This window comes from Arthrobacter sp. FW305-BF8, assembly GCF_021789315.1.
Classification (GTDB): domain Bacteria; phylum Actinomycetota; class Actinomycetes; order Actinomycetales; family Micrococcaceae; genus Arthrobacter.
Window position 1 is genome coordinate 513433 of the sequence record NZ_CP084561.1, and the last position, 56580, is coordinate 570012.

General features: G+C 66.6%; 53 protein-coding genes and 1 pseudogene (2 of these 54 cut by a window edge). 33 read left to right on the forward strand and 21 right to left on the reverse strand.

The genetic code is table 11. The features are described 5' to 3' along the window. The 5 genes and pseudogenes from LFT45_RS02340 to LFT45_RS02360 all read left to right on the forward strand — a co-directional run. Positions 1-1502 (forward strand): annotated as a pseudogene (locus LFT45_RS02340) (pyridoxal phosphate-dependent decarboxylase family protein) (it extends 166 nt beyond the left edge of the window). Further along, the gene (locus LFT45_RS02345; protein ID WP_236806338.1) at positions 1499-2860 is read left to right on the forward strand and encodes a lysine N(6)-hydroxylase/L-ornithine N(5)-oxygenase family protein; all 1362 of its coding nucleotides are present in this window, start codon (positions 1499-1501) and stop codon (positions 2858-2860) included. The pseudogene LFT45_RS02340 and the gene LFT45_RS02345 overlap by 4 nt, the downstream one beginning before the upstream one ends. Next, positions 2857-3420, forward strand: a complete 564-nt coding sequence (locus LFT45_RS02350; protein WP_236806339.1) for a GNAT family N-acetyltransferase — start codon at positions 2857-2859, stop codon at positions 3418-3420. The genes LFT45_RS02345 and LFT45_RS02350 overlap by 4 nt, the downstream gene beginning before the upstream one ends. Beyond that, the gene (locus LFT45_RS02355) at positions 3417-5264 is read left to right on the forward strand and encodes an IucA/IucC family protein (RefSeq protein ID WP_272912737.1); all 1848 of its coding nucleotides are present in this window, start codon (positions 3417-3419) and stop codon (positions 5262-5264) included. The genes LFT45_RS02350 and LFT45_RS02355 overlap by 4 nt, the downstream gene beginning before the upstream one ends. A gap of 77 nt (positions 5265-5341) precedes the next feature. Further along, positions 5342-6145: an SDR family NAD(P)-dependent oxidoreductase gene (locus LFT45_RS02360; protein ID WP_236806340.1), complete on the forward strand. Its 804-nt coding sequence runs from the start codon at positions 5342-5344 to the stop codon at positions 6143-6145. On the opposite strand, the gene LFT45_RS02365 is transcribed toward LFT45_RS02360, so the two are convergent. Both LFT45_RS02365 and LFT45_RS02370 read right to left on the reverse strand, forming a co-directional pair. Next, a complete protein-coding gene (locus LFT45_RS02365; RefSeq protein ID WP_236806341.1) occupies positions 6084-7169 on the reverse strand; it encodes an FUSC family protein in 1086 nt (361 codons plus the stop codon). The genes LFT45_RS02360 and LFT45_RS02365 overlap by 62 nt on opposite strands. A gap of 255 nt (positions 7170-7424) precedes the next feature. Next, positions 7425-9071, reverse strand: a complete 1647-nt coding sequence (locus LFT45_RS02370; protein ID WP_236806342.1) for an MFS transporter — start codon at positions 9069-9071, stop codon at positions 7425-7427. A gap of 459 nt (positions 9072-9530) precedes the next feature. Between LFT45_RS02370 and LFT45_RS02375 the strand changes: the two genes are divergently transcribed. Then, positions 9531-10037: a DUF2231 domain-containing protein gene (locus LFT45_RS02375; RefSeq protein ID WP_236806343.1), complete on the forward strand. Its 507-nt coding sequence runs from the start codon at positions 9531-9533 to the stop codon at positions 10035-10037. 276 nt (positions 10038-10313) lie between these two features. Then, positions 10314-10574, forward strand: coding sequence for a hypothetical protein (locus LFT45_RS02380; protein WP_236806344.1), 261 nt, complete (start codon positions 10314-10316; stop codon positions 10572-10574). 59 nt (positions 10575-10633) lie between these two features. On the opposite strand, the gene LFT45_RS02385 is transcribed toward LFT45_RS02380, so the two are convergent. Continuing rightward, complete coding sequence (locus LFT45_RS02385) at positions 10634-13210, reverse strand: ATP-dependent DNA ligase (RefSeq protein WP_236806345.1); 2577 nt, start codon at positions 13208-13210, stop codon at positions 10634-10636. 40 nt (positions 13211-13250) lie between these two features. Between LFT45_RS02385 and ku the strand changes: the two genes are divergently transcribed. After that, a complete protein-coding gene (ku, locus tag LFT45_RS02390) occupies positions 13251-14384 on the forward strand; it encodes a non-homologous end joining protein Ku (protein ID WP_236806346.1) in 1134 nt (377 codons plus the stop codon). Positions 14385-14424: 40 nt separating this feature from the next. Here ku and LFT45_RS02395 read toward each other — a convergent pair whose 3' ends face one another. The 7 genes from LFT45_RS02395 to LFT45_RS02425 all read right to left on the reverse strand — a co-directional run bounded on the left by LFT45_RS02395 (position 14425) and on the right by LFT45_RS02425 (position 20104). After that, complete coding sequence (locus tag LFT45_RS02395; RefSeq protein ID WP_236806347.1) at positions 14425-14691, reverse strand: DUF7218 family protein; 267 nt, start codon at positions 14689-14691, stop codon at positions 14425-14427. 2 nt (positions 14692-14693) lie between these two features. After that, on the reverse strand, positions 14694-15167 hold the full coding sequence (locus tag LFT45_RS02400; RefSeq protein WP_236806348.1) for an SRPBCC family protein: 474 nt from the start codon (positions 15165-15167) through the stop codon (positions 14694-14696). A 258-nt stretch (positions 15168-15425) separates the two neighbouring features. Further along, on the reverse strand, positions 15426-15704 hold the full coding sequence (locus tag LFT45_RS02405) for an HPr family phosphocarrier protein (protein WP_102972873.1): 279 nt from the start codon (positions 15702-15704) through the stop codon (positions 15426-15428). A 52-nt stretch (positions 15705-15756) separates the two neighbouring features. Beyond that, positions 15757-17796, reverse strand: coding sequence for a PTS fructose transporter subunit IIABC (locus LFT45_RS02410; protein WP_236806349.1), 2040 nt, complete (start codon positions 17794-17796; stop codon positions 15757-15759). A 2-nt stretch (positions 17797-17798) separates the two neighbouring features. Continuing rightward, a complete protein-coding gene (locus LFT45_RS02415) occupies positions 17799-18803 on the reverse strand; it encodes a 1-phosphofructokinase family hexose kinase (protein WP_236806350.1) in 1005 nt (334 codons plus the stop codon). After that, positions 18800-19606 (reverse strand): DeoR/GlpR family DNA-binding transcription regulator, encoded by an 807-nt coding sequence (locus LFT45_RS02420; protein ID WP_236806351.1) that lies wholly within the window; start codon positions 19604-19606, stop codon positions 18800-18802. Before LFT45_RS02420 ends, LFT45_RS02415 begins: the two co-directional genes overlap by 4 nt. Positions 19607-19846: 240 nt before the next feature. After that, entirely contained in the window at positions 19847-20104 is a 258-nt protein-coding gene (locus LFT45_RS02425) for a DUF6458 family protein (protein WP_236806352.1), read from the reverse strand. Between the two features lie 171 nt (positions 20105-20275). On the opposite strand from LFT45_RS02425, the gene LFT45_RS02430 reads away from it, so the two are divergent. The 3 genes from LFT45_RS02430 (at position 20276) to LFT45_RS02440 (ending at position 24725) form a co-directional block, all read left to right on the forward strand. After that, positions 20276-20893 (forward strand): alpha/beta hydrolase, encoded by a 618-nt coding sequence (locus LFT45_RS02430; RefSeq protein ID WP_236806353.1) that lies wholly within the window; start codon positions 20276-20278, stop codon positions 20891-20893. A 628-nt stretch (positions 20894-21521) separates the two neighbouring features. Then, complete coding sequence (locus LFT45_RS02435) at positions 21522-22268, forward strand: HAD family hydrolase (RefSeq protein ID WP_236806354.1); 747 nt, start codon at positions 21522-21524, stop codon at positions 22266-22268. A gap of 87 nt (positions 22269-22355) precedes the next feature. Beyond that, positions 22356-24725, forward strand: a complete 2370-nt coding sequence (locus LFT45_RS02440) for a glycoside hydrolase family 65 protein (protein WP_236806355.1) — start codon at positions 22356-22358, stop codon at positions 24723-24725. Positions 24726-24761: 36 nt separating this feature from the next. Here the strand turns inward: LFT45_RS02440 and LFT45_RS02445 are convergent, their stop codons facing one another. Continuing rightward, positions 24762-26093, reverse strand: a complete 1332-nt coding sequence (locus LFT45_RS02445; RefSeq protein ID WP_236806356.1) for an MFS transporter — start codon at positions 26091-26093, stop codon at positions 24762-24764. 61 nt (positions 26094-26154) lie between these two features. Between LFT45_RS02445 and LFT45_RS02450 the strand changes: the two genes are divergently transcribed. The 3 genes from LFT45_RS02450 to LFT45_RS02460 all read left to right on the forward strand — a co-directional run bounded on the left by LFT45_RS02450 (position 26155) and on the right by LFT45_RS02460 (position 28428). After that, the gene (locus LFT45_RS02450; protein WP_236806357.1) at positions 26155-26745 is read left to right on the forward strand and encodes a hypothetical protein; all 591 of its coding nucleotides are present in this window, start codon (positions 26155-26157) and stop codon (positions 26743-26745) included. Positions 26746-26858: 113 nt separating this feature from the next. Continuing rightward, the gene (locus LFT45_RS02455; RefSeq protein ID WP_236808885.1) at positions 26859-27695 is read left to right on the forward strand and encodes a hypothetical protein; all 837 of its coding nucleotides are present in this window, start codon (positions 26859-26861) and stop codon (positions 27693-27695) included. Then, positions 27679-28428 (forward strand): LamB/YcsF family protein, encoded by a 750-nt coding sequence (locus tag LFT45_RS02460; RefSeq protein ID WP_236806358.1) that lies wholly within the window; start codon positions 27679-27681, stop codon positions 28426-28428. The genes LFT45_RS02455 and LFT45_RS02460 overlap by 17 nt, the downstream gene beginning before the upstream one ends. Positions 28429-28443: 15 nt before the next feature. Here the strand turns inward: LFT45_RS02460 and LFT45_RS02465 are convergent, their stop codons facing one another. Together LFT45_RS02465 and LFT45_RS02470 are read right to left on the reverse strand one after the other, a co-directional pair. Then, on the reverse strand, positions 28444-30639 hold the full coding sequence (locus tag LFT45_RS02465; RefSeq protein ID WP_236806359.1) for a M1 family metallopeptidase: 2196 nt from the start codon (positions 30637-30639) through the stop codon (positions 28444-28446). A gap of 185 nt (positions 30640-30824) precedes the next feature. After that, on the reverse strand, positions 30825-32186 hold the full coding sequence (locus LFT45_RS02470) for a DUF445 domain-containing protein (RefSeq protein ID WP_236806360.1): 1362 nt from the start codon (positions 32184-32186) through the stop codon (positions 30825-30827). A gap of 50 nt (positions 32187-32236) precedes the next feature. Between LFT45_RS02470 and LFT45_RS02475 the strand changes: the two genes are divergently transcribed. The 4 genes from LFT45_RS02475 (at position 32237) to LFT45_RS02490 (ending at position 35054) form a co-directional block, all read left to right on the forward strand. Continuing rightward, on the forward strand, positions 32237-33166 hold the full coding sequence (locus LFT45_RS02475) for a glycerophosphodiester phosphodiesterase (RefSeq protein ID WP_236806361.1): 930 nt from the start codon (positions 32237-32239) through the stop codon (positions 33164-33166). Between the two features lie 12 nt (positions 33167-33178). Beyond that, complete coding sequence (locus tag LFT45_RS02480; protein WP_236806362.1) at positions 33179-33985, forward strand: AzlC family ABC transporter permease; 807 nt, start codon at positions 33179-33181, stop codon at positions 33983-33985. Continuing rightward, on the forward strand, positions 33982-34293 hold the full coding sequence (locus LFT45_RS02485) for an AzlD domain-containing protein (RefSeq protein WP_236806363.1): 312 nt from the start codon (positions 33982-33984) through the stop codon (positions 34291-34293). Before LFT45_RS02480 ends, LFT45_RS02485 begins: the two co-directional genes overlap by 4 nt. 92 nt (positions 34294-34385) lie before the next feature. Then, complete coding sequence (locus tag LFT45_RS02490) at positions 34386-35054, forward strand: SIS domain-containing protein (protein WP_236808893.1); 669 nt, start codon at positions 34386-34388, stop codon at positions 35052-35054. Positions 35055-35121: 67 nt separating this feature from the next. Here LFT45_RS02490 and LFT45_RS02495 read toward each other — a convergent pair whose 3' ends face one another. Both LFT45_RS02495 and LFT45_RS02500 read right to left on the reverse strand, forming a co-directional pair. Next, positions 35122-35346 (reverse strand): hypothetical protein, encoded by a 225-nt coding sequence (locus tag LFT45_RS02495; RefSeq protein WP_236806364.1) that lies wholly within the window; start codon positions 35344-35346, stop codon positions 35122-35124. A gap of 183 nt (positions 35347-35529) precedes the next feature. Continuing rightward, a complete protein-coding gene (locus LFT45_RS02500; protein WP_236806365.1) occupies positions 35530-36159 on the reverse strand; it encodes a TetR/AcrR family transcriptional regulator in 630 nt (209 codons plus the stop codon). 112 nt (positions 36160-36271) lie between these two features. On the opposite strand from LFT45_RS02500, the gene LFT45_RS02505 reads away from it, so the two are divergent. After that, positions 36272-36607, forward strand: coding sequence for a thiamine-binding protein (locus LFT45_RS02505; RefSeq protein ID WP_236806366.1), 336 nt, complete (start codon positions 36272-36274; stop codon positions 36605-36607). Between the two features lie 62 nt (positions 36608-36669). Then, on the forward strand, positions 36670-37347 hold the full coding sequence (locus LFT45_RS02510; RefSeq protein ID WP_236806367.1) for an O-methyltransferase: 678 nt from the start codon (positions 36670-36672) through the stop codon (positions 37345-37347). A gap of 77 nt (positions 37348-37424) precedes the next feature. Here the strand turns inward: LFT45_RS02510 and LFT45_RS02515 are convergent, their stop codons facing one another. Beyond that, positions 37425-39569: a VCBS repeat-containing protein gene (locus tag LFT45_RS02515; protein ID WP_236806368.1), complete on the reverse strand. Its 2145-nt coding sequence runs from the start codon at positions 39567-39569 to the stop codon at positions 37425-37427. A 357-nt stretch (positions 39570-39926) separates the two neighbouring features. Here LFT45_RS02515 and LFT45_RS02520 point away from each other — a divergent pair, with 357 nt between their 5' ends. From LFT45_RS02520 to LFT45_RS02535, 4 genes are all read left to right on the forward strand, one after another. After that, the gene (locus tag LFT45_RS02520; RefSeq protein ID WP_236806369.1) at positions 39927-41531 is read left to right on the forward strand and encodes a multicopper oxidase family protein; all 1605 of its coding nucleotides are present in this window, start codon (positions 39927-39929) and stop codon (positions 41529-41531) included. Between the two features lie 113 nt (positions 41532-41644). Next, a complete protein-coding gene (gene lepB, locus LFT45_RS02525) occupies positions 41645-42094 on the forward strand; it encodes a signal peptidase I (protein WP_236806370.1) in 450 nt (149 codons plus the stop codon). Positions 42095-42212: 118 nt separating this feature from the next. Next, positions 42213-42692, forward strand: a complete 480-nt coding sequence (locus tag LFT45_RS02530) for a Dps family protein (protein ID WP_236806371.1) — start codon at positions 42213-42215, stop codon at positions 42690-42692. A 42-nt stretch (positions 42693-42734) separates the two neighbouring features. Next, positions 42735-44000: an acyl-CoA dehydrogenase family protein gene (locus LFT45_RS02535; protein WP_236806372.1), complete on the forward strand. Its 1266-nt coding sequence runs from the start codon at positions 42735-42737 to the stop codon at positions 43998-44000. Between the two features lie 103 nt (positions 44001-44103). Here LFT45_RS02535 and LFT45_RS02540 read toward each other — a convergent pair whose 3' ends face one another. Both LFT45_RS02540 and LFT45_RS02545 read right to left on the reverse strand, forming a co-directional pair. Continuing rightward, the gene (locus LFT45_RS02540; protein WP_236806373.1) at positions 44104-45264 is read right to left on the reverse strand and encodes a YihY/virulence factor BrkB family protein; all 1161 of its coding nucleotides are present in this window, start codon (positions 45262-45264) and stop codon (positions 44104-44106) included. A 117-nt stretch (positions 45265-45381) separates the two neighbouring features. Beyond that, entirely contained in the window at positions 45382-45654 is a 273-nt protein-coding gene (locus tag LFT45_RS02545; protein ID WP_236806374.1) for a hypothetical protein, read from the reverse strand. Between the two features lie 207 nt (positions 45655-45861). Here LFT45_RS02545 and LFT45_RS02550 point away from each other — a divergent pair, with 207 nt between their 5' ends. Then, the gene (locus LFT45_RS02550; RefSeq protein WP_236806375.1) at positions 45862-46410 is read left to right on the forward strand and encodes a hypothetical protein; all 549 of its coding nucleotides are present in this window, start codon (positions 45862-45864) and stop codon (positions 46408-46410) included. A gap of 57 nt (positions 46411-46467) precedes the next feature. Here LFT45_RS02550 and LFT45_RS02555 read toward each other — a convergent pair whose 3' ends face one another. After that, positions 46468-47532: an NAD-dependent epimerase/dehydratase family protein gene (locus LFT45_RS02555; protein WP_236806376.1), complete on the reverse strand. Its 1065-nt coding sequence runs from the start codon at positions 47530-47532 to the stop codon at positions 46468-46470. A 289-nt stretch (positions 47533-47821) separates the two neighbouring features. On the opposite strand from LFT45_RS02555, the gene LFT45_RS02560 reads away from it, so the two are divergent. After that, positions 47822-48655: a sigma-70 family RNA polymerase sigma factor gene (locus LFT45_RS02560; protein WP_336885600.1), complete on the forward strand. Its 834-nt coding sequence runs from the start codon at positions 47822-47824 to the stop codon at positions 48653-48655. On the opposite strand, the gene LFT45_RS02565 is transcribed toward LFT45_RS02560, so the two are convergent. After that, a complete protein-coding gene (locus LFT45_RS02565) occupies positions 48550-49494 on the reverse strand; it encodes a glycosyltransferase family 9 protein (protein ID WP_236806378.1) in 945 nt (314 codons plus the stop codon). The two genes, LFT45_RS02560 and LFT45_RS02565, sit on opposite strands and share 106 nt — an antisense overlap. A 115-nt stretch (positions 49495-49609) precedes the next feature. Here LFT45_RS02565 and LFT45_RS02570 point away from each other — a divergent pair, with 115 nt between their 5' ends. From LFT45_RS02570 to LFT45_RS02600, 7 genes are read left to right on the forward strand one after another with little or no spacing between them, the layout of a single operon-like run. After that, the gene (locus LFT45_RS02570; protein ID WP_236806379.1) at positions 49610-50191 is read left to right on the forward strand and encodes a D-glycero-alpha-D-manno-heptose-1,7-bisphosphate 7-phosphatase; all 582 of its coding nucleotides are present in this window, start codon (positions 49610-49612) and stop codon (positions 50189-50191) included. Next, entirely contained in the window at positions 50188-51264 is a 1077-nt protein-coding gene (locus LFT45_RS02575; RefSeq protein ID WP_236806380.1) for a glycosyltransferase family 9 protein, read from the forward strand. Before LFT45_RS02570 ends, LFT45_RS02575 begins: the two co-directional genes overlap by 4 nt. After that, positions 51261-52355, forward strand: a complete 1095-nt coding sequence (locus LFT45_RS02580; protein WP_236806381.1) for a glycosyltransferase — start codon at positions 51261-51263, stop codon at positions 52353-52355. Before LFT45_RS02575 ends, LFT45_RS02580 begins: the two co-directional genes overlap by 4 nt. Further along, positions 52352-53605: a glycosyltransferase gene (locus LFT45_RS02585; protein WP_236806382.1), complete on the forward strand. Its 1254-nt coding sequence runs from the start codon at positions 52352-52354 to the stop codon at positions 53603-53605. Before LFT45_RS02580 ends, LFT45_RS02585 begins: the two co-directional genes overlap by 4 nt. Next, positions 53602-54333, forward strand: coding sequence for a D-sedoheptulose-7-phosphate isomerase (locus tag LFT45_RS02590; protein ID WP_236806383.1), 732 nt, complete (start codon positions 53602-53604; stop codon positions 54331-54333). Before LFT45_RS02585 ends, LFT45_RS02590 begins: the two co-directional genes overlap by 4 nt. Next, the gene (locus LFT45_RS02595; RefSeq protein WP_236806384.1) at positions 54330-55703 is read left to right on the forward strand and encodes a PfkB family carbohydrate kinase; all 1374 of its coding nucleotides are present in this window, start codon (positions 54330-54332) and stop codon (positions 55701-55703) included. Before LFT45_RS02590 ends, LFT45_RS02595 begins: the two co-directional genes overlap by 4 nt. 56 nt (positions 55704-55759) lie before the next feature. Continuing rightward, the gene (locus LFT45_RS02600) at positions 55760-56461 is read left to right on the forward strand and encodes an SDR family oxidoreductase (protein WP_236806385.1); all 702 of its coding nucleotides are present in this window, start codon (positions 55760-55762) and stop codon (positions 56459-56461) included. Here the strand turns inward: LFT45_RS02600 and LFT45_RS02605 are convergent. Beyond that, positions 56427-56580: the final stretch of a glycosyltransferase family 9 protein gene (locus LFT45_RS02605; RefSeq protein ID WP_236808895.1), read on the reverse strand. 1040 nt of this gene lie beyond the right edge of the window; only the last 154 of its 1194 coding nucleotides appear in the window; the start codon falls outside the window, past its right edge — the gene reads right to left on this strand; it ends in the stop codon at positions 56427-56429. The genes LFT45_RS02600 and LFT45_RS02605 overlap by 35 nt on opposite strands.

Genomic DNA, 56580 nt, shown 5'->3' on the forward strand with positions numbered 1-56580 from the left:
CCCGGAATGCGCCGCGCTACGTGGCCCAGGTGCTACAGGGCGTCAACGCCGTGGCCACCAAACTCGAGCGGACCTCGCAGCCGTTCACCGGCGTCGGCCCGGCCGAGATGAAGCGCCGCGTGGACGCCGTAGACCTGGAGTAGCCGCTGCCGGATACCGCGGCTGCCCTCGAGGAGCTGCAGCACACCTACCTGCGCGACGCCGTGTACTTCCATGATGCGAAGTACGCCGCGCACCTGAACTGCCCGGTGGTCATTCCCGCCCTGGTGGGGGAGGCAGTGCTCTCGGCGGTGAACTCGTCGATGGACACGTGGGACCAAAGCGCCGGCGCCACCATGATCGAGCGCCGCCTCATCGACTGGTCGGCAGAGCGGCTCGGGCTGGGAAACGAGGCCGACGGCGTGTTCACGTCCGGCGGCAGCCAGTCCAACCTGCAGGCGCTGCTCATCGCCCGCAACCATGCGGTGGCCCGGCTGCGGCAGGACCCGGCCAACGAGGGGCTGCGTCTCCCGCTGCTGCTCGAGAAGCTGCGGATCTTCACGTCAGTGGACAGCCACTTCAGCATCCAGAAGTCGGCCTCCATGCTGGGACTGGGGTTCGACGCCGTCGTATCCGTCGCCTGCACGGCGGACCACCGGATGGATCCGGCTACTTTGGCCAGCGCGCTGGCCACGGCCCACGACGACGGCCTGGTTCCCATGGCGGTTGTGGGTACGGCCGGGACCACCGACTTCGGCGCCGTGGATCCGCTGACTGACCTCGCCGCCCTGGCCGGAGCCTACGGCGCATGGTTCCACGTTGACGCCGCGTACGGCGGCGGGCTCATGGTCTCCAACCGCCACCGCCATCTCCTGGACGGCATCCGGCTGGCGGACTCCGTCACGGTGGACTTCCACAAGACCTTCTTCCAGCCGGTCAGTTCCAGCGCACTGCTGGTCCGCGAGGGTGCAATGCTGCGCCACGTCACCTACTACGCCGACTACCTCAACCCGGAAACCGCTGCCCGCGCCGAGATCCCCAACCAGGTGGACAAGAGCATCCAGACCACGCGCCGGTTCGACGCCCTCAAGCTGTGGCTGACGCTCCGGATCATGGGTGCCGCCGCCGTGGGCGCACTGCTCGACGAAGCCATCGACCTGGCTTCCCGGGTGGGCTCGGTACTCGCGGCAGACAATGACTTCGAGTTGGCGGCCGAACCACAGCTGAGCACGCTGGTCTTTCGGTACCGTCCGGTCCTGGCAGACGGCACACGGCTTTCGGAGGACGCGGCCGATGAGCTGAATCCGGCTATCCGCTCCGCAGTGTTCGCGTCCGGCCAGGCTGTCGTGGCGGGCACGAAGGTGGCAGGACGGCACTACCTGAAGTTCACGCTCCTCAACGCCGAGGCGACTCTCGAGGACATCGGCGAGATCATCGGCCTGCTTCGAAGCTCCGGCGAAAGCCTGCTCGCAGCCGGTCTCCCGGGTGCCGGCTCCGAGGCAAAGACCGAGGCCCCCGCATGAGCACGCCGTCATTCAGCACCCCTGCATCCAGCACCTCAAACAAAGACCGCGTTTACGACTTCGCCGGGATCGGCGTCGGGCCCTTCAACCTTGGGCTCGCGGCCCTGAGTGAACCCATTGAAGGCCTCGACGGCGTGTTCCTCGAGCGCCGCGAATCCTTCGACTGGCATCCCGGCATGATGCTGGAGCCGGCCCACCTGCAGGTACCGTTCATGGCGGACCTCGTGACGCTGGCGGATCCGACGTCACCATACTCATTCCTGAACTTCCTCAAGCAGACCGGGCGCCTCTACCGCTTCTACATCCGTGAAAACTTCTACCCCCTGCGGGCGGAGTACAACCAGTACTGCCAGTGGGTTGCCGGGCAGCTGCCTTCGGTCCGGTTTGGCACGCACGTCACCGAGGTGACGTACGACGGCGGCGTGTACACGCTTTCGGTGGACGGCCCGGCCGGGCCGGAGGTGATTCGTGCGCGCCGGCTGGTGCTCGGTACAGGAACATCACCCTACATCCCGGACGCGTGCCGCGAGATCCTGGGGTCCGGGGGAACGGTTCTCCACAACGCGGACTACCTGGCACGCAAGAGCGAACTCCAGCAGCGGCGCAGCATCACCATCGTGGGCAGCGGGCAGAGCGCGGCGGAGATCTACTACGAACTGCTGCAGGACATCGACGTGCACGGGTACCAGCTCAACTGGGTCACGCGCTCGGGCAGGTTCTTTCCGCTGGAATACACCAAGCTCACGCTGGAGATGACCTCGCCGGAGTACGTTGACTACTTCCACGGGCTCCCGCAGGAGCGGCGCGACTCGCTCATCAAGAACCAGAAGAACCTCTACAAGGGCATCAACTCCGAGCTCATCGATTCGATCTACGACCTCCTGTACACCAAGAGCCTCTCGGGCATGGTGGATACCCGGCTGCTCACGCATTCGACCGTGACAGGTGCCGGCTGGAATGCCTCCGCCGGCTCCCACTCCCTGGAGCTGGCCCACGGGGAGCAGGGCACGGACTACTCGCTGGAGACGGAGGCGGTGGTCCTGGCCACCGGATACGCGTACCGTGAGCCGGCGTTCCTGGCCGGCGTGCAGGAGCGCATTGCCCGGGACGGCGCAGGAAGGTTCGCCGTGCAGCGCAACTACAGCACCGGCGTCGAACCCGGCGAAATCTTCGTGCAGAACGCGGAACTCCACACCCACGGTTTCGTCACACCGGACCTCGGCATGGCCGCCTACCGCAACTCGTGCATCCTCGGGGAAATCCTGGGCCGCGAGGTCTATCCGGTGGAGCGCAGCATCGCTTTCCAGGAGTTCGGCGCACCCGCTGCAGTATCTACGAACATCGAGGTGCCCGCTTGAGCTTCACGTTCCGCTGCGTCGACGCGGCTGCCGACGCCCCACTCATCCACAGCTGGGTCACCCGCCGGTACGCCTCCTTCTGGGGGATGCTGAACGCGACAGTCGAGGACGTCGTGGAGGAGTATTCCAAAATCCAGTCCAGCGGACATCACCACGCACTGCTGGGGATCGACGACGGCGTCCCCGCCTTCCTGATGGAGGAGTACCTGCCGGAGTCATCGCCGCTCTCGGACGTCTACACCGTCCAGCCCGGCGACATCGGCATGCACCTGCTGGTGGCTCCGCCGCAGGGGACGCCGCGCAACGGGTTCACTGCCGGCGTCATGGAGACCGTCCTGGACCGGCTCTTCCAAAAGCCCGGCGTGGAGCGCGTGGTGGTGGAGCCCGACGCCCGCAACACCAAGATCCACGTCCTCAACGCGCGGCTGGGCTTCGAGCCCGCCGGCGAGGTGACCCTTCCGGACAAGCAGGCCCTCCTGAGCTTCTGCACGCGCGAGTCGTTCCACTCCGCCCGTTCTTCTACCCCCGAACGCCAGCCAACCCAGGGAGCATCACTGTGACCACCCTTGAATTCGAATCTGCCCTGACCGCAGGCAACGCGGCAGCCCACCTCACACCCGAACGCTGGGCTGCTGCCAACAGGCACCTGGTCCGCAAGGCGCTCTCCGAGTTCTCACATGAGCGGATCCTGGTTCCGGAGCCGGTGGGTGACAATGAGAGCAACTGTGCCGGCGGGTACCGGGTCCGGAGCGATGACAGCACCGCTGAATACCGCTTCTCGGCCCGGGTCCTGCAGCTGGACCACTGGTCCATCGACGCTTCCTCCATCACCTGCAGCCGCAACGGCGAGGACGCCCCGCTGGACGCGCTGCGCTTCATCACCGAGTTCTCCGGCACCCTCGGCATCCGCCAGGAGATGCTCCCGGTCTACCTTGAGGAGATCAGCAGCACGCTCTCCAGCCATGCGTTCAAGCAATGGGTGGGCCAACCGTCGTCGGCCGAACTGGCGGCCGGCGTGACCCGCGGCGCGGATGCAGCCACGGACTTCCAGGCGATTGAACGCAGCATGACCGAGGGGCATCCGTGCTTTGTGGCCAACAACGGCCGGTTGGGCTTCGGAATCGGTGACTACTGTGCCTTCGCCCCCGAGGCCGGAGCCCCGGTGCAGCTGGAGTGGATCGCGGTGCACCGCGGCAAAGCGGTCTTCACCTCCAGTGCAGGCCTGAGTTACACCGCCCATCTTGAAGCCGAACTGGGGACGGGCGCTTTGGTGTTCTTCGACGCCGAGCTCGGCGCCCTGGGCCTCGACCCGGCCGAGTACTTCCTGATGCCGGTGCATCCGTGGCAGTGGGAGAACAAGCTGACGGTCACATTCGCGGCCGAGATCGCGCAACGGCGCATCGTCCACCTCGGGATCGGGGCCGACAGCTATCAGGCGCAGCAGTCCATCCGCACGTTTTTCAACACCGCGGCGCCGGAGAAGACGTACGTGAAGACAGCCATGTCGGTCCTCAACATGGGGTTCATGCGCGGGCTGTCGCCGCAGTACATGAAGGCCACGCCGGCGATCAATGACTGGCTCCAGGACCTGATCGCCGGTGACGGGGCGCTCCAGGGCCGGGGGCTCGCCATGATCCGCGAAGTGGCGGCCATTGGTTATCACAACGGCTATTACGAGGCAGCCGCTGCGAAGGGATCGCCCTACCGCAAGATGCTGTCCGCGCTGTGGCGGGAGAGCCCGCTGCCGCTGCTCAAGGACGGGCAGCAGCTGGCCACCATGGCCTCGCTCCTGCACGTTGACGCCGCCGGCAAACCCATGGTGTCCGCGCTGATCGAGCAGTCGGGGCTGGAGCCTGCCGCGTGGCTGCGGCAGTACTTCGAGGCGTACCTCGTGCCGCTGGTGCACTGCCTGTACCGCTACGAGCTCGCGTTCATGCCCCACGGCGAAAACGTGATCCTGGTCCTTGAGAACGGCGTGCCGGTCCGCGCCGTCATGAAGGACATCGCCGAGGAGATTGTGGTGATGGGGGACAGGCTTGACCTGCCCGAAGCGGTGTCCCGGATCAAGGTGGACATTCCTGACGGGGACAAGGTCTTGTCCATCTTCACCGATGTGTTCGACTGTATCTTCCGTTTCCTTGCGGCCCTTCTGGAGGAAGACGGCGTGCTCAGCGGCGAGGAGTTCTGGCGCACGGCGGCGGCGGCGGTTCGCGACTACCAGGGTGAGCACCCGGAACTGGCGGATCAGTTTGTCCGCCATGATCTGTTCGCCCCGGACTTCGAGCTGTCCTGCCTGAACCGGCTGCAGCTGCGCAACAACCAGCAGATGCTCGATCTTGCCGACCCGTCCGGTGGCCTGCAGAAGGCGGGAAGGCTCGCGAATCCGCTGGCCAACTTCGCCTGAACTCGGCCGCCCGGCGGGGCTGATCTCAGCGGCGCCGCGGGGCTGTTTTCAGCGTGCCGCGGGCTTAGGCTGTTGCCATGACGCCCAACACCGCCAGACCCACCGCCCTCGTCACCGGCGCCACCGCGGGACTGGGTGCAGAATTCGCCCGCCAGCTTGGCGAACAGGGGAACAACCTCGTGCTCGTGGCCCGCGACACGGCACGGCTGCAGGCCACCGCGGAGGAGCTGCAGCGGCGGTACGGAACAACGGCTGAGGTGCTGACCGCGGACCTGACCGACGACGGCGGCGTGGCCGCCGTCGTCGGGCGCCTTTCCGACCCCGCACGGCCGGTAGACGTACTGGTGAACAACGCCGGAATCGGGCTGCTGCACAACTTCGACGAGAACTCGATCGAGGACGAGAAGAAGCACCTGAAGCTGCACGTGGAGACGTCCATGGAACTCTGCCACGCCGCCCTTCAGGGCATGCTGGCGCGCGGTTCCGGCCGCATCATCAACGTGGCCAGCGTGGCGGCCTTCCTGCCCCGCGGCTCCTACTCGGCGGCGAAGGCGTGGCTGCTCAGCTTCAGCCGCTGGGCGAACCTCGCCTACTCGCCCCGCGGCGTGAAGGTGACCGCCGTCTGCCCCGGCTTTGTCCACACCGAGTTCCACGACCGGATGGGCATGGACAAGTCCGTGGCCCCGGGCTGGACCTGGTTGCGGCCAGGCCGTGTGGTGCGCGAAGCACTGGCGGACAATGAGCGCGGGAAGGCTGTTTCCATCCCGACCAAGCGCTACAAGGTGCTGGCCGCCGTCGTCCGCGTGGTGCCGGACAGGTTTACGGCCGGACCGCCGCGCCGGCCGCAGGAGCCTGGCGCCGGTTCCGCCGCGAGCGGATAAGCACCACCACCAGAATTCCGGTGCCGGCCCCCACCACGGTTTCAACGGCGCGTTCGACAATGAGCACCTGCGGGTCCGCCGGCGCCGCGAGGTGGGTCATCAGCAGGATGACCGGAGTGAACCAGACCATCGCCAGCCCGTAGTGCCGGGTCATGAAGAGTTCGGTGCCGAACTGGAATACGATCACCAGCAGTGCCAGCACCGCGGCCTCCGCTCCCGGGAAAAAGTGCAGCGGGGCCCAGGGGCCCGGCAGAAGTACGACGGCGACCAGCACCAGCCCGAGGAACGTCCCCATGATTCTGTGGATGCCGCGGTGGACACTGCTGGGCAGGTCCGCGCCGGCGAGTGGTACCGCGGCGGCGGCCATCGCCCAGTGCGGGTGGCCGCTTCCGGTCAGGACGCCAACGGTGCCTGCGGCCCCGACGGCCAGCACGTAGCGGGCCGCGTGGATTGCGGCGTGGCGCCGGAAGGTTCCGTGGAGGCGGACTGCGGGACGGACCGCGCCGGGATGCCAGGCCCTGCCGCGGACCCAGCCGCCGAATCCCACGAGCAGGGAGAAAGCGGCGGAACCGGCAGCAATGAGCAGCGCAACATACCAGGGCACGGCGGTGGGAACGGATGCGCAGGCGCCCAGGGCGAGGATCCCGAAGAAGGGGCCGTTGGGCCGCAGCCGCACTTTGTCGGAATAGACAGACCCCGCGCCGGCCAGCAGGGCTTCGATGCCCACGAGCCACCAGGAGTGCAGGCCGTTGACCGACAGGACCACGCCAACGGTCACGCCGGACAGCAGAACCAGTGCCGCCTGCAGCTGATGTGTGAGCCGGAGCTGGTGCGGCTCGGAGCGGCCGTACATGCCGGTGAGCGCGCCGAACACGGCATAGATGGTGAGCTCGGGCCGGCCAAGGAGCAGCAGGACGAGGGAGGGGACGGCCACGCTGATGGCCACCCGCCACGCCGAGAGATAGTCATTGTTGGCGGGGCCAAAGCTGTGCAGCTGCCGCAGGTGGCGCACTAAAGACTGCACCGGCAGGACCCCCTTCATCCTTCGAAATTAGCACTCCAGCAAAGATCTCACCGCGCGCTGCGTCACAAAGTGAGGCAGGCAACAGAGCTGCCTCGACTGGGCAAAATTTGGCAGCACGGCAGCACGGCAGCGCGGGCGGCGCGGGCGGCGCGAAGGCCCGCCGGGCGTGCCCCGTGGAAGGGGCATACCGGGGACGGGCCTTCAGTCGCGCCAGCCTTTAGCCGCAGCAGGCTGTGCCAGCAGGTTTCGCCAGCATCAGGAGCGGGCGGGCACCTTTTTCAGTTCGTCGTCAACGTTCAGTTCGTCGTCGAGATCCTTATCCAGTGCACTTTCCTTTTCCAGGGCACTGTTCAGTTCATCAACGGTCTCGAACGGCAGTTCGTCGAGGTTGATCAGCGGGTTCTCGTCCTGGGTGGCCACCAGTTCACGGGCCTCGGCCTGGGTGTCCACGCTGGGCATGGAGCCGGGCAGCGGGCGCTGGGCGGATTCCTTGAGGAAGTAGATGGCCACGGCACCAACAGCCGAGGTGGCCATCAGGTAGTAGGCAGGCATCATGTCGTTGCCGGTGGCGTTGATGAGGGCATCCACAATGAACGGCGTGGTGCCGCCGAAGATCGCCACGGCGAAGTTGTAGGCAATGCCCATGGCACCGTAGCGGCTGGCCGTGGGGAACTGCGCCGGCAGCGCCGAGGCGAGGTTCGCAACGTAGAAGGTCACGGGGAACGCGATCAGCGACAGGCCGGCGAGCGTGGACCAGATGCTGCCGATGCCGATCAGGGCGAAGGCCGGGGCAGCCAGGACCACGGTGCTGACGGCGCCGATCCAGAGCACAGGACGGCGGCCGATGCGGTCGGAAAGCTTGCCCGTCAGCGGAATGCAAAGGCTCATGACCACGAGTACCGGGATCGTGAGCAGCGTGCCGTGGACAGGGTCATAGCCCTTGGACTCGGTGAGGTACGTAGGCATGTAGGACGTCAGCGCGTAGCCGGCCGTGTTTGCCGCAGCCACGAGGATCATGGCAATGATGATCGAGCGCCAGTAGGCCTTGACGATGCCCACAGGACCCTTTGCCGCAGCCTCATCACCGGCCGCCGCGTCCTTTGCGAGCTCCTCCTGGGCGTCCAGGGTGGCCTGGAACTGCGGGGACTCCTCAATCTTGCTTCGGAAGTACACGGCGATCAGGCCCAGGGGACCGGCGATCAGGAACGGCAGGCGCCAGCCCCAGTCTTCCATGGCGGCCTGGCCCAGCGTCAGCTGCAGCACGGACACCAGCGCGGCGCCCAGGGCGAAGCCGAGGTAGCTGCCCATGTCCAGGAAGCTGGCGAAGAAGCCGCGCCGCTTGTCCGGCGAGTACTCGCTCACAAAGGTGGTGGCACCGGCGTATTCGCCCCCGGTGGAGAAGCCCTGCACGAGTTTGAGGACCACCAGGAGGGCGGCTGCCCACATGCCGATCTGCGCGTAACCGGGCAGCAGGCCGACGGCGAAGGTGCTCGCCGCCATCAGCATCAGCGTGGCCGCGAGGACCTTCTGGCGGCCGATCTTGTCGCCGAGCCAGCCGAAGACGACGCCACCCAGTGGGCGGGCAATGAAGGTGGCAGCGAACGTGCCCAGGAGGAACAGCGTCTGCACGCTCTTGTCGGCTTCCGGCAGGAACACCGGACCCATGGTGGTGATGAGGTAGCCGAAGACGCCGACGTCGTACCACTCCATAGTGTTGCCCACGATGGTGCCGCCGAGGGCCTTCTTGAGCATGGGCTGGTCTACGACGTTCACGTCGGATACCTTGAGCCGGCGCCGCGCGAGCAGCTTTGGTTTCTTCGCACTCTGGGGTGCGGCCTGGTCAGTTCCGCTGGCGTTCCTGGCGCCTGCTGAAGAGTCGGTCGTGCTTCGGTCTGTGGGCATTTGGGCAACTCCTGTGGAGGTCATTTGCTTGCGACTTATAGCTGCCCCGCTCCGGGCAGGCCTTCAATTTTACGTGATTTCCATGGATTTCGAGACTTCGGTGCCGTATGATCACCCCGTTTTGGGGTCCAACCGGGCTGAAATCAGATTTATTTTGGCCGATCTGGGCCCGCTATGCTGCGGATTTTCCGCGACCCGGGCGATCGTTATCAAAAGTTTTTCTGGAACGGGGCTCTTCGGGCCGGATTCCGCTCCTAATCCGGCCTTCCAGGCGCCTCGATTCTGGCCGCTGGCGGGGTGTACACGGCGGCGGAGGGGCGGGGATTGAACCGAACAGCGGCGCTACTCGTCTGATTGGTTAGGTCCAGGTTCAGGGCCCGGGACGGTGGACCGGGAGGCCGGGACTGAGCGTTCATAACTTCCATACGGTTTATATGACTTCCAGACAGGGTGTTCGCCATGGACTACGAGATCAGCGGTTTGCCGATGCATGTATTGCTCGTTCACGCCACGGTGGTCTTCGTTCCGTTGGCGGCCCTTTGCACGCTGCTCAGCCTTCTCTGGCCCGCCGCCCGACGGCGTTTGGGGATCGTCACGCCGCTGGTCGCCCTGTTGGCGCTTGTCCTGGTGCCGCTCACGGCGGCGGCCGGAGCCTGGCTGCTGGACAGGGTGGATTCCACCCCACGGATCAGTGACCACATGCAGCTTGCCGGGATGCTCCTGCCGTGGGTGGTAGGTGTGTTCCTTGTGGCCCTCGCCCAGTGGCTGTGGTTCCGCTACGGCGCCACACAGGCAGAGGGGATGAGCCGGCGCATGGGCGCCACCGGATCCCGCATCGCGGGGATTGTCGCCGTCGTTGTCGCCGTGGTGCTCTGCGGCGGTGCGGTAGCCGCCGTGGCGATCATCGGGGAATCAGGGTCCAGGGCGGTTTGGGAAGGATCCTTCCGGACCGGGGCCGAGGACTAAGAAAGATCTCTTCCCGGGCGGAATGTTTCTGCCTAAGGTGGACCCATGGGAACACTGATCTTTGAGTAATGGACGCGCCATGGCGGCCGCAGTTCGCTGTTGACCAGTACACTGTTGGCCGCCTTGCCCGGCATTCACCGCCGCAACCAACTCCGCCTGTTCTGTTCTGCCTTCGCAATGCCTCTTCGCTGAAGCAGGGCTTACTAGCTGTCCGGTAGGCGGATTCACGGATCCAATATGGGGAACACTTCATTTCATCGCGGAAAGGAAGAACAAATGGCCGACTCCTACAACGGAAGCAGCATCAAGCCGGATGTCGCTGCGCATCTGGCGGAATCGATGGAAAGGCCCGCGCTGCCCACTCCCGAGACCCTGGCCGTGACCGCGGCCATGGGCGGGGCAATGCAGTGGCCGGATGGCAACGGCAAACGGCGCCACCCCAAGGAACACGGCGCAAGCCCCGGACGCGCGGGACAGGGCGCCGCTGTGACGGCAATCCACCGGACCGGCCGCCCGCAGATGCCTCACTCGTCCTGACCAACTGACAATACGAAACAGCCTGGCGACACACTTTATTCGGGTGACGCCAGGCTGTTTCATTCCAGCACCACTTCCGCCGGTTCCTTGTCCAGCCGCCAGCCGCGCCATACCGGGTGGCGAAGCTTGCCGCTCCCGGTCCACTCACCGAAGGTCACCTCACCCACCAGGGCGGGGTTCACCCAGCGCGCGTCCGCCGCGTCCGCCGACGGAACATCATCGAATGGCGACGTCTTCTGCGCCAGCCCCTCCATCTTTTTCCGCAGCTCCTCCAGTTCACGCATGCTGAAGCCACTTCCCACGCGGCCCACATACCGCAGCGTCTTGCCCTCAGGAATGCCCACCAGCAGGGACCCCACAGTGTTGGACCGGTCGCCCTTGCCCGGACGCCAGCCGCCCACCACCACTTCCTGCGTCTGTTCGATCTTGAGCTTGATCCACGTGTGGGTTCGTTGCCCGCTCACATAGCGGCTGTCCGCGCGCTTGGCCATCACGCCTTCCAAGCCCAGCTCGCGGGCGCTTTCCAGGATGTGCTCCACCTTCTCGTCGAGGGTCTCCGACAGTTCCACCGGGCACCTGCCAGGTTCGAAGAAGGCGGCGAGACGATCCCGGCGCTTCCTCAGGGGCAGCCTTCGCAGGTCATCGCCGTCGTCGGCCAGGAGGTCGAAGAGCATCATCCGCACCGGGATGGTGGTGCGCGCCCGTTTCACGTCGCCCGGCCTGGTCAGCTTCATTCTTCCCTGCAGGAGCCCGAAGTCGGGCCGACCGGAAGGCCCGACGGCGAAGATCTCGCCGTCCGCGATGAAGTCCTGCGGGGGCCAGCAGCTCCTGTCCGTGAATTCGGGATAGCTGGCCGACATGTCGTTGCCGTTCCGGCTCAGGAGCCTGATTCGATCGCCGTCCGCCACCACGAGCGCACGGATTCCGTCCCACTTCAGTTCGAAGAGCCACTCGCTGCCGTGCAGGTCAGCCGGGGTGCCGGCCGAGGCGAGCATGGGGACCGGATCCTCCTGGAGGGTGTCATCTCGGGGAGCTGCCCGCCTCGAAGCGGCCGTGCGGGCGGGGCTCGCTGGTTCTCTGGCGGCAGGCGGTTCCTTGGGGCTCACCGCCGCTTTGGTGCCGACTGGCTTTTTCCGTTTTCCCGGACCCCGGTCCATCAGATGGATGAGCCATTGTGACTCCTCGCCGTGGCCCTTCCCGGTATGGATCAGGGCGAACGTCCTGGTGCCGCCAAGCCCGCCGCCCTCGCGGCCCGTGAGTGTGGCAATGACTTCTTTGCCGTTGACCCATTTTTCGAGCTCGTATACACCTTTGTCCCAGATGCTGACGCTGCCCGCCCCGTACTCGCCCTTGGGGATGTCGCCCTCAAAATCGGCGTAGTCCATGGGGTGGTCTTCGGTCTGTACCGCCAGGTGGTTCTTGTCCCCTGATTCCGGCACGCCCTTCGGAAGTGCCCAGGAGACAAGTACGCCCTCGTGTTCCAACCGGAAGTCGTAGTGGAGCCGGCTGGCATGGTGTTCCTGGATGACGAAGATCTCCTTGCCCGCCTGCGCCGCAACGCCGTTGGCCTTTGCCGCGTGGTGCTCTTCCGCGGTGAACGGCTCCGGTGTCTTGCCCTGGTCGCGCAGAAAGCGGTACTTGTTCAGCCGGGCATCCGCATGCCCGCCGCCGTTCGCCTCTGCTGTTTTCGGAGGTGCGGGGGCGGCGTGGCTGGTGTCCGCGTGGCCGGCGGCGCCTGGGTGCCCGGAGGCCGAACTGACCGGGGCGAAGGGATCCTTGCCGGCCGCCACCCGGCGCATGACCTCCTGATAGTCCAGGTGTTTCAGCGACGGCGAACTCAACTCCCGCCAGGTCCGCGGAGCCGCCACAGTGGGGTGCAGGCGGCCGCGGAGCGAATACGGAACGATGGTGGTCTTCGCTGCGTTGTTCTGGCTCCAGTCCACCAGGACCTTTCCCGTCCTGAGGGTCTTCTTCATGTCGCTGACCGCCAGGTCCGGATGGTCGGCCTCCAGGGCACGGGCCAGTTCACGGGCGAAGGCGGAGACCTCATCGGAGGTTTGTGTACCGTCCAGGACGGCGTACAGATGGATCCCCTTGCTGCCGCTGGTGACCGGAAGGGGATCAAGCCCCACGTCCTGCAGGATGGTCCGCGCCAGCTTGGCCACCTCCACGCATTCGGGCAGTCCCGCCCCTTCCCCGGGATCGAGGTCCAGGACCAGCCGGTCGGGAGGCAGGGCGCTGCCGTGGGAGTCCACCGTCCACTGCGGCACGTGGATCTCCAGCGAGGCGATCTGCGCCAGCCAGGTGAGGGTGGCCGGATCGTTGACCAGCGGATAGTAGTTGGTGTTGGTCTTGTGCGTGATGGCGGCGCGGGGCACCCAGCCCGGGGCCGAGTCGTCCAGGTTCTTCTGGAAAAACATCTCGCCGGGCTGGGTTTCGGTTCCCACCCCGTGCACCCACCTCTTGCGGGTTGCCGGTCGGTTCCTGGCAGCCGGGATCAGCACCGGGGCCACAGCGGCGTAATAGGCGATCACGTCCGCCTTGGTGGTGCCGGTGGCGGGATACATCACCTTGTCCAGGTTGGTGAGGGTCAGTTCTCGGCCGCCGACCCGCACGCGTTCCTTACCTCCGGCCATGGGGCTTCACCTCCGGCCCTGTGTGCTGTTGACTAGTCCCATGAGAGCCATCTGGAAAGGCGCCATCGCGTTCGGGCTGGTCAACGTCCCGGTGAAGGTCTACAGCGCCACCGAGGACCATGACATCAGCCTCCATCAGGTGCACAACGCCGATGGCGGCCGGATCCGCTACCAGCGCCGCTGTGAGGTCTGCAGCGAGGTGGTTGACTACTCCGACATCGAGAAGGCTTACGAGGACGACGGCCGGACAGTGATCCTCACCAAGGAGGAGCTCAAGGCCATTCCCGCAGAGAACAGCCACGAGATCGAAGTGGTGCAGTTCGTGCCCTCGGACCAGCTTGACCCGATCATGTTCGAGAAGAGCTATTACCTGGAGCCGGACTCCAAGTCGCCCAAGGCCTACATGCTGCTGCGCAGGGCACTGGAGGATACGGAGCGCGTGGCCGTGGTGCAGTTCGCACTGCGGGACAAGACCCGGCTGGGTGCCTTGCGGATTCGCGACGACGTCCTGATGCTCCAGGCCCTGCTGTGGGCCGACGAAGTCCGCGAGGCAGCGTTCCCCGCCCTGGACGCATCCATCCGCATCTCGGCGCAGGAACGTGAGATGTCCGCCGCGCTGGTGGAGTCCATGGCCTCGGACTTCGAACCCGAGCAGTTCACCGACGACTACCAGGCACAGCTTCGTCAGCTCATCGAGGCGAAGCTGGAAAAGGGCGACGCGCTGGACACGGAAGAGACGTTCGGTGCCGAGGCCGAGGGTGGCAACGGCGAAGTGATCGACCTGATGGAAGCCCTGAAGCGCAGCCTCGACAAGAAGCGCGGGGGAGGGGCGGCCGCGCAAGAGTCGAGTGAGGACGAGTCGGCTGACGACGAGCCGGCCAAACCGGCCAAGCGCAGCAGCCGGAGCAGCGCCGCCAAAAAGGACACTGAGGATTCCGACGCCGAAACAGCCAAGAGCGCTCCTGCCAGGAAGGCTGCTGCAACCGCCCGGAACAAGACCGCCGGCGCTGCCAAGACGAGTGCTGCTTCCAAAACCGGCAGCGCGTCCAAGACCGGTACGGCGTCGAAGACAAGCACTGCGTCGAAGACCGGCACTGCGTCCAAGACGGGCACTGCGTCGAAGACCGGTACCGCTGCCAAGTCCACCGCCAAGACCGTGCGGAAGGGCGCCTGAAGCGGCGGGTGCCCCGCCGCGCGGCTGCACGTGCACCCGCTTAGGAATTCCTGAGCGCGGAGATGAGTTCGCTCTTTTTCTTGCCTGAATACCCTTTCAGGCCGACTTCCTTGGCTTTGGCCTTGAGCTTATCCACGGTCCAGTCCTCATAGTCGCCGGACTTGCCGCCCTTCCGGCCCACTTCGGAGCGTCCCTTATTGGCTGCCGCGTTGGAGACGCGCGCCGCCTTCTGTTTCGATGCACCCTCGTCGCGGAGCTCTTCGTAGAGCTTGGGATCTTTCAGGCTGGGATTCTTCTTCTCTGGCATGGCTACCTCCCACTGTCCACTTCGCCCCGGGCCACAGCGGCACGCCAGGCGCCCGTCTCGATCCCCCGGGTTTCGATGAACTCCTTGAACCGCGCCAGGTCGGAGGACACCTGCTGTTCATCAACGTGGGCGGCGGCCCCGGCCCTCTCCAGCAGGCTCTCCGGCTCCCATTCGAGTTCCACGTTCACCCGGCAGAGGTTCTCGTCCAGGCTCTCGAAGGTGACCCGGCCGGCGTTGCGGGGCTTGTCCTTGCTGACCCAGGCGATGCACCGGTCCGGCGTCTGTTCCAGGATCTGCGCATCGTATTCGCGCTTGACGCCCGCCACGCTGGTGCGGAAATGGAGCGAGGTTTCGTCGATCTGCTCGACGGACTCGACCCCCTTCATGAAGCGCGGGAACGATTCGAACTGTGTCCACTGGTTGTAGGCGGTGCTGACTGGTACCTCGACGTCCACGCTTTCCTGCAAGGTTTCCACTCTGTCATCCTCCCTCAGCCCGGCAGTTCCGCCGGTCTTTCAATGGCTGGCCACAGTTCCAAGCTAGTAGGGCGCAGAATCAAAAACAAGAAATTACTAAGGTTGCTTAGTTAGTCGGAATAGCCCGCTGATCAGGCCCGATGTCCCCCCCCCGGTCGCTCACAGGAGCAAAATCCATTCGGAAACGGCTACGGCCGGCCTCCGCCGGCCGTCCCCTGAGGGGACTGCGGCGGAAACCGGCCGTAAAGCGCGCGGTGCCTATTCGGCGTCGTGGTCCGTTTCCAGGATCTGGACCAGGCGCTCGAGGGCTGCGTCGGCGCCGTCACCCTCGGCCCGGAGCACCACAACATCGCCGTGCGATGCGCCAAGGCTCATGAGGGAAAGGATGCTGGCGGCGTCCATGGCCTCGTCGGCGGGCTCCCCTTCGCGGGCGATGGTGATGTCGAGGTCAAACTCGCCCGCGGCCTCGGCGAAGATCGCGGCGGGGCGGGCGTGCAGGCCTACGCGGCTGGCGACGGTTGCGTTACGTTCGGACATTTCTGCTCCTTGCAATTGCAGTGCGGGTTGGAATGCTGAAGGACAGCGGGGGTCAGACAGTTACAGGGACGGACTCCACCGTATCAACGGCCTTGCGGGCAGCCCAGCGTTTGAGGGCGACCACGATGACCGCCGTGATTACTGTTCCGGCCAGGATGGACACGATGAACATCAGCACGTTGCCGATGGCGAAGAACACGAAGATGCCGCCGTGGGGTGCCTGGGACGTGACGCCGAAGGCCATGGCGAGAGCACCGGTGACTGCGCCGCCCACCATGCTGGCGGGGATGACGCGGAGGGGGTCTGCCGCTGCGAACGGAATGGCACCCTCAGAGATGAAGGAGGCACCCAGCAGCCAGGCCGCCTTGCCGTTTTCGCGCTCGGCCAGGCTGAAGACCTTCTTGTCCAGGACGGTGGCAAGGGCCATGGCCAGCGGCGGCACCATGCCGGCGGCCATCACGGTGGCCATGATCTGCCAGGGGGCCTGGTTGGTGGCGCTGCCGGCGCTCAGGCCGGCAACCGCGAAGGCATAGGCCACTTTGTTAACCGGGCCGCCGAGGTCAAAGCACATCATGAGGCCGAGGATGATTCCGAGGACAACGGCGGAGGCGCCGGTCATGCCTGAGAGCCAGGCGTTAAGTCCGGCGGTGAGGCCAGCGATCGGGCCGCCCAGCACCATGAACATGAGGCCGGAAGCGACAATGGACGCAAGAAGGGGAATGATGACGACGGGCATCAGGCCACGGAGCCAGCGCGGCACTGCCCATGTTCCGATCAGGTGGGCGATGTAGCCGGCGAGGAGGCCGCCGACGATGCCGCCGAGGAAGCCCGCACCCATGAATCCGGCCACGGCACCGGAAACGAAGCCCGGCGCGATGCCCGGGCGGTCAGCTATCGCGTAGGCGATGTAACCCGCCAGTGCCGGTACCAGGAAGCCCATGGACAGGGCTCCGATCTTGAACATCACGGCGCCCAGGTAGATGGCGAGGCCGCCTTCGGGAAGGTTGCCGAAGTTGTTCTCAACAACAACCTTGTCGGCGACTCCGGTGATGTCGTACCCGCCGAGCAGGAAGCCCAGCGCGATCAGCAGGCCGCCGCCGGCCACGAACGGGATCATGTAGCTGACGCCGGTGAGCAGTGCCCTCTTCAGCTTCTGGCCGATGTGCTCGCCCTTTTCGGCGGCTTCCTTTTCGGCCTGCTCCTCGGCGCCAAAGTGCGGAACGCGGCGGGCGTGCGGGTTGTCCGCAGCGTCCAGTGCTTCCTGGACCATCTTGGCGGGCTCGTCGATGCCGCGCTTGACCGGTGCGTTGATGACCGGCTTGCCGGCGAAGCGCTCCTTGCCACGAACGTCCACGTCGACGGCGAAGATCACGGCGTCAGCAGCGGCGATGACTGCGGGGTCCAGCGGCTTGGCACCCGAGGAGCCCTGCGTTTCGACCTGCAGGTCCACGCCCGCTTCCTTGGCTGCTGCCACGAGGGAGTCAGCGGCCATGTAGGTGTGCGCGATGCCGGTGGGGCAGGCGGTTACGGCGACGAGGCGCCGCGGTCCGCCGGATACGCCGCCGCCGGCAGCAGCGCCGGCCGCCGTGGAGGTGGAAGCCGTAGCAGTTGCCGTTTCCGGTGCGGCAGCGGCAGCAGGCTTATCCGCCAGTGCATTGTCCACGAGCTCCACGATTTCTTCCCGGGAGGTGGCTGCGCGCAGCGAACCGGTGAAGTCCTTCTTGATGAGCGAGCGGGCGAGCTTGGACAGCAGCTTCAGGTGCTCCTGGTCAGCGCCGGCCGGTGCAGCGATGAAGAAGATGAGGTCGGCGGGGCCGTCCTTGGCGCCGAAGTCGACGGGCTGGGACAGCCGTGCCATGGCAAGGGTGGGTTCGGTCACGGCGGCCGAGCGGCAGTGCGGGATGGCGATGCCGCCGGGCACGCCGGTGGCCGTCTTCTGCTCGCGGGCGAAGGCATCGGTGAAGAGGCCTTCAACTTCGCTCGCACGTCCGTTGGCGGCAACACGGCCGGCCAGGTGCCGGATCACGTCCTCGGGCGAATTGCCCAGGTTCTGGTCAAGCTCGACCAGGTCCGCGGTGATGAGCTGAGTCACTGTCAATCCTTCCGGAGGGCCGTGATGGTTACGGCGTCGGGGGTTGTTTGGTGGACTGCCGGAACGGTGGAGCCCGGCAGGGAAGCGGCGGCGGCGCCATGCGCCACAGCCTGGCGGAGGCAGTCAGCCGGGGCGGCGCCCTGGCTGGCGGCCAGCAGGTAGCCGGCCAGCGACGAGTCACCCGCGCCGACCGTACTGACTGCGGTGACCGGCGGGTGCGTGGCCAGCCACGCGCCGTCGGCCGTCACGAGGACAGCGCCCTTTGAACCGAGCGTTGCCAACACGGCCCCCACACCGGAACGCACGACGGCGGCAGCTGCCGCGGCGGCAGCGTACGGATCCGCTTCGAGTTCCTCAGCCGTGCTTGCCGAGGAAAAACCTGCTGCTGCGGCCAGTTCCGCCAGCTCCTCGGCATTGGGTTTGAGCAGGTCCGGTTTTCCGGAAACTGTTGCTGTTGCCGGTGCGTCGCCGGCGACGGCCGCTGCCAGGGGAGCACCGGAGGAGTCCACAGCAATCTTCGGAACGCCCGCCCCGGCGTCGGCATTGCGCAGCCGCCGGGTGACTGTGGCGTAGAAATCAGCGGGAACCCCGGGCGGAAGCGAACCCGCCAGGACCACCCAGCTGGCTCCGCGCGAACGTTCCAGGAGCAGGCTGATCAGCGCCTCCTGGGCGTCCTCACCGAGGACCGGGCCGGGCTCGTTGATCTTGGTGGTCACACCGCCGGGCTCGGTCAGGGCCACGTTGGTGCGCAGCGCTTCGTGGATGGCGAGCGACGCGAAAGGCACGCCTTCTTCCCGCAGGCCAGCGAGCACGGGATCGGATTCCGCGCCGGGCAGTACCGCCAGAGTCTCGAGGCCGGAGGTCACGAGGGCGCGGGACACATTGACTCCCTTGCCGCCGGACTCCTGGCGGACGGAGACTGCGCGCTGGACTTCGCCCCGCTCGAGCGGGCCGGGCAGCGCCACCGTCCGGTCCAGGCTGGGGTTGGCTGTGAGGGTGACAATCATGCGACTACCACCTCCACGCCGGCCTCGGCGAGGGCCGCTGCTAGTTCGGAGCCGGGCTTGCGGTCAGTGATCACGGTATCCAGATCTTTCAACGAGGCGAACTGGACGAGCGTTTCCGCGTCCAGCTTGGACGAATCGGCCAGGACCACGATGCGGCGTGCCGAATGGACGAAAGCAGCCTTGACTGCGGCTTCTTCGGAATCTGGAGTGCTGAGGCCGAAGCTGGCGTGGATGCCGTTGGTCCCCACGAAAGCGATGTCCGGCCGCAGCTTGCCGGCCGCTTCCACCGTGCCTTGGCCTACCGCAGCCTGCGTGAGACCGCGGACCCGGCCGCCCAAAAGCTGGAGGGCGATGCCGGGGGTGCTGGCAAGCTTGGCGGCGATGGGAACGGCGTGGGTGATGACCAGGAGCTCCTGGGCGGGATCGGCCGGCTTGGCCGGACTTGCCGCGCCGCGGCGGGCGAGGAGGTCAGCGAGGACTTCGGTGGTGGAACCGGCGTCCAGGAGGATGCTGCTCGAGGGCCCCTTTGGGAGGAAGTCGAGCGCGGCCTCGGCGATGCGCAGCTTCTGCGCCTGCCGCTGGATGGTTCGCTCGAGGATGCTCTCCTCCGTGGTGCTGAAGCGGTCTGCGGAGACGGCGCCACCGTGGACTCGGCGCACCGTGCCGGCCGATTCCAGGGCAGCCAGGTCCCGGCGGACGGTTTCGGTGGTGATGCGGAAGCGCTCCGCGAGGTCGGTCACGCTGGCGCGGCCGCTGGCAGCAACAAGCCCGGCGATCTGCTGCTGGCGCTCCTCGGCAAACACATACCCTCCAGTGCGTACTGACTGCCCTGCATTTCCCGCAGCGCGTCTTTCCTGCATCCGTTGATTGCTTGGATCTGATCCGTGACCGCTGTCACAGATCTGCAAGTACTTGACTTTATCTTCGTTCATGTTGGTTTGTCAACGAAAACCACAGAAAACCAAAAGCGCCGGACCCGACCCGAAGGTCCGGTCCGGCGCTGCCTGGTGCGTCCACTGCTGTCCGTTCGTTTCCGCGCGGCGCTACAGGCCGTTGTCGCGGCTTTCGTTCCTGGTGATTCTCTCGCCCGTGTTGGGGTCCACCACTGAGCGTGTCTCACTGACGCGGCGGCTCCTGCCGGGGGAAGCAATGACCAGCGAGGCGATGAGGCCGATGACGCCGACGGCCATCAGGATGTAGCCGATCAGTGTCAGATCCACATTGGGGATAAGGCCCGGCGTGATGGCCCAGGCGAGGATGGCGCCGAGGGCAATAAGGAAGATGGAGGAACCGATTCTCATGACTTGCTCCTTGCGTTCGCGGACTCCTCGCAACCTTGGTTCGTGCGGTTGGCGGGCCTCATTTGCTAAGCATGCTGTCAAGCGTCAGGCTACATCCCGGTAAGTCCGGTTTCAATCAATCCGCAGGTCAGCGGCGGGCGGGCTTTCCGGGGGACTCGGTAGGCTGATCGGATGGAGACGGTTGTATGGTCGAAGCCGGAAGAGGAGCGTGCCGGCACCCCGCTGCTGGTAATGATGCACGGCTACGGCACCGACGAATCCCGGATGGTCAATCTCTTCGACTATCTGCCCAGGGAATTCACCTGCGCCGCGCTGCGGGCGCCCATGCCGATCGCGAACGGCTACGGCTGGTTCCTGCTGGACTATTTCCTGACCAACGATTTTGCCGACGTCATCGCGGCCGCCAATTCCGTGTTCTCCTGGATCGACTCAGCCAGGCGACACCACACTAGTGTGAGCCTGCTGGGCTATTCCCAGGGGATGGCCATGGCGAGCACGCTCCTGCGCCTGCGGCCACGGGATTTTCCGGCGGTGGTGGGACTTTCCGGGTTCGTCCTGGACAACGACCTGCTGGCGCTCAGCGAGTCTTTTGATGAGCGGCCCCCATTCTTCTGGGGGAGGGATAAGGCGGACCTCGTGATCAACGGGGACGCAACGGCCTTCACGGAGGAATGGCTGAACACGCACACCCGGCTCACGGCACGCACTTATCCCGGCATGGGCCACGCCATGTCTAAAGCGGAGATGGTGGATGTCAGTGCGTTCCTGCGGCATTACGTCCTGGGTTGAGTCTGGGCTCCGGCTAGGGAGGCTCCCCACGGAATCAGCAGCGGAAATAAAAACAGTTGCAGGTTAAATCTGTAAGCGCTTACACTCTTCTTCGGCCGGGACCCGGCCATCAGTCGTCCGCCCGGCGGTGGGCGGCTGGCAGTGCACGACCAAAGAGTGTTCGAAAGGGCAGGACCGCGCCATGCATCCTTGCGCCACCCATCCCGCGGGGACGTTCCGCTGGCTTGCCCTGAACCGCCTCCGCCCTCATCATGGACGTAGGCAAAAAATCGTGCGCCCGCGCGTGGAAGCGTTCTGCCTGGCCCGCAACACGGCGGTGCAAGTGGCGGAACCGCGCGAATTCACGCGCCGGACATAACCGGCGGTACTTAAGCAGACCGGCCGCGAAAGGCAGCGGGACGTCGCCGTTTGCGGCCAGGGCAACGCAGCCCGGTCCGCGCGAAACGCCGGCCTGTCCTTCAAACTGCAGAATCACCCGAAAACGGAACCTTCCGGGCCGGCGGCGCCCTGAATAAAAGGGTTCCGAGCGCTGGTCCTGCAGGCACACCCCTTCTGGTCACTGGCGACCACGTTCCTGGTAACCCCCAACATATTGCTGTCCCACCCCCGAAAGGACACGGAACTAAGCATGACCGAAACCCTGAATACCAGCGCTGGCAGCCGGCCGAACAGCTGGACCGGTGCCGCCGCCATCCTCTTCGACCTGGACGGCGTGCTTACGCCCACGGCCGTGGTCCACGAGCGCGCCTGGCAGGAGCTGTTCGACGGGTACCTCGAAACCGTTCCCGAAAAGGACGGGTACCGGGAGAGCGACTACTTCGACCACATTGACGGCAAGCCAAGGTTCGACGGCGTCCGGGACTTTCTGACGTCCCGCGGCATCACCCTGCCCGAGGGCCCTGCCGATGACGATCCGGAGAACATCACGGTCCAGGGCCTCGGCAACCGGAAGAACAAAATCTTCAACGACATAGTCAGCGCCGGGGTGGAGCCCTACGCGGGGTCGGTGCGTTTCCTGGAAGCCGCACTCGACCACGGACTGAAGGTCGCCGTCGTCTCCTCCTCAAGGAACGCCCCTTCGGTGCTGCGTTCGGCAGGACTGGCGGACCGGTTCCGGGTGGTCGTGGACGGCGTCGTGGCTGCTGAGGAAGGGCTGCCCGGCAAGCCGGACCCCGCAACCTACGAGTACGCCGCCCGGCTCCTGGGGCTGCCCAGTGAGCAGTGCGTCGTCGTCGAGGACGCCGTGTCCGGCGTGCAGGCGGGCAGTGCCGGCAGTTTCCATTCGGTCATCGGCGTGGACCGTGGTGCCGGGCGGCAGACGCTGCTCGACGCCGGCGCCAGCCTTGTGGTCAGCGACCTCGAGGAACTTCTCTAGTCCCGCAGCCCCAGGGCCGCAACCGGGGTACCGCCCGCCCCGACAGAACTTCCAGCACCGTTTTCGACCGTCTAAGGAACGCCTCTCATGGCACTCATCAACGCTGACCGCGTCCGCTTCCCCAATGATCCCTGGAAGCTCGTGGAAACGAGCCACGCACCCGGCGACGCCGGGACGCTCGAAACGCTTTTTGCGCTCGGCAACGGCCACCTCGGTGTCCGGGGTGCCCACTGGGCCCCGTCGGATGCCGCGCTGCCCGGCAGCTTCATCAACGGGTTCCACGAGATCTGGGACATCAAGCACGCCGAGAATGCCTTTGGTTTCGCGCGTACGGGCCAGCGCATCCTCTACATTCCGGATGCCAACAACTTCACCGTGGTCATCGACGGCGAAATGCTCAGCCTTTCCGAATCCACCGTCGTGGACTACCGCAGGTCCGTGGACTTCGCCACCGGCATCTACGAGTGCGCCATCGTGTGGCAGTGCCGTTCCGGCGCCACGGTTACCACCGTGGAGCGCCGGGCCGTGGGCTTCGAAGCGCGCGGCAGCCTGGGCATCTCCCTGGACGTTTCGGCCGACCGGGCAGTATCAGCGGACGTCACCTCGTCCGTCATCAACCGGCAGGATCAACCCGTGGAGGACCACTCCACCCATGACCCGCGCCGCGCGGGCCGGCACGCAGGCCGGGTCCTGCTGCCCCTCAGGATGGAGGGCGGGGACGGTTCGCTTCGCCTGTCGTGGGAGGCCGCGGAGTCAAAGCAGCGCGTGGGGATCGCCGTGGACCACTGGACGTCCGCCGGCCACCAGCCGTTCGACACCCTTGTGGACCAGGATGACAGCAGCGTCCGTTATGTGCTGGCGATTGCCGCCGAGGAGCCGTTCCGGCTCGAAAAGAGCGTCAGCTACGCCGTGGCCCGAGGTGCCCGGACGGGCCTGCCCGGCGCGGCCGACGCGGAAGCGGGGGAGGACCCGGCGGACGCGGCTGAAGCAGGGCTGAAGCCGGTCGGCGACGTCTTCGCCGAGAGCGAGGCGCACTACCGCAGCTACTGGGCCGACGCCGACATCCAGGTGGGCGGGCAGCCGGAACTCCAGCAGGCCATCCGCTGGAACCTCTTCCAGCTTGCGCAGGCCACCGCAAGGGCCGGCGTCGCCGGCATACCGGCCAAGGGGGTCACCGGCTCCGGCTACGACGGGCACTACTTCTGGGACCAGGAGGTTTACCTCCTGCCGTACCTGACGTACTCGAACCCCGACGGCGCGCGCCAGGTTCTGGAGTTCCGCCACGAGATGCTCCCGGACGCCAAGATCCGCGCCAAGGAGCTAAGCGTGGACGGCGCGCTTTTCCCCTGGCGCACCATTAACGGCCTGGAAGCGAGCGCGTACTACGCTGCCGGCACCGCGCAGTTCCACATCGCCGCAGCCGTTGCTTTCGCCACCAACAGGTACGTCTGGGCCAGCGGTGATTCCGAGTTCCGTGCCGGGATGGGCGCTGACCTGCTGATTGAAACCGCCCGCATGTGGGTATCGCTGGGCTTCTTCGGCAAGGACGGCGCGTTCCACATCCACGGCGTGACGGGGCCGGACGAGTACACCGCGGTGGTGAACGACAACCTCTACACGAACGTCATGGCCCGGTTTAACCTGCGGGCCGCCGCGGCGCTGGACCACCCGGCAGTGGACGACGCCGAACGGGAGCTGTGGGAGGCGGCTGCGGAGCGGATCCAGCTGCCCTTCGATGAGCACTTCCAGGTGTACTCGCAGGACAACGACTTCATGACCCTTGAGCCGTGGGACTGGACGACGCCGCGCTCCAAGTACCCGCTGCTGCTGAACTTCCATCCGCTGGTGATCTACCGCCACCAGGTGCTGAAGCAGGCGGACACGGTGCTGGCCATGTTCCTGCAGTGGCAGGAGTTCACCGCCGAGGAAAAGCGCCGGGCCTTCGATTTCTACGATCCCATCACCACGGGGGACTCCACGCTCTCGGCGTGCGTCCAGGGAATCATGGCCGCCGAGGTGGGTTACCGCAAGGCCGCTCTGGAACACTTCACGAATGCCGCGTTCATCGACCTGGACAATACGCACGGGAACACGATTGATGGTGTCCACATCGCGTCCACCGGCGGAGTGTGGAGCTCGCTGGTGTGCGGCTTCGCAGGGCTCCGTGACCAGGGGCCCGTGCCGTTCTTTGATCCGCGGCTGCCCGAGGAATGGGACACCCTGCGCTTCCGGCTGAGGCTGCAGGGCCGCCCGCTCCTGGTGGAACTCGATCAGGACGCCATCACTCTGACGGTCCTCGAGGGCGAAGCGCTGGACGTCGACGTGCGCGGGGTCCGGTTCGTGGTGGCTTCCCAGCCAATGCGCGTTCCCCTGGATCCTGTGCACGTCCCCGAGCCCTCGGTATTCCCGAGCGGGCCGCCGACCGCGAGCCTCCCGGTGGTGCGCGCACGGGAGTGACGCCGGGCCTGTGACGCGGGGCCTGTAACGCGCGAGCTAGGTGGTGGCCTCGGCTCCGGTGGGCAGGGGGCCCAGGCGGTTGAGCGGATGGGCGATTTCGTCCGCTGACATCCGGGCCACCAGCAGGGCCGCCACCGCCATGACCGGGCATACCCCGCCGGCCACCAGGAAGATGAGCCAGATCGGGAGCACGGCGGCGGCGGGGCCGGCCAGCGCCATGGACACCGGCATCAGCGCCAGGGACACAAAGAAGTCCAGGCTGGAAACCCGCCCCAGCAGGTGCGGGGGGACGCGGCGCTGCAGCAGGGTTCCCCAGATGACCATGCCCACGCTTCCGGTGGCCCCGAAAATAAAGACCGCCAGGGCGAGCAGCCAGAAGTTATCCATGAGCCCCACCGCGGCCAGTGGCAGCGTGCCCGCTCCCCAGCACACCATCATGACGGTCAGGTAGCGCCGCGGGAGCCGGACGGACGCCGTGACCAGGGAGGCTGCGGCGCTGCCCACTCCCATGACCGCCAGCAGGAATCCGAACATCCGGCTGTCGCCGCCCAACTGGTCCCGGATCACGAAGGGCAGGAGCACTTCAATGGGCCCGATCAGGAAAAGCACCGAAATGCAGGCCCAGAGCAGGGTCCAGAGGAGCCACGGCGTCCGGACCGTGTAGCTGACGCCCTCGCGGAGGTCGGAGAAGAAGGAGGTCTTGGCTGGTGCCTTCGCGGCGCCGTCCTCCGGCGCCTCCCTGTCCGCATGCTCCGAACCGTTCCCGGGCGCCTGCAGGGCGTGCTGGCCGAGGAAGTTCAGGATGACGAACGCCAACAGGTGGCACACGGCCACGCCGGTCACGGCGTGCGACGGCGACAGTGCGGCCACGACGACGCCTGCCGCAGCAGGACCCGCCGCCTGCTGAAGCGTGGGACGCAGGGTCCCTTCCATGCCGTTGGCCGCCAGCAGGTCCTCCGGCGGCAGGATCCGCGGCAGAATCGCGGAGTAGGCCGGGAAGAAAAACGCGGCCCCCACGCCAAGGATGAAGGCACCGGCCACCAGATGCCAGAGCTGAAGCCAGCCTGCCATCGCCAGCCCGCTGACGGTGGCGATTACGGCAAGATTGGTTCCCTCGACGGCGATGATCAGCAGCCGCTGCGGAACACGGTCCGCCGCGATGCCGCCGGCAAGAACGAACGCCACGAGCCCCACGCTGCCTGCGGCGGCCACGAGGGACAGTTGAAGCGGACCGCCGCCGATGTGGATGACCTGGTAGACCATGGCCACGGCCCACATGCCCGAACCGAAGATGGATACGGCCAGGGCGCCGATCAGCACACGGTATTCGCGGTGGGAAAAGGGTCGAAGCGCGCGGGGGAGGGGCACACCGCAAACTTAGGCCGAGCCTCTGCCAGGTGGAACGTACCCGGCGGGATAGGCTCGAGCCATGGGGAACACACCGGCCAGGCCGGGGCGGCGCAATGTGGCGCTCATCGGCGCAAACTTTGGCCTTGCCCTGCATCCGGTGGACCGGAACGGCGTCCATATTGCAGGCGAGCCCGCCAGTTGCTTTGCTTCGTTCTGGGTGGCTGACTGGTCCCGGTGGGGAACCGGGACAGTCCTCATGGTGGCCACGCTCCAGGGTTGGCGAAGCTACGGCTCCAACGAATTCTTCGCCTCGTCCCTCGCCACCGAACTGACGCGCTTCTTTCCGGAAGCCGCGCGATTTCCGCTCGCCGGGGTCAGCCACACCCAGGACGAGTTCGACGTCGAACTGGACCTCGAACGCGGGTTCCGGGCGACCGGGCGGCAGGCCGCCCTCGAAATCTCCGGAGTGCTGGACCGGCGCCAGTTCTCCGCGCCCGACTTCCAACTGGGGCCCTCCAGCGCCTCGATGAGCAACATCTACCATCCGTGCAGCACGGGAAAACTCTCCGAGTTCGGCGTCGAATGGCCCGGCGCCCCCACTGTCTACCCCGGCCCGCGCGGGCCCTCCTCCTCCGCGTACATGGCGGTGGCTGAGTCCTGGGCTATGTGACCGGCCGGTTCAGCGACGTGGGGTGATCAGCATGCTTGGTATGTTGGTGTGTGGCCTAGTGTTAAGGCTAGACGGCGGTATCCGCTGCCGGTTGTTCCGAGGTAGAGGTGATGATGGCCACGCGACGTAACCCCGCGATGAGAATCGCGCAGGAAACAGCCCACAACGCCGTGTTCGACGCTCACGGCAATCCCAAGCCCGGCGTTCATAACGTGCTGCTGCGGGCCGTGGAGATCCAACGCCCGCTGGTGGTCGCGTATATCCGCCGGCTCCAGCGCCGCAATCCGAGGGCATCGGCCGCCCAACTCGCGGACATCCTTGAACGTGACTATCTCCGGGCCGTGACCGGCGGGGGAGCGCTGGTGGGGGCCACCGCCGTCGTTCCCGGAGTCGGCACTGTGGCGTCTCTGGGCCTCTCCGCCGCCGCCACGGTTGGCTTCCTCGAGGCGACAGCCCTCTACGCCACCTCGCTGGCCGAACTTCACGGGATCCGGATGGCCGACCCGGAGAAGGCCAGCACCCTGGTGATGGCCGTGATGCTCGGCGAGGAGGGAACCGCTCTGCTTGGTTCGCTCAGCGGCCAGGCCATGGGCCGGGGCAAGGGTGCCAGCCAGGCCTGGGGAAACGTGTTGGCGGGCCGGATGTCGCAGTCCGGAGCCGGTTTTATCCGCGAGCGTATCCAGAAGGCCTTCCTGCGGAACCTGCTCAGGAGGCAGGGAACCGCCCTGTTCGGACGTGCGCTGCCGTTCGGCATCGGGGCGGTGGTCGGCGGTGCCGGTAACCTCATGATGGGCCGCACCGTCGTCGCTAACGCAAAAGAGGCCTTCGGGCCGATGCCGGACACGGTGCCGGGGGAGCTCAAGCCTGCGGAAACGGCGGGCCCCTCCCTGGAATCCGGTAAAACGGAACCTGGGACAACGGAAGGTGGTACCGGTGGATCTGAACGCTGACCTTGGGGAGTCCTTCGGCTCCTGGACCATGGGTGATGACGCGGCCATGTTCGAGCTCATCACAAGTGCCAACGTAGCTTGCGGCTTCCATGCCGGGGACCCTGTGACGATGCTGGACAGTTGCCGCGCCGCCTATGAACTGGACGTCACGGTCGGCGCCCACGTAGGCTACCGGGACCTCGCCGGTTTTGGACGCCGCTCCCTGGACATGTCCTTCGACGAGCTGTTCGGCGACGTCCTGTACCAGCTCGGTGCGCTGGACGGGGTTGCGCACGCGGTGGGCGCCACGGTGGACTACGTCAAGCCGCACGGCGCCCTTTACAACCGGGCGTTCCACGACGCCGAGCAGGCTGCCGCGCTGGTGGCAGCCATTCAGGCCTACGATCCCGGCCTGCCCATACTGGGGCTTCCGGGGTCCGAGCTGCTGAAGCAGGCCCAGGACGCGGGGCATCCTGTTTTCCGGGAGGCGTTTGTGGACCGCGCCTACCTGCCGGACGGCACACTGGTGCCGCGCTCGCAGGAAGGTGCCGTGCTGCACGACGTCGGCCCGATCGTTGAGCGGGCAGTTCGCCTGGCGCTCAAGGGCGAGGTGGTGGCGGTGGACGGGACAGTGGTCCGGGTCGACCCCGATTCACTGTGCATCCATGGCGACACCCCCGGCGCCGTCGAAATGGCTGCCGCCGTCCGGGCAGGTCTTCAGGAAAACGGGGTCGAACTGGCGCCGTTCGCCTAAGGGCACGCCCGTGAACTAGCGCCCTTCCCGGCGTGCTTCAATCAGCCGCTCGAGGAGCCGTGCTGTTACCGGCGGATCCAAGGCCGGTGGCACAACGCTGCGTAGGGTGGGCACCAGCCCCGCCGGCTTGGCGGGGGTGAAGAGCCAGGCGTTGAAGAAGCTCCCCAGGTCCTGGCCGGATAGCTCCTGTGCCAGGCCAATAAAGTCTGCGCTGGAGACATTGCCGCCGGTATGGGCATGCGTCCACTCGCGGAGGATGCCGAAAAACACGTCATCGCCCACGAGGACACGCAATGCCTGAAGGGTCATCGCGCCGCGGACGTACACCGGGGGCGCGAACAATGCCGCGGTGCCGGGATCGCCGATCTTCACGGCCCAGAACGGTGCGTCGGCGGGGATCGTTGCCGCGTAGAAGTCAAACAGCTGCTGCGGGGTTTCCCGGCCCTCGTGTTCACTCCACAGCCACTCGGTGTAGCTCGCAAATCCCTCATTCAGCCAGATGTCCCGCCAGCCCTTGACCGCCATGTCATCGCCCACCCACTGGTGCGCCAGTTCATGGACTACCACTGAGTCACCTCCCTGCCGGTCCTTGAAGAAGTTCTTGGAGTAGATGGGCCGGGTCTGGTTCTCCAACGCGAAGCCAAGGTTATTCAGGTCATCCACAACTCCGCCGGACGCGTTAAAGGGATACCGGCCGAAGTATCCCGACAGGAAGTCGATGATCTCGGGCTGCCTCTTGAAGGACGCCTCGACACGCTCCCCCAGCGGCGGAGGACCGTCCGCGCCAGCTGTCCACCGGACCGTGTTGGGCGGACTTCCCGCGGGCGGCGCCGCAGCAGCCCACCCATCCAGTGTGTTGCCGTCATCCTCGAAGGATGTGCTGCCCTCCCCGGTCGAAACTGTGATGTCGTCGACGAACACGCCGTCGAACGGCACCACGTTGTCGCTCATGTAGGTGATGGCTACGTCCACGCTCTTCCCGGCGAAGCGGCCCAAATCGAACACCCACGGTTCCCAGCCTGGACTAGGCCCGGAAGCGGCCCACCACTGTCCTGTACTGCCGGATGATGTGCACGTCCCGTCACCCTTGTCGGTCAGATAGTGTTTCAGGAACGGGTGGAGCGCCAACCGGCTGGGACACGCAATTCCCGGGCTGTCCGTGGTGTGTCCGTTGCTGTCCCGCAGCGTGGTCCAGCTTGCGGCGCCAGTCAGCCGTGCTTCCACGAAGGCGAAGTCGAACTGCGGTTCTATATCCCGTTGCAGCCCGAACGAGAGCGTGGCGCCAGACTGCGGCACGTTGATGGTTCTGGTAAGGCGCGTGTAGGAGTTCAGGCTGCTGTGGGACCAGGCGAAGTTTCGACCCGTTTTGGCCATAACCACCGGCTGGAAGAGGTCGGGATCTATGGCATCAACATAGCTGATCCGGTCTTGCCGGTACCGGTTCAGCTGGAACTTGCCGACGCTCGCGGTGGCCAGGTAGGTGGCCATCGGTTCTGCAGCATGCCAGGTCCACGCCGTTTTGCCATCCTCGGACTCCTCGTCGCGCAGCACACCGTTGGCAACCACTTCCAGCCCGTCCGGAACAGTGATTTTGAAGGTAAAGGACGCTTTGTCCAGGGGATGGTCATTGGCGGGGAACCAGGTGGCCGCCACGTGTGGCTGCCCGATCACCAGGGAGCCGTCGTCGGTCCGGAGGAATCCAGAAACCCCGAACTGGTCAGTGATCGGTTTCGGCATGCCGTCGTAGTGCACCACCGCCTCGAACTCCCGGCCGTCCCTGATTCCCTTCCGGGGTGTCACCGTGAGCTCCGCGCCGCTGCGGCTGAAGGCGGCGCTCCGGTGGTTGACTTGGATTCCGCGGACAGTTAGCCCCTCCAGGTCCAGGTTGAACGACGAAAGGTCCTGGGTGGCACGGGCGCGTATGGTGGCAGAGCCTGCGAGGAGCCCGCTGGCAGGGTCGTAGCTGAGCTCCAGCAGGTAGTGCTCGACGTCGTAGCCGCCGTTGCCGTCCCGCGGATAGTACGGATCGGCCAAGCCGGGCGAACCCGGTTCAAAACCCGTGTCGCCGGTTTCTGCAACGACCGACGTCGCGCCGCCAGTTGCCGCGCCGGAAGGCGCAGGCAGGGCAAGTTGCGACGGGAGGAGGACGGTGAGGGCGAGGGCCCAGGGAAAAAGGGCGGAGCGGAAACGACGGGCGGTTAACAGGCTCATGGCGCCTCATCCGGATATCCCCAACAATCGCCGCGATGCCGGATCCGTGGGCTTCATCAGGTGGGCCGAACGGATGGGACGGGCAGGAGACCCGGCGGCGCGATTGACACCAAACGTGCCCCGGCGGGATAGGCCCTGTCAAGAGCCTTTTGGTGCACCGGAGGGTGTGTGTTGGGCACGGCCCGTCAGCCGAACGCCAGGTGGGCCACCGTGAAGATGGCGAGCCCTGCGAGCGAGCCCACCACTGTGCCGTTGATCCGGATGAACTGCAGGTCCTTGCCCACCTGGAGTTCGATCTTCTGCGACGTTTCCTCGGCGTCCCAGCGCGCCACCGTATCCGTGATCATCCCGGCAATGTCTGACCGATAGGTGCGGACCAAATAGCCGGCCGCATCGCCGATCCAGGCGTTGACCTTGCCTGCCAGCTCGTCGTCGTTGACCAGGCGGGTGCCGAAATCGCGGACGGCCGCCTTGAACTTCACCGTCAGTTCGCTGTCCGGATCGTCGACGGCGGAAAGCAGCGCGCCCTTGATGGTCGCCCAGGTCCGGGACGCCAGTTCCCGGACCTCCGGGTCGCCGAGCACCTGCGCCTTGATGCCCTCTGCCCGGGCGATCATGGCGGGGTCGTGCTGCAGATCCTGGGCCAGGTCCGTCAGGTACTTGTCGATGGACAGCCGGACCTGGTGCTGCTGGTCATCCTGGACCGCACGGGTGAATTTCAGCAGTTCGATGTAGACCTTGTCGCCCACCAGGCCGTCCACGAAGCTGGGCACCCACTGCGGGGAGCGCTCCGTGACGAGCCGGCTGACCATCTGGTGGTTGGCAGCCACCCAGTCCGCTGCCCGGTCCACGAGGAGATCCACCAGCTTGTGGTGGTGCCCGTCGGCGAAGATCCGTTCGGCCATGCGTCCCACCGGCGGTCCCCACGGCGGAGCCACGAGGTGCTTGCGGACCATGCCCTCGATGACGGCCTGGACGTCGTCGTCGTTCAACACTTTGAACGTGCCGCGGATGACGGCGGCACCTTCCTTGGCCACGCGCTCTGCGCCGCCCGGCCCTGACAGCCAGCTGCCAACCTTGCCGGAGATGTTGATGCTGGCCAGCTTGTCCTGGACCACCTGTTCGGAGAGGAAGTTGGTCTCCACGAACTCGCCCAGGGACGCGCCGATCTGGTCCTTGCGGCGCGGAATGATCGCGGTATGCGGGATTTTCAGCCCCATGGGATAGCGGAACAGGGCCGTCACTGCGAACCAGTCGGCCAGGGCGCCCACCATGCCGCCTTCCGCCGCGGCCCGGACGTACTGCAACCACGGGTACTGCTTTTGCAGCGCGAACGCGACGACGAACACCACGGCCATGGCAATGAGGAGGCACAACGCCACCAGTTTCATCTTCCGGAGGGCTGCCGCCTTTTCGGCGTCGCCCGCTGTGAGCTGCCGTACGGCGGCGGAGCGCGCCGGAGCGCGCCCGTCCTCTCCCGGACGATCACGGGTGGCCTCGCCCGGGGGAGACGCCAGCTGGGTGGTTGGCTCAGAGTTCACCTGCATGTGCCAAGCCTAGCCCCGCTTTGGCGGCCGCGGTCGGCTAACGTGTGACCATGACAGCCGACGAGTCAGCCCCAACCCGTCCCCTGGTCTACGCCCACCGGGGTTCCAGCGCGGATTTCGCGGAGCACACCAGGGCGGCGTATCTCCGGGCGCTCGCCGACGGCGCGGACGGTGTGGAGTGCGACGTGCACCTCACCCGCGACCAGCACGTTGTCCTGCTGCATGATTCCAACCTGGACCGGACCTCGGACGGCACCGGTCCTGTGGCCGAACGGACCGTGGACCAGCTGCGGCTGCTCGATTTTTCGGCCTGGAAGGGCGTGCGGATCCCCGAGGCCTACGGGCCGAGGTCGGAACAGTTCCTCACCCTGCCGGACCTGCTGGACCTGCTCCGGGCTGCCGGGCGGGACGTCGGGCTGGCCATCGAGCTGAAGCATCCCAGCCCCTACCAGCTGAAGCTGGAGGACAGGGTGCTGCAGGTGCTGCGGGCAGAGGGGTGGGACGCCGCGACATCCAGGCTGGGCAACATCCGGGTGACCTTCATGAGCTTCAGCCCCGACTCAGTCAGGCACCTGCGCAAGGCAGTCCCGGCGGAGTTTATCTGCCAGCTCGTGGACGACGTGAACGTCACCGAGATCCGCGAGGAACTGGGCCTGGGGCCTTTCACGGGCAGTGCCGTGGCCAACGTGATGAAGGCCGCGCAGCTGGAGGGGGAACGGATCCTTGACGGCGGCGAAGCGGGCATGGCCGGGCCGGGCATCGACTACGTGCGCCGGCATCCGGACACCGTGCGGCGCTGGCGGGATGCCGGCCGCCGCTTCCGGGTCTGGACGGTGGACGCCGAGGCTGACGTGGCGCTGTGCCGGGGGATGGGCATCCAGGAGATCACCACCAACCGGCCGGCGCAGGTGCTGGCCCAGCTCCAGCAGCCAGCCCTGGCAGCAAGCTCCGGCGCGACTCAATCACAGCCACCGCTGTGATTGAGTGGTGGCATGCCCATCACCTGGCCCCCGAAACTCCTGCGTTCTCCTGCGGTCCGTGTTGGCCTGTCCATCAGCATCGCGACCGGCCTGTACGGGGTGTCCTTCGGTGCGCTCTCCGTGACCTCGGGCCTGGACTTCTGGCAGACCATGGCACTGAGTTTCCTGCTTTTTAGCGGCGGCTCCCAGTTTGCGTTCATCGGGGTGGTCGCCGGCGGCGGCTCGGGGCTGGCGGCCATGGGAGCGGCCACCCTGCTGGGAATGCGCAACGGCATCTACGGCATGCAGCTCAACGTGCTGCTCCAGCCGCGGGGGTGGCGCCGGTATGCGGCCGCCCAGTTGACCATCGACGAGTCCACGGCCACAAGCACGGGGCAGACTGATCCTGCTGAGCAGCAAAGAGGCTTTTGGTCGGCGGGCATCGGGATCTTCGTACTTTGGAACCTTTTCACCGCGGTGGGTGCCCTGGCCGGAAGCGCGCTGGGAGATCCGAAGCAGTGGGGGCTCGACGGCGCAGCTGTCGCAGCGTTCCTCGGCCTGCTGTGGCCGCGGCTGAAGGGCAGGGAACCGGTGGCGATCGCCGTCGTCTGCGCCTTGGCAACCGTGCTGGCCGTACCCTTCGTCCCCGCGGGCGTCCCGATCCTGATTGCCGCAGTGGTGGCCGCCCTTATCGGCTGGCTCAGCCACGGCCGCAAGGACGAAGGGCTTGAACCGGACATCGACCCCTACGCGGAGTGGCATCCCAGCCATCACCCGCGCGACCGGCATGACGACGGGCATTCCAAAGGCGACGGGACGAACCCCGGAGGTGCCAAATGAGTCTGTGGGTGTGGCTGCTGCTGGCCTGTCTCTTCGCCTATGCATGGAAGCTGGTGGGCTACCTTCTGCCGGCCAGCCTGCTGCAGAACCCGAGAATGTCCCGGATCGCAGGGACCATGACCATCGGGCTGCTGGCGTCCCTGACGATTGTCAACACCCTGGCTACCGGGCAGGCCCTGGTGCTCGATGCCCGCCTGGGCGCCCTGGCAGCCGCCGCTGCGGCCCTGTTCCTGCGGGCGCCCTTCCTGGTTGTTGTGCTGGCGGGGGCCGGAGCCGCCGCATTGCTCCGGCTGGCCGGCTGGAACTGAAACAGCGAGTAACTCCCTGCAGGCAGCGGCAGCAGTTCTGAGTGATGTGCGTCACAACCGTTGTATGCTCTAAAGGTAGAGGGGTTGTGAAAATGAAGGCCGTCAGCAGACTGTCCCGCACCCGTGCCACGGACGCGCCGTTCGAAATGAAAGCGCCGGTGGACGTCGTCCTCGAGCACCTGCGGCAGGTGGGGCCCGCCGTGGCCTGCCTGCGGAACGAATCCTCGCGGCTGGCCGGCTGGGGCGAGGAGCTTGCCCGCCGCCTGGTTTCCGGGAACCGTCTGGTCACGGCGGGAAGTGCCGGTTCGGCGGCCGAAGTGCAGCAATTCACCGCGGAACTGCTGGGGCGCCACGCCGGCGACCGCCAGCCGTTTTCCGTCATTGCCCTGCGGCCAGGTGCGGCAGCAGCAGGCGCTGCGCCCGTCAGTGCCGTGGAGATTGCACAGGGGCACGCGGAAGAGGTTGCCAGCCAGGTGCGGGCCCACATCCGTTCCGACGACGTTCTCCTGGCGGTCTCGGCCAGTGGGCACCGGCATGCACTGCTGGAGGCGACAGCGGCGGCGCGGGCCGCCGGAGCCACGGTTTGGGCTGTCACGGGCGCGGCCCCGAACCCGCTGGCCCAGGCCGCCGATGAAGCAATTTGCATCAACGCTCCCAAACCCCAGGTGCGGGAAGCGCAGCTGATTGCGCTGCAGGCGATGAGCGAATGCCTGGCCGCCGCCCTGCACGCGTTGTCCGTCCGGCCTGAATCCCGCCGGTGACCCCGAAGTCCGGGTGAGCCCGGGGCAGCGCCTTTAGCAGGGGCGGGCTCAGGTAACGGGTTTGGGCTTAGGCAACACCGCGGGCGTCAGGGGAAGCAGGCACGGACCGCCTGGCGAGCTCTTCGGTGGCGAGGTCATACCAGTCCTGTGCGCCATACACGGGAGTCGGCGTATCGAGGTTGCGGTAGAGCGCGTCCACGAGAATGCCGAGTTCGTCCGTGGTGGCAGCCAACAGAGTTGTTTCAGGATCCGTCGAGTGGTTCATGAAGTGTGCGAGCTGCGAGCGGTTCATGGTGAAACTGCCGGCCCGAGTTGACCACATGCAAGGAATGACATGGTGTGCTCCGTATATGAAGATGCCCGAGGCTGACTTCCTAACCCACCGGTGTGCATAGCTTACTGTGCTGGCCCGGTGTACGGAACATGACCGTTCTTCTTCCAGCGAAGATCCTCCGCGCCTGCTCGAACCTGCCAGCTACTCGAACTGCTCGAATTGCGACGCCGCGAGCGGCACCTGCGGAGGCAGCGACCTTGTGGGACGTTCCGCGCGGATGGCGTCCTCGACGAGGGCAGCCGGCCGGCGCCAGGCGTCGGAGCCGGGTTCCATGGTGTCGACGACTCCGATCAGCATTGCCAGGAGCCGCACCATGTCCGTCAGTGAGATGTCCACCCTCAGGGTGCCCTGGTCCTGGCCGCGGCCAAGGAGGACCCCAACGGACTCAATCAGGCTGCCGGTAATGCCGGTGAGCAAATCCCGCCGCCCGGCCACGGCGCCCAGCAGGTTGGCGTTGTCACTGGCAGCGGTCATCACGGCGTCGATGACCCGGAACAGGCCCTCGGCCGCATCAGTGCCCGCAAGGGCGACGTCGATAACCGGGTCCACGTTGAGCCTCAGCTGGCGGTTGAGGGCCGCCAAAACCAACTGCTCCTTGTCCGAGAAATTCCGGAACAGCGTCGCCGGACCCACTCCCGCTGTGGCAGCAATGGTCTGCAGCGGAACATCGGGGCCGTACTGCCGGAAACACTCGCGGGCGGCATTTATGATCTTGTCCACATTGCGTGCAGCGTCAGCACGAAGGGGCTTGCGCTCTACTGCGAGGTTCATGGAATCAAGGTTAGCAACGCAGTGTCAGCCTGACTCCGTTACCCGTTGGTAGCGCCGAATATGACGCAGCACACGATGCGGGCGGCAGATTCCGCCGTGACAGACTGGACGCATGTTGCTTGCATTTTCAGTCGCCCCTTCCGGAATTCCTGCTGATCCCGCCTACGCCGCTGCGGGTGCCGGCGACGCCTCCGTGCACGACGCCGTGGCTGCCGCCGTCAAGATTGTCAGGGAATCCGGGCTGCCGAATAAGACGGACTCCATGTTCACCACTGTCGAGGGTGAATGGGACGAGGTGTTCGACGTGGTCAGGCGCGCCACCGAGGCCGTGGGGAAATTCGGCAGCAGGGTGTCCCTGGTGATCAAGGCCGACATCCGGCCCGGTTACTCCGGCGAGCTCACCGCGAAGGTGGAGCGCCTGGAGGGCGCCCTGGTCCAGGGCGACTGACGGCCAGGACGATTGGCCGCGGCAGCCTAGCCCGGCCTGGCGCTTGCTGGAAGACTGTGCCCATGTTTGAGCACAAGCCGCGGCCCGAGTGGACGGCCGTAGAAGAGTACCTGTCAGACGTCGTCGTCCACCCCGACGATGCCGTCCAGCGCGCCGTCAGGTCCGCCGAGGAGGCCGGGATGCCGCCGATCGAGGTGACACCTAACGCCGGAAAGCTGCTAAAGCTGCTGGTGACGGCGTCCGGTGCCCGCAGGGTGCTGGAGATCGGCACGCTGGCCGGCTTCAGCACCATCTGGATGGCCCAGGGCATGCCCGACGACGGCCGGCTGGTGACGTGCGAATACCTCCCGAAACACGCCGAAGTGGCCCGCACCAACGTGGACGCGGCCGGGGTGGGCCACAAGGTGGACATCCGGATAGGCGCGGCGCTGGACACGCTCGCGGCCCTCGAAGCTGAAGGAGACGATCCGTTCGACTTCGTCTTCATCGATGCGGACAAGGAGAATAACCCCCAGTACCTGGAGTGGGCAGTGCGGCTGGGCAGGTCCGGAACCAGCATCGTGATGGACAACGTCGTGTGGGAGGGCGTGGCGCTGGATCCGTCCCTGGACGAAGTCAATGCCCCCGGAATCATCGGCGCGCTGAAGATGATGGGGGAGGACAGCCGGCTGGACGCCACTGTCATCCAGACCGTGGGGTCAAAGGGCTGGGACGGCTTCGCGCTGGCTGTGGTGCGTTAGGGCGTACACAAATAGGCACCGCCCTCGCACTGGATGTACGAGGGCGGTGCCTGTTTTTGGTGGCGGTGCTTCAGCGGTTAGCTGAGTGCGGTCATGGTGTTCCAGCCACCGCCGACCCTGACCCGGTTCGGGAACGCGCCGGCGCCGTTACCCATGTAGGACCAGAGAACTCCGCTGGTGTCGCGGGCGACGAGGTCGTCGCGTCCGTCTCCGTTGAGGTCAGCGGCGCCGCTGATCGCGTTCATGGCGTTCCAGCCTGCACCGGCGCTGACCCGCGTCGGGAATGCGCCAGCAGCGTTGCCCAGGTAGGACCACAGAGTCCCCCCGGAGTCCCGGGCAACCAGATCAGCTTTGCCGTCACGGTTGAGGTCGCCGGCGGCGCTGATGGCCCGGCCGTTCCAACCCGCGCCGGCGCTGATACGGGTCGGGAATGCGCCAGCATTGTTGCCGGCGTAGCTCCAGAGGACGCCGCCGGCGTCGACTGCCAGCAGGTCATTCCGCCCGTCGCCGGTGAGGTCAGCGGCGGCGCTGATGTTCTTCATGGAGTTCCAGCCTGCTCCGGCCCGAATCCGCGTCGGGAAAGTGCCGGAGCCGCTTCCGCGGTAGGTCCAGAGGACTCCGCTGGAGTCGCGGGCCACCAGGTCGGCACGCCCGTCGCCGGTGAGGTCTCCGGTGGCGCTGATGGAGTTCATGGAGTTCCAGCCTCCCCCGACCCTGGTGCGGGTCGGGAAGGTACCCGAGCCGCTGCCCAGGTAGGTCCAGAGGACGCCGCTGGAATCCCGGGTAACGAGATCGGCCCGGCCGTCGCCGTTGAAGTCCTGCGGGACGCTTGTGACACCGGTGCCCGTACCGATGCGCACGTTACGGCTGGTAAATGCCACGTTGCCGGCGGCGTCGCTGGCGCGGACGCCGAAGGTGTAGAACCCGTTGACCTGTGCGTCCCAGGTCTTCGGGGAGGCACAGGTGTTGTCCCAGGCCTGGTTGGTGGGCTGCAGCCGGCACTCGAAGCTGGCGCCTGTTTCTCCCGAGAAGCTCAGCGACGGCGTGTTGTCCAGGCTGGGCGTGGACGGGAAGGGTGCCGTTACCGCAACGGCCGGAGCCGTGGTGTCCACCGTGAAGTTGAGCGTTCCGGAATTCAGTCCGCCGGCAACAGCCTGCACAGTGTGGGGGCCCTGGGCCAGCGGGGCCAGCTTCACGGAGTAGGTGGAACCGGTGAGCGTGGTAGCCAGCGGGGCGCCATTGTCCACGATCAGCTGAACGGGGCCCGCGGTGCCGGCGGGAAGGCTGCCGGTAATCGTAGGCGCGGTTACGTTAGTGATGTTGTCGGAGTTGGAGCGGCCGCTGTCGCTGGCTGCCGCCAGGTCCGGTGTATTGGGACCTCCGACGGAGTCGGTTGCGATGAGGCCCTGGACGGTGAAGTTGCTCTGGGTGATGGTGTTGATGCCCGGCCCGCCCGCGTTGGGGCCGGTGACCGTTACGGAGTTGATACCCGAGGGGGCTCCGGTGACTGGCCGCGCGGTGTTGATGTCGCCAAGTGTTCCTGCCGGGGCGCCAACCTGCGTGAGGAACGTTGCCGTGGTCCCCCTGTCAAAGTCGCCGAGGAAGGCTGCGCCGACGCCCGCCCAGTCGCAAGCAACTGTGTCATTGGGTGCGCAAGCGCCGGCGTCGGTCGTCTCGTTGATGCTGCCGTCAACGTCAGCGGTGAACGTCGCAACGCCATAGGGGTGGGTGATGGTGTACTGCGCGTTGGGCTGCAGGCCATCAAAACGGAACCGCAGGCGGGCAAAACCCATCTGCTCGCCAGGCACCACGGGGCCGTTGACATGTGCCGCTTCCAAGGCCGCCTCGTAGCTGCCGATCGTTCCGACATCCGCGGACGCGGAAAACCAAAAAGCTTCCTCGGGGAAGTTGCCCGGGTAGGACGCCGGGGAATTGGGATCCGGAGGTTCGGAGAGGCAGCCCTTGCCGGCCTCGTAGCAGAGCTGCAGCCGGACTGTGCCGTCCGAATACCACGTCGGGAAGCCATTCGCGGCGTCAACCGGGCCCATCCCGGCGGTTTCCGCGTTCGCCGGCATAGCGCCGAGGGGTGACAGGGCGGCGGCGAGCAGGGCGCCGGCAACAGCAGGGGCCATGCGGCTGAGAGTGGTGGTGGGCTTGCGGTGCGCTGCCCCGGAGCGGTTGGCTCCATCAGGCATTTTGGGCCGTACAGATTGCGAGAACATTGAGACTCCTTGTGGACACTCGATTTGTGGCCCCCAGTACCTTCAAGGCCAGGTCGGAAAGTCGATTCCCAACCACGACAACAGTGGACGCCGCACCTTGGATAAAAGTCGGATAAAGCCGGTGGGATGCCGGGGGTCTGCGCGAGCCAAAGCTCGCATGCAGCCCTGGGTGCGGCCCTCATGGAGCGGACTACCGCTGGAGCAACCGAATTAGACCATCGATTTGAGGGGGCCCAATTGGGGGTGCCCCCTTAGAACCCCCACCCTTCCCAGTTCGGTCCGGTTTTTTCCAACCACGCCGGGACATCCTCGAAGCATCCCAACCGGTCTCGAACCCAATCGGAAGGAGGCCCGGTTATGACCGTGTCCAGACGAGATGTCCTGCTGCTGGGCGGCCTCGGTGCCGTCGGAGCGGGTGTGCTTTCACTCCCGCGGGGCGAGGTGGAGGCCAAGTCCGCCAGCCGGCTGAGCAGCGCGGAGATGCCCAAGCCGTTCCAGTCGGCTTTCGTGAAACCTCCGGAGCTGGCGCCGGACCGGACGGGGGTGGACCCCGCGGACGGCAAACCTGTCAACTACTACACGGTGACCGAGATGGCCGCTATGGCGTCCATCCTGCCGCGGCTCAAGACTCCGATCCTGGGCTACAACGGGATTTTCCCCGGCCCCACGATCAGCCTGGACCAAGGCACCAAGGCAGTGGTGCGGGTCCGGAACAAGCTTCCCGCAACCCACCCGAACGATGGCCACGTGCTCGCCACGTCCGTGCACCTGCACGGGTCAGCCTCGCTGCCACAGTTCGACGGGTACGCCAGCGACGTCACGCATCCCGGATTCTTCAAGGACTACCACTACCCGAACTTCCAGCCCGCCCGCACGCTCTGGTACCACGACCACGGGGTGCACTTCACGGCGCAGAACGCGTACTCCGGCCTGGCGGGGCAGTACCACATGCACGACCCGATGGAGCGGCAGCTGCTCCCGCAGGGCGACTTCGACGTGCCGCTCATCATTTCCGACGCGATGTTCGCGGCAAACGGCGCCTTGGGGTATGACGACAACACCCACTCAGGCCTGTGGGGGGACGTCATCCTGGTCAACGGCAAGCCGTGGCCGGTCATGAAGGTCCAGAAGCGCATCTACCGGTTCCGGGTGCTGAACTGCAGCATTTCCCGCTCAGTACGGCTGACGCTGAGCACCGGCGATCCCCTGATTATCGTGGGCACCGACGGCGGCCTGGTCCCCACGCCGCAGCGAGTGGCCAATTACCGCCATGCCGGGGCAGAGCGTTACGAGGTGCTCATCGATTTCCGCAAGTACAAGACCGGCCAGCGGGTCGAGCTGCGCAACCTGTCCAACCCGAACAACGTTGACTACGACTTCACGAACAAGGTGATGGCCTTCGACGTCACTGATGACGCGGTCAACACCAGCGACCCGACCTGGAACACCGTACCCGCGCAGCTGGCACCCGCCAACGAGATCATGGCGATGACCGAGAAGCAGGCCACCAAGGTCCGGAAGTTCCGGGTCAAGCGGAACGACGTCACCAACATGTGGACCATCGACGACGGCAACTGGCAGGACGTCATAGCCAGCGGCTACAAGAAGGTCGCTGCGGACGTCGACCTAGACGCCGTCGAGGTGTGGGAGTTCGAAAACAGGTCCGGCGGCTGGTTCCACCCGATTCACATTCACTTGGTGGATTTCAAGATCCTCAGCCGCAATGGCCGGGCACCGTTTCCACAGGAGCTCGGACCCAAGGACGTTGTCTATGTGGGTGAGGGCGAGACGGTCCGCCTGCTGATGAAGTTCGGTCCGCACCAGGGCCGCTACATGGTGCACTGCCACAACCTGCCTCATGAGGACCACGACATGATGGTGCAGTTCCGGGTGGGCCTGAAGGAAGATGACAACGATCCCAACGATCCCATGACAGCGGCGCTGCCCCAATGGGACGGCTAGCGGCGCACAGGGCCAGCCCGAAGTCCGGGGCGGCCCCCGAAAGGGTAGCCGTCACCGAGAGGCCTGCCGGATCCCCCCGGCAGGGCTTTCGGGGGAGGACAATCACGACGGCGGTGCTGCTCGCCGCTGTCCTTCTGGCCTCGCGCCTGTGGCTGGTGGAGCCCGTGACGGTCAGCTCGGAAAGCATGGAGCCGGCACTGCCCAAGGGCAGCACGGTGCTGATGTTCAAACCCGGGCCCGCGCTCGGTGCGCCCAAGGCCGGAGACCTGGTGGTGTTCACGAGTCCGGAGGACGGGAGCCCTGCTGTCAAACGGGCCATTGCCTTGGGGGGCCAGACCGTTGCCATCGAGGACTCTGTGCTGGTGGTGGACGGGGTTCCGCAGGCCGAGCCGGGCATCGACCACAGCCGCATCGATGGCACCTACTTTGGTCCGGTCACGGTGCCGGCCGGGCACGTCTTTGTCCTGGGTGACAACCGTGCGGGCTCCATCGATTCACGGGCCTACGGAAGCGTGCCGTTGGAAGCGCTACAGGCAACGGTTCTCTGGCCCGCCGGCCGCTAGGCACATGCACGCGCCGCGAAGACCCCTGCCCGAAAGGTAAGTATGCTGGGAATCATCCTGGCCAGCTGCCCAGCCGGCCAGGCCCGGACATGCATCGGTGACGGCAGCGGAGGAAGACATGAAAGCATCCGAGACTCTGGCCAGCAATCTTCAGAAGGTCCTCACTGACCTGATCGAGCTGCACGTTCAGGGCAAGCAGGCGCACTGGAACCTGGTGGGCACCAACTTCCGTGATCTGCATCTGCAGCTAGATGAAATTGTTGACAGCGCCCGGCTGCTTGCCGATCAGACGGCCGAACGCATGCGTTCGCTGCATGCACTTCCGGACGGCCGGAGCGCCACCGTTTCCTCGGGCACTAGGCTGGAGCAGTTTCCTGCCGGCCTGACCGTCACCAAAGACACCGCCAAGCTCATTACCGCGAGGCTGGAACAAACGGTGAAGACCATCCGCGATGTCCACGATGACGTGAATGAAGAAGATCCCACGAGCGCGGACCTCCTGCACGTGGCCATCACCCGGCTTGAGCAACTGGCCTGGATGGTGAACGCGGAAGTGATGCCGGCTTCTGCGTCGGTGACTGCACCGGCACAGGATTAGCAGCGCCATGACCCGGTGCACTCAGCCGGCAGCGGACGCTGCATGAACGCACAGCACCGCCAGTGGCAGCCTGTCCGATTCAGCCCGGCGCCGTCCCGGGAGATGGCCGCCGAAGCTGCGCCGGAAGCCCAACCTGCGCCTGGAGCGGGACGTCTACCGGAAGGCGAACCTGTACTGGATGTTGAGCGATTGCTGGACAGGGTCGCCTCGGCTGTGGGGGATGTCCCTGCCCTGCTGGCCATCGCCCAGCAGGCCGGCCGTTCCGCGCCGAAGCCCGGTGACGGGCGGACAGCCCGGCTCTGGGAACTGCTGGCTTCCGTGGCCGCGGTGGACGTGGCCGCCGCGCGGGTTCTGGAGCCGCACCTGGACGCCGGTGCCATCCTGTCCCAGGCGGGAGCGCCGGGATCCTTCACCGGATCGTGGGGTGTCTACGCAGCCGAGGCCCCTGGTACCCGGCTGACGGCCGCGCCGGCATCGGTCGCGGCTGACGGGCGGCCCCCCGCCGGGGCTGAACCAGCCGGGACAGAATCCCACGAGCCAGAACAAAGCGGGACATCCGGCAGCGTGCAGCTGACCGGCTCCAAGCCTTGGTGCTCGCTGGCCCAGTTTGTGGACCACGCGGTGGTGACCGCGCACACCGTCACCGGCGGCCGGGCGGCCTTCGCCGTTGATCTCAGGGCCGCCGGCGTTACGTGCGATGTGCCGGAATGGACAAGCCGCGGACTGCGCGAAATCCCCAGCGGAACTGTCCACTTTGACGGGGTGCCGGCCGTGCCGCTCGGCGGTGACGGCTGGTACTTCCAGCGCCCCGGCTTTGCGTGGGGCGGCATGGGCGTTGCAGCGTGCTGGCTGGGCGGCGCCGTGGCGCTCGGCCGGCACTTCGAGGCCGCGCTCCAGCGGGGAGCCAGGTCCCAGCGCGAGGCCGACCAGGTGGCACTCGCCGCCCTGGGTGAAGTGGACCGGATCCTGACCTCAACCGTCCAGTACCTCGCCCGGGCAGCAGAGGCCGTGGACGCCGCCGAGGCCACCGGTGCCGCCCAGACAGACCCGGATTCCGCCACGGAAGCGGCTGGCGCCGGCACTGCTGGCGGGTGGAGCGAGGCGCTCCGTGTCCGGGGAACGGTTGCCGCCGCCGTCGAACGGGTCCAGCTCCTGGTGAGCCAGAACCTGGGGCCAGGCCCCCTGGCCTTGGATGAACGGTACGGCAAATGCATGGCGGACCTGTCCCTCTACGTGCGGCAGCACCACGCAACGCGTGACGACGCCCAGCTGGGCGTGCTCACCCTCAAGGGGGAGCACGGTTGGTGACGTTCTAGCAGCTGACGAGACGCTTGTGCCGGAAGCGGTTCGCGAGGTTGGGAAATCACGGGCCGCTCCCGGCACAGGACGGGATGTTGTTGAGTTTGTGCGGCTAGCTGTTGCCGCGGCCGCCGCTGGAGGTGGCTCCGCCGTGGCCGTTCCGGCGGTCGCCGTCCGGGCCGTGCTGGCCGCTGTTGTCCTTGCCGTTGCCCTGCTCGCTGTACTTCTCGCGCAGTTCGCGTCCCAAGCGGATGTCTTCCTCTTCCTTCTCCTGGAGCTTGTCGCTTTTCTTCGTATCGCGGGGAGGGAGCTGGAGCGTGTCCTCAGCCTCAATGCCGGCCTGCAGCTGCCGGCCGCGCTCCATCTCGGCGTCGAACTCGGCGCCAAAAAGCAGGGACATGTTGAGGATCCAGAGCCACAGCAGCATGACGATCACGCCGCCGATGGCGCCGTACGTCTTGTTGTAGTTGCTGAAGTTACCCACGTAGAAGCCAAAACCCACCGAGGCCAGCACGAAGATCACCAGGGCGATGAGGGAGCCAAGGCTCATCCAGCGGAACTTTGGCTGGCGGACGTTCGGAGTGAAGTAATAGAGGATGGCGATGACGACGATCACGAGCGCGACGATGACGGGCCACTTCGCGATGTTCCACACGGTCAGGAACACTCCGCCCAGCCCCAGGACATTGCCGATGGCCTCAGCCACCGGGCCGCTGATGACCAGCATTGCAGCGAGCAGCGCAACGATGATCAGAGAGACCACCGTGACGCCGAGCATGGTGCCGCGAAGCTTTACGAATCCGCGGCCCTCATCTATTTCATAAATCCGGTTCATCGCCCGGCCGAACGCGGTCACATACCCGGACGCGGACCAGATGGCTGTCGCGAGACCGATAACCAGGGTGAAGCCGGCCGCCGGTGAGGTGGTCAGCTCCTGGATAGGCTCGCGGATCATCTCCACCGCCTGCCCGGGCGCGACGCCCTGGACGATTTCCAGGAGTGCCGACGTCGTCTTTTCCGCCTGTCCAAAGATGCCCAGCAGCGAAACGAGGGCGAGCAGGGCGGGGAAGAGCGAGAAGATGGCGTAGTAGGTAAGTCCGGCCGCGAGGTCGGGGCACTGGTCCGCAGTAAATTCACGCAGGGTCTTGCGGGCAATGTACTTCCACGATGGCTTGTCCACATCGGTGGGGCTGTCCGGCTTTCGCGTGTCATCCGGGGCAGGTGCGCTTCCCGCCTTTGCTGTGCTGGTTTCCGGGGCTTCTTTCGTAGCCATTGGGGATCCTTTCGTTCGCAGGCGGGGCCATGCTCCGCAAGTCACGGAACGTTCCCTGCCCGCTGTCAGGCGTTGGGGCTCGTGGGTCGTGCAACAGCTCGCATAGTGCGTCAGTCGCTACTGTCCGGGGGCTCTAGGTGGGTTGCGGCGGTCCAGGGTTAGCGGGTCGCTGCCCAGCGGATCATCGGCCGGTTGCTTTCCGTTCAGCGGATCGTCCGCCATTCGGGTGTTCGACTGCGGAGTCTCGGCCAGCTGGCCAGAGGCGAGCGGATTGGCATCTTGGCCTGGGCCACCGCTGCGTGGGCCGCCGCCAGCCAGCTCGGGATCTGTGCTTTCCTCATCATCGGGTGGTCGGGCCCCCGCGGCCTGCGGCCATTGGTTCTCGGTCATAGTTGGTACCTCTCCCGCATCTCGGGTTGCTGAGTACAACCGGCAATCACTCGCCATAAAATAGTAAGCATGATTACTATTAGATAGTAAGTACCCTGATGGCCGCTAGTTCAACCGGCCGCCCGTTCCGGCAGTGTTTGGTCGGGGCAGGTGGGCGGGCCCCTGCCGGATAGCTACGTACTGGAAAAAGAGAGAGGTGGATCCACAGTGGACCCGAGTGCCTGGATTTGGATCGTCGTTGTAATTGTCGTCATCGCACTCGTTGTGGTGCTTCTGATGTCCAGCCGCAAACGCAGGGAGGCGTTCCGGCAAAAGCGCGATGAGCAGAATCGCCAGCACGCAGCCGAGATCCGCAGGAAAGCGGAGAACGCCGACCTTGAGGCGCGGGAAAACGAGGCTCGGGCCATGCATGCCAAGGCTGACGCCGAGAAAGCGCAGGTTGAGGCGGCCCGGCTTCGCCAGGAGGCCGAGCAAAAGCAGTCGGCCGCCCAGGACCTCCGGACGGATGCCGAGAAGCACCAGTACAAGGCGAACGCGCTTGACCCGGACGTGGACGAGGATGGCAACCGGCGCGACGATGCACGGACGCATGCCGGAACTGATGATGATCGGGCCGCCGATGCGCGGAACGCCGATGCGCGGAACGCCGATGCGCGGAACGCTGGCGGGCGGGCCGCTGACGCCGGAGCCGACGGGCGCGACCCGGATGCCGGTGCCACGACGGACGCTGCCCGGCGGAACACGCCGCGCGAGTGAGTCGCCGTCAGCCGTTGACGCCCGCCGTCACCAGCGTCCGGAACCAATGCCCGGAAGCTAGCGACGGCGGGTGAGGCCGAGGAGGCTACGCCGCGGTTTGAGCGGCGGAGACGCCGGCACGCCGGCACCTTTGCCCATGCCGTCAATCACCTCTTGGATGGCCTCCAGCGACGGCGTTTGCGGCTCCCAGCCGAGCTCGTTCCGGATCCGCTGGGTGTCCATGATCGGCGCACCCGCCGCCATCTCCACCCACCCCGAGTCCGTCTGCTGAAGTCGGAGCCGCCAGGTGGCGCCAACGAAGGCGTGCAGCGCGCTGACCGGGACGGGGAGGATCCTCTTGGCGGAAAAGAGCCTGGCCAGGTTTTGTGGCGTGACCACCGGCTCGGCCGCCACATTGAACGCCCCGCTGGCCCTGCGCTCGAGCACGCGCCAGTACGCGTCCGCTACGTCGTCGGCATGCACCGCCTGGAAGACCAGTTCGTCGGGAATTGGCAATAAGGGCAATGCCGGCCGGCGCGGGACGAACCTCGGGTGGACCCACCCCAGGAAGTACCTGCCGATTTCGCTTCCGGCCTCCGCCTGGAAAATGAGTCCGGGGCGCAGCCTGGCCACGGCAACGGAGGGATTGTCCGCCGCGAACCTATCCAGCAGTTTTTCCTGCTCTGCCTTGTGCCGGCTGTAATGTGAGCCCTCCATGCCTCCCGCGGGCCAGGATTCGTCCACGCGGTGGTCCTTGGGTGACTTGCTGTAGGCGCCCACCGAGGAGGCGCAAACCACGTGCCCCACCCCTGCTTCCCGGGCAGCCGCCAGCACGTTCGCCGTGCCGGTGACATTGGTGCAGTGCAGTTGCGGGAGATCCCGGTTTGGTTGGATCTGCCAGGCCAGATGCACCACAGCGTCTGCTCCGGCAAAGGCCTTGGCCAGCTTCTGCACCGCACCGTCACCGCCCACGTCCAGGGTGTGCCACTCCACGCCCGCGTAAGGTGACCGTAAAGTGTCCGGTGTGCGGCGGCTGATGCCCACCAGTTCCAGGCCGCCGGGGTGTTCCTGCCGGGCATTCTGAAGCCTGCGCAGGAGTGCTGTCCCGGCATTGCCGCTGGCACCCGTAATCACGATACGCATGAAATCCGCTCCGTCCATTGCCGTGGAATGTGACGGCCAGGCCGTCTGGTAACGGTGCCGTGGCCTTGGTGCTTCTTTTGAGCCTAGCGCCTCGGACCATTGTGTAATAAGCACGCTTATGATTTCCTTCTTCTAAGTCTTGCCGCAGGCTTTCTCGAGCTCCCGATCGAAGGAACCCACGACAATGCCAGAAACTCCACCTTGTTTTTCCCCGCCCGGCCCGCCCCATGCAGCACCCCAACCTGCGACCCAGGCGGGGCGCCTGCATGATGCCTTCCAGAACCAGCTGGTGCTCAATTACCTGGACCTGGCGGAGTCGCTCGCCTCCCGGTTCGCCACCCGCGGACGTGAGCGCTCAGACCTGGTCCAGGTGGCCTACTTGGGCCTCGTCAAGGCTGCCCGGGGCTTCGATGCCGAGAAAGGCGAAAGTTTCCCCGCCTACGCGGCGCCCACCATCAGCGGTGAACTCAAGCGCTTCTTGCGCGACCGGTGCTGGACGGTGCGGCCGCCGCGGCATGTCCAGGACGTGCGGACGCAGGTACTGCACACCACACCGGACCTGGCCCAGTCGCTGGGGCGGACACCGTCCGCACAAGAACTCGCCAGCGAACTGGGCGTCAGCCCCGCCGACGTTCGGGAAGCCCAGGCAGCAGGCAGCAGCATGCATCCGGACTCGCTGGACAGTCCCGATCCGTGGGGTGGACCAACGATGGGCGAGGGGCTTGTCTCGGCGGACCAGCCGATCGAACACCTCGAGGAACTCGTATGCCTCAATGAGGCCATCCAGGAGCTGGACCCTGACGACCGGGAGATGCTGTACCGGAGGTACTTCCGGGAGGAGACCCAGACGGAACTGGGCAAACGGTTCGGTATCTCCCAGATGCAGGTGTCCCGGCGCCTGTCCCGCATCCTGGTCTGGCTTCAGCGCCGGTTGCTCGACGAGGAGGACCGGGGCTCGGGCACGGACGGTGGCGGAACCGGCACCGGCAGGACCGGCAGCTACAGAACCAGCGCAGGTCAGGCGAGCGGAAGCTGCCCGACAGCGGCCAGGACGTCCTCCACCGAAACCGCAAGGAGGGCCGGGTCAGGGGTGGCCGCGAAGGTGTCGCCTCGGCGCGCCTGAGCGTCAGTCAGCACAACGTGGGGCCCAGGGGGTGGGCCCCACACCTCGGCCGGTGCCGGACCGAAAAGCACCACCGAAGGCCGGGCATACGCAGAGGCCAAGTGCGCCGCACCCGTGTCCGCGGAGACCACCAGCCGAGCCTCCGTGATGGCAGCCATGAATTCGGCCAGCCGCAGCTTTCCCGCCAGGACCTGGTCCTCCGGCAGCCCGGCGAGCCGCGCAACGTCCAGTGCCCGTGGCCGTTCCGCTGAGCTGCCGGTGAATATCACCTGGTGACCATCCTCTGAGAGGGCACGGGCCACTTCTGCAAAGCGGTCCTCCGGCCACAGCCGGCTGCCATAGGCGGCCCCCACGTGTAGCACCGTGGCGCCCGGGCAGGGGCTGGGAACGGCAGGCGGGAGGAGACGGTAATCGTCCGGCCGGGCTTCGATGCCGTGCCACTGGAGCAGCCTGGTCCAGCGTTCGCGCTCGTGGATGTCGTCGACCCACCACGGGCCGGGCCGTGCCGGCGTCCGGTGGCCTACGACGGTCCTGGGCCGGATCGCGGCCAGCCGTTCCTCGCTTTCGGGTCCACTGCCATGCAGATTGACCGCAACGTCCACTAGGCCGGCTTCAATGGGAATCGGAACATCCAGGCCGTGGGTGGGAAGCAGTTCGTAGCCGCCTACCAGCTCCAGGGCGTCCTCCAGCCAGCCCTGCGCGGCGTACAGCAGGCGGTGGTTCGGATAGGCGCGGCGCAGGGCTCGCAGTGCCGGCACAGCAACCAGCAGGTCCCCGAGCTTCAGGGCCCGCAGGACCAGCAGGACAGGTTGATCGTGCTTGCCGTTTGATGCTTCCACAGCCGTATCCCTCCTCTCTTCAGCCGCCCTGCTCGGACGTCTGTCGAGGAGTCTAGCCGAGAAGAAGTAGGCGGTCTGTTGTTTAGGTTTCCGCTGGTCGGGGAACGAGGTGGGTATGGCAAGTAACGCTTCTACGCTCAAGGCTGTGCTGTTCGACCGCGACGGAACGCTTGTGGTTGACGTGCCCTACAACGGAGATCCGCAGCTGGTCAAGCCTTTTCCGCATGCACGGAAAGTCCTCGACGAAGTGCGCAGCCGGGGACTCGCCACCGGCGTGCTGAGCAACCAGTCGGGCATTGCCCGCGGCCTCCTGACGGCGCAGGAGGTTGATAGCGTGAACGCACGGGTTGAGGACCTGTTGGGCCCCTTTGACGTCTGGGAGGTCTGCCCGCACGGGAGCGGGGACGCGTGTCTGTGCCGGAAACCGGCGCCGGGCATGGTCCGCAGCGCCTGCCGGCGTCTTGGCATCGATCCCTCGGAGGCGGCCTTCATAGGTGACATCGGCAGCGACGTGGAGGCGGCCGCGGCCGCCGGCGCACGCGGTGTCCTTGTTCCTACCCCGCAGACCCGGGCTGAGGAAGTCGCAGCGGCCCCCGAGGTTGCCGCTGACCTCGAACAGGCCGTCGCGCTGCTGTTCGGGGAGCCGCTGTTTCGGGGACCTGCGCCTCTGGGGCCGCTGCTGAAAGGGCCCGCATGAGCAGGGTCCTCGTGGCCCGGCTGGACAGCGTCGGTGACGTCCTCCTGGCGGGCCCGGCAGTCCGGGCAGTGGCGAACGGACGCCGGGCCGACGGCGGCAGCCCCAACGACGTCGTCGTGCTTTGCGGACCGCAAGGCCAGTCGGCAGCGTCACTGCTGCCCAATGTCGCCGACGTGTATTCCTGGGATTCCCCGTGGATCAGCAACCCCGCCCCGGCGGTCACAGGACCTCATCTTGACTCGCTGGTGGGCTATGTCCGGAATTCCCGCATCACCGAGGCGGTCATCCTCACCTCCTTCCACCAGTCGCCGCTTCCGCTGGCGCTCCTGCTGCGGCTGGCCGGTGTGGAGCGCATCACGGGCGCGTCCACTGATTACCCGGGCTCCCTTCTCGACGTCAGGCTGAGACCCGGCGAGGACTTTCCCGAGGACCAGCCAGAGTCCGTGCGGGCGCTCGGGATCGCCCGCGCGGCGGGCTTCCAGCTCAAGACGGGTGACGACGGAAAACTCATGGTCAAGGACCCTCCCGGCGTCCGGCACCTGGTAGGCGAGGGCCCGTACGTGGTGGTCCACCCGGGGGCAACGGTCCCGGCCCGGGCCTGGCCGCCGCTGCACCATGCGGCGGCCGTGGAGCTGTTGGAGGGCGCCGGCCACCGGGTGGTGGTGACCGGCGGCCCGGGGGAAACAGCCCTGACCGCTACCGTGGCCGGCCCCTCCGCCATCGATCTCGGCGGCCGGACGGATCTTTCTACGCTGTCCGGGGTCCTGGCCAACGCCGACGTCGTGGTCACCGGAAACACCGGTCCCGCCCACCTGGCGGCCGCCGTCGGAACCCCGGTGGTGAGCCTGTTTTCCCCGGTCGTACCGGCCGTCCGCTGGGCGCCGTACGGCGTTCCGCTGGAACTGCTGGGAGACCAGAACGCGCCGTGCCGGCTCAGCCGTGCACGAGATTGTCCGGTACCGGGCCATCCCTGCCTCAGCTCTGTTCCGCCGGAGCAGGTGGTGGACGCGGTCGAACGCCTGCTGAGCGGGGTCTCGTCGCTCAGCACACGGAGAAAGGTCCGGAAACAATGAGAATCTTGCTCTGGCACGTGCACGGGTCGTGGACGGACGCCTTTGTCCGCGGCCGGCACGAGTACCTGCTGCCTGTCCTGCCCGGCGGCGGTCCCTGGGGGCTGGGCCGGGCCGGCCGGCCCTGGCCCGCTTCTGCGCGGGAGGTCGCGCTCGCGGAGCTGGACGCCGGCAGCATCGACGCCGTCGTGCTTCAACGTCCGGAGGAAGCCGCTGAGGTGACGCGCATCCTGGGCCGCCGGGCCGGCGTCGACCTTCCCGCCGTGTACGTGGAACACAACACCCCCAAAGGTGATGTTCCCTTCACGGTCCATCCCCTCGGGGATCAGAACGGCATTCCGATCGTTCACGTGACCCATTTCAACGAACTGTTCTGGGACAGCGGCCGGGCACCGACCAAGGTCATTGAGCATGGCATCGCGGACCCCGGCTACCTTTACACGGGCGAGGTCCCGGAGCTGGGCGTGGTGGTCAACGAACCGGTACGCCGCGGCCGCGTGACGGGCACGGACCTGCTGCCACGCTTCGCCACGGCAGCCCCGCTCCAGGTCTTCGGCATGGGCGGCGACGGGCTGGCGGAGGCCACGGGAATCCCTTCCGGGCAGCTCACCGTCCGGGGTGACCTGAAAACCGCGGAGCTGCACCGTGAACTGGCGCGCTGCCGGGCATACCTGCACCCGCTGCGCTGGACTTCCCTTGGGCTCGCGCTGCTGGAGGCGATGCATCTTGGCATGCCGGTTCTGGCGCTGGCCACCACCGAGGCGGCACGGGCCGTCCCGCCTGAGGCAGGCGGCATTTCCACTGAGGTAGAGGAGCTGAGCCGGATTGCCCGGCAGCTGGTCAATGATCCGGAGGAGGCCCGACGCCGGGGCAAAGTTGCCCGGGAGGCGGCGCTGGAGCGCTATGGGCTGGAACGCTTTCTGGCTGACTGGGACGAGCTGCTGGCGGAGCTGGTGCCGGCCGGCGGCGGAGGGAAAGTGCAGGGGGAGGAGCGGCAGCATGGGTCTTTGGAGGGGGCACCCTCCGGCGATGCAGCTTTGAAGGGCTCCGGACCGGATGCCCCCACCGCGGCGCGAGAAGGGAACATCCATTGAAGATCTCAATGATTTCGGAACACGCCAGTCCTTTGGCAGCGCTTGGCGGCGTGGATGCCGGCGGCCAGAACGTTCATGTGGCGGCCCTTTCGTCGGCACTGGCCCGTCGGGGCCATCGGGTAACGGTCTACACGAGGCGTGACTCGCCGGATTTGCCCGCGAGGGTGCGGGTGCATCCCCGGCTCGAGGTGGTACACGTGGACGCAGGGCCGGCCGAACATGTGCCCAAGGACGAGCTGCTGCCCTTCATGGGCGCCCTGGCGGATGGCGTGGTCCAGGACTGGGGCGACTCACCGCCGCACGTGGTGCACGGCCACTTCTGGATGTCCGGCGTCGCCGCGCTGGACGCCGCACGCCGCGAGCCTGGCGGATTCCGGGTTCCCGTGGTCCAGACCTTCCACGCACTGGGCACGGTTAAGCGGCGCCACCAGGGCGCCGCGGACACCAGCCCGGCCGAGAGGCGTTTCCTTGAACCGTCCGTGGGCCGGTCGGCTGACCGCATCGTGGCCACGTGTTCTGACGAGGTCTTCGAACTGCGGGCAATGGGAATTGATACCCGCAGGGTTTCCATCGCCCCCTGCGGGGTGGATCTGGACCTCTTCTCCAGTGACGGGCTGGCCGACGCTCCGGCCCGTTCGCATCGGATCCTTTCCGTGGGGCGGCTTGTTCCGCGCAAGGGCGTTGATCTGGTGATCCGTGCGCTGCCGTACCTGCTCAAGGAAGGGTTCGACGACGTCGAGCTGCTGATCGTGGGCGGCGGGGAGGACGCGGGCGGGCAGGATCCGGAGGCGCGCAGGCTGCTGGACCTTGCCCGGGACCTCGGCGTGGCGGACCATGTTGAGCTCCGGGGGCAGGTGGCCCGGGAGGCCATGCCCGGTATCTTCCGGAGTGCGGACGCTGTGGTCTGCACTCCTTGGTACGAGCCCTTCGGCATTGTTCCCCTTGAGGCCATGGCCTGCGGTGTTCCGGTAGTCGCCGCTGCGGTGGGAGGCCTGACAGACAGTGTGGTGGACCGCGGAACCGGCCTGCATGTACCGCCGAAGGATCCCGAAGCCATCGCAGAGGCCGTCGGCACCCTGCTGGCCAACCCCGAACTGAGGGCCAAGCTCGGACGGGCCGGCGAGCGGCGCGCGAAGGCCCGCTACTCCTGGAGCAGGGTCGCTGCCGAAACCGAAAAGGCCTACCAGCTGGCCATCGCAGGCACTGCGGACGCGGGCCGGCTGGAACCAATGGAAGGAGCGGCTCTGTGACTGCGGAATCCCTGCGGGAGGCCGAACTTCCGGCCATGAACCAGGTTGGCATCTCTCCGGACCTTCCCCCCTCCCAGGACCAGTTCTCCTCCCAGGAGACGGGCAGGCAGAACGCCGGAGCGGGCTCGCGGGAGGCGGTGCGGACCCATCTGGAAAACGTCCTGCCTGCCCTGCGGTCCCTGGAACGCCAGGCCGACCGGCTGGCCGAATGGGGCGTGGAGCTGGCCCAGCGTTTGCTCAGCGGGCAGAAGCTGCTTGCTGCCGGGAACGGCGGGTCCGCTGCCGAAGCGCAGCACTTGACCGCGGAGCTCGTGGGCCGGTTTGATGGCGAACGGATGCCTTTTTCCGCGATCTCCCTGCACGCGGAAAGTTCGGCCGTCACGGCGATTGCCAACGACTACGGCTACGAGGAACTCTTCGCCCGGCAAGTCCGCGCCCACGGCAGGTCGGGGGACATTCTCGTGCTGCTGTCCACGAGCGGCCAGAGCCCCAACCTGCTCCGTGCAGCCGAGGCGGCGGCCAGACTGAACGTGACCACGTGGGCCCTGACCGGGCCGGCGCCCAATCCCTTGGCGTCCTGCTGCGATGAGGCTGTGGCCATCGATGCCATCTCCGCCAATGCTCAGGAAGGGCACCTGATCGCCCTCCATGCCATTTGCCGGGCCTTTGAAGCCGAGGTGGCCCGCAAAGGCCAGGTCAATGCCGGTCTGGAGGCTGATCGCGCATGAGGATCACTGTGGTGGGCGACGTTTTGCTGGACGTGGACCTTTCGGGTGAGGCAACACGGTTGTGCCCCGACGCGCCGGTGCCGGTGGTGGACGTCTCCGAGGTCCGGCGCCGGGCCGGCGGCGCCGGGCTCGTGGCCCGCATGCTGGCCCAGGACGGCCACCCTGTCACGTTGGTGACGGTGCTTTCCGACGACGACGCCTCCCTGGCACTGGAGGGCGCGCTCGCCGGCGTACGGGTTGTCTCCGGGCCCTCCGGCGCCAGAACCCCTGTTAAGACCCGGATCCGCGCGGGTCGCCAGCCGGTGGTGCGGGTGGATGAGGGATGCGGGCGGCCGGAAGTGCCGGAGGCCACCGCGGGTATGCTCAGGGCGCTGGACCAGGCCGAGGTCATCATCGTGGCCGACTACGGCAGGGGCCTTGCCGCAAACCCGGAGATCCGCGAGCTGCTCGAGGCCCGCGCCGCCGACATCCCGATCGTATGGGATCCGCACCCGTCCGGCGCCGTCCCGGTGCGCGGCGTGGCCGTGGTGACGCCGAATCTTTCCGAGGCGGCCAAGGCTGCGGAATCCGGCACGGGAACGTATGCGGCGATTGCCGCCGTCGGCAGCGCCCTCGGCAAAACACTGCTGGACCGCTGGCAAAGCCAGGCGGTCCTCGTGACCATGGGGGAGCAAGGTGGACTGCTGTCCCGGAACGACACAGCACCCGTGACCATACCGGCCCCTCCCACCGAGGTCACGGATCCCTGCGGCGCCGGCGACCGGCTCGCGGCCAGCCTTGCCGTGCACCTGGCCGAGGGACGCAGCCTCGGCGACGCCGCGGAACTCGCGATCAATGAAGCGGCTGCCTTCCTCGGCGCCGGCGGAGTAGCCTCCCTGCCCGACCGCCACCGGCCGGTCTGGCACCACAGCCCCGAGGAAGACGCCCTGGACCTTGCCCGGCGGGTGCGCGCCAACGGAGGAACGGTCGTGGCCACGGGAGGCTGCTTCGACCTGCTGCATGCCGGCCATGCCCGCACGCTGGCGGCTGCGAGGGACCTTGGTGACTGCCTGATCGTGTGCCTGAACTCTGACGAGTCGGTGCGCCGGATCAAGGGTGAGCAGCGGCCGATTGTGAGCCAGCAGGACCGGGCGGAGCTTTTGCTGGCACTTGAGTGCGTGGACGCTGTCCTGGTTTTCGGGGAGGACACCCCGGAGGCATGCTTGGAGACACTGCGGCCGGACGTCTGGGTGAAGGGCGGCGATTACCGCGCATCGGAGCTGCCCGAGGCAGGCCTGGTCGCGGGCTGGGGCGGGCGCTGTGTGACGGTGCCGTTCCACCAGGCCCGGTCCACGTCAGTCCTCGCGGATGCACTGGCGAAGGTCAGTTGAACTGTGTCACCTGAACTGCAACACGATCTTGTTAAGACCCAACCGAAAGGAACACCATGACTGAATCGACTTTCCGGCCCGGCCGGGTCCTGGTAACCGGCGGCGCCTCCGGTCTGGGGGCCGCCGTCGTTGATGCCGTGCTGAAAGCCGGGGGAACACCGGTGGTGCTGGACCGGGACATCCGGAACGTTGCGGCTGCGAAGGCTTTCGAGGTGGACGTCTCAGACCGCGTTGCCGTGACTGAAGCTGTCCGGCAGGCAGCCGAGACACTGGACGGGCTGGATGCCGTCGTCACCGCGGCGGGCATCGACCGGTGCGGCAAGCTGGAGGACGTGGCGGCGGAGGAATGGGAACGCGTCATCGGCGTCAACCTGATGGGCACAGTGTCCGTTGTGCGGGCGGCGCTTCCGTATCTGAAGGAGTCCCGGGGGCGGGTGGTCACCATTGCGTCCACGCTGGGCAAGCGGGCATTGCCGGAGGCCACCGCCTATTGCGCCTCAAAATTTGGGGTAGTGGGCTTCAGCCATTCGCTGGCGGCTGAGACGGGCGGTCAGATCGGCGTGACCACCATGATTCCCGGCGGCATGAAGACCCGCTTCTTTGATGACCGGGCAGAGCAGTACAAGCCGCAGGACGACTCACGCCTGAACGACCCCGGCAACGTGGCCCAGGCGATTCTGTTCGCACTGTCCCAGCCCGCCGGCTGCGAGGTCCGGGAAATGCTTATCTGCCACGAAGAAGAGGGCTCGTGGCCGTGAGCTGGAGCACGTCCTCGTAGACCTCGGCGGGTTCGACGGCCTTCACGGTGGACTCGTCATGAGGACACCGTGGGGCCGTCCATCCGACCTGCGTAATATCCACGCCGCACACCTCGCAG

Coding starts and splice junctions, on each gene's coding strand:
- LFT45_RS02345 (WP_236806338.1), top strand. CDS start 1,499: ATGAGCACGCCGTCATTCAGCACCCCTGCATCCAGCACCTCAAACAAA.
- LFT45_RS02360 (WP_236806340.1), top strand. CDS start 5,342: ATGACGCCCAACACCGCCAGACCCACCGCCCTCGTCACCGGCGCCACC.
- LFT45_RS02370 (WP_236806342.1), bottom strand. CDS start 9,071: ATGCCCACAGACCGAAGCACGACCGACTCTTCAGCAGGCGCCAGGAAC.
- LFT45_RS02375 (WP_236806343.1), top strand. CDS start 9,531: ATGGACTACGAGATCAGCGGTTTGCCGATGCATGTATTGCTCGTTCAC.
- LFT45_RS02380 (WP_236806344.1), top strand. CDS start 10,314: ATGGCCGACTCCTACAACGGAAGCAGCATCAAGCCGGATGTCGCTGCG.
- LFT45_RS02385 (WP_236806345.1), bottom strand. CDS start 13,210: ATGGCCGGAGGTAAGGAACGCGTGCGGGTCGGCGGCCGAGAACTGACC.
- ku (WP_236806346.1), top strand. CDS start 13,251: ATGAGAGCCATCTGGAAAGGCGCCATCGCGTTCGGGCTGGTCAACGTC.
- LFT45_RS02395 (WP_236806347.1), bottom strand. CDS start 14,691: ATGCCAGAGAAGAAGAATCCCAGCCTGAAAGATCCCAAGCTCTACGAA.
- LFT45_RS02405 (WP_102972873.1), bottom strand. CDS start 15,704: ATGTCCGAACGTAACGCAACCGTCGCCAGCCGCGTAGGCCTGCACGCC.
- LFT45_RS02415 (WP_236806350.1), bottom strand. CDS start 18,803: ATGATTGTCACCCTCACAGCCAACCCCAGCCTGGACCGGACGGTGGCG.
- LFT45_RS02425 (WP_236806352.1), bottom strand. CDS start 20,104: ATGAGAATCGGTTCCTCCATCTTCCTTATTGCCCTCGGCGCCATCCTC.
- LFT45_RS02430 (WP_236806353.1), top strand. CDS start 20,276: ATGGAGACGGTTGTATGGTCGAAGCCGGAAGAGGAGCGTGCCGGCACC.
- LFT45_RS02435 (WP_236806354.1), top strand. CDS start 21,522: ATGACCGAAACCCTGAATACCAGCGCTGGCAGCCGGCCGAACAGCTGG.
- LFT45_RS02440 (WP_236806355.1), top strand. CDS start 22,356: ATGGCACTCATCAACGCTGACCGCGTCCGCTTCCCCAATGATCCCTGG.
- LFT45_RS02450 (WP_236806357.1), top strand. CDS start 26,155: ATGGGGAACACACCGGCCAGGCCGGGGCGGCGCAATGTGGCGCTCATC.
- LFT45_RS02455 (WP_236808885.1), top strand. CDS start 26,859: ATGGCCACGCGACGTAACCCCGCGATGAGAATCGCGCAGGAAACAGCC.
- LFT45_RS02465 (WP_236806359.1), bottom strand. CDS start 30,639: ATGAGCCTGTTAACCGCCCGTCGTTTCCGCTCCGCCCTTTTTCCCTGG.
- LFT45_RS02470 (WP_236806360.1), bottom strand. CDS start 32,186: ATGCAGGTGAACTCTGAGCCAACCACCCAGCTGGCGTCTCCCCCGGGC.
- LFT45_RS02475 (WP_236806361.1), top strand. CDS start 32,237: ATGACAGCCGACGAGTCAGCCCCAACCCGTCCCCTGGTCTACGCCCAC.
- LFT45_RS02480 (WP_236806362.1), top strand. CDS start 33,179: ATGCCCATCACCTGGCCCCCGAAACTCCTGCGTTCTCCTGCGGTCCGT.
- LFT45_RS02485 (WP_236806363.1), top strand. CDS start 33,982: ATGAGTCTGTGGGTGTGGCTGCTGCTGGCCTGTCTCTTCGCCTATGCA.
- LFT45_RS02490 (WP_236808893.1), top strand. CDS start 34,386: ATGAAGGCCGTCAGCAGACTGTCCCGCACCCGTGCCACGGACGCGCCG.
- LFT45_RS02495 (WP_236806364.1), bottom strand. CDS start 35,346: ATGAACCGCTCGCAGCTCGCACACTTCATGAACCACTCGACGGATCCT.
- LFT45_RS02500 (WP_236806365.1), bottom strand. CDS start 36,159: ATGAACCTCGCAGTAGAGCGCAAGCCCCTTCGTGCTGACGCTGCACGC.
- LFT45_RS02505 (WP_236806366.1), top strand. CDS start 36,272: ATGTTGCTTGCATTTTCAGTCGCCCCTTCCGGAATTCCTGCTGATCCC.
- LFT45_RS02510 (WP_236806367.1), top strand. CDS start 36,670: ATGTTTGAGCACAAGCCGCGGCCCGAGTGGACGGCCGTAGAAGAGTAC.
- LFT45_RS02515 (WP_236806368.1), bottom strand. CDS start 39,569: ATGTTCTCGCAATCTGTACGGCCCAAAATGCCTGATGGAGCCAACCGC.
- LFT45_RS02520 (WP_236806369.1), top strand. CDS start 39,927: ATGACCGTGTCCAGACGAGATGTCCTGCTGCTGGGCGGCCTCGGTGCC.
- LFT45_RS02530 (WP_236806371.1), top strand. CDS start 42,213: ATGAAAGCATCCGAGACTCTGGCCAGCAATCTTCAGAAGGTCCTCACT.
- LFT45_RS02535 (WP_236806372.1), top strand. CDS start 42,735: ATGAACGCACAGCACCGCCAGTGGCAGCCTGTCCGATTCAGCCCGGCG.
- LFT45_RS02540 (WP_236806373.1), bottom strand. CDS start 45,264: ATGGCTACGAAAGAAGCCCCGGAAACCAGCACAGCAAAGGCGGGAAGC.
- LFT45_RS02545 (WP_236806374.1), bottom strand. CDS start 45,654: ATGACCGAGAACCAATGGCCGCAGGCCGCGGGGGCCCGACCACCCGAT.
- LFT45_RS02555 (WP_236806376.1), bottom strand. CDS start 47,532: ATGCGTATCGTGATTACGGGTGCCAGCGGCAATGCCGGGACAGCACTC.
- LFT45_RS02570 (WP_236806379.1), top strand. CDS start 49,610: ATGGCAAGTAACGCTTCTACGCTCAAGGCTGTGCTGTTCGACCGCGAC.
- LFT45_RS02575 (WP_236806380.1), top strand. CDS start 50,188: ATGAGCAGGGTCCTCGTGGCCCGGCTGGACAGCGTCGGTGACGTCCTC.
- LFT45_RS02580 (WP_236806381.1), top strand. CDS start 51,261: ATGAGAATCTTGCTCTGGCACGTGCACGGGTCGTGGACGGACGCCTTT.
- LFT45_RS02595 (WP_236806384.1), top strand. CDS start 54,330: ATGAGGATCACTGTGGTGGGCGACGTTTTGCTGGACGTGGACCTTTCG.
- LFT45_RS02600 (WP_236806385.1), top strand. CDS start 55,760: ATGACTGAATCGACTTTCCGGCCCGGCCGGGTCCTGGTAACCGGCGGC.